The following is a 57,671-nucleotide window of genomic DNA, read 5'->3' as shown; positions in this document are numbered from 1 at the left end:
CCACCGCGTACAGCCGTCGGGCGCCCTCCGGCCGCACGGTGGCGAAGCCGTTGTCCCGCAACACCTTGAGGTGTTGTGACACGGCGGGCTGGGAGATGCCGAATTCGTCGCGGATGACCGCGCTGACCGCGCCCGCGGTCTGCTCGCCGTCGGCGAGCAGCTCCAGGATGCGGCGCCGGACCGGATCGCCCAGCACGTCGAAGGCGTGCACGGCGACAGTTATATCACCGCTAGCTTATTTAAGCCAGACCTGAAACTCCGACCAGCTTGTCGAGGCGGATCGGCAGGTCCCGCACGCGGACGCCGGTGGCGTGGTGCACCGCGTTGGCGACCGCCGCCGCGGCGCCCACGATGCCGATCTCGCCGATGCCCTTCACCCCGGCGGGGTTCAGCTCGTCGTCGGACTCGTCCAGCCAGTACGCCTCGACGGACTCGACGTCCGCGCAGCCGGTGATGTGGTACGTGGCCACGTCGTGGTTCACCCAGTCGCCGTACCGCTCGTCGAGCAGACCCTCCTCGTGCAGCGCCATCGACAGCCCCATCGTCATGCCGCCGATGAGCTGGCTGCGCGCCGTCGTCGGATTCACCACCCGGCCGGCGGCGAACACGCCGAGCATCCGGTTCACCCGCACCTCACCGGTGTCCGCGTCCACCCGCACCTCGACGAAATGCGCCCCGTACGCGTACCGGGGCCGCTCGGGCTGGCCGCCCACCTCGTCGGTGGTGTCCGCCTCGGCGCTGACCTCGGTACCCGGCGGCACACCGTCGCGGAGCTTGCCCCGCAGCGCCTCGCAGGCCCGGATCACGGCCCAGCTCCACGAGGCGGTGCCCATCGAGCCACCGGCCAGCGGGGCCACCGGGAGGTCGGTGTCGCCGATGCGGATCTCGACCCGCTCGGGCGGCACCCCGAGCGCGTCCGCGGCCACCTGCCAGAGCGCCGTCCGCGCGCCGGTGCCGATGTCGGTGGCGTCGATCCGGGCCAGGAAACTGCCGTCGGGCCGGGCGGTCACCGACGCCGACGACGGCCTCGCCCGGGCCGGATAGCTCGACCCGGCCACCCCGGTGCCGATCAGCCACCGCCCGTCGCGCCGGGCCCGGGGGGTCGGATCCCTGCTGGTCCAGCCGAAGCGCTGCGCCCCCTCGCGCAGGCAGGCCACCAGGTTGCGGCTGGTGAACGGTCGCCCCTGGTCGGGGTCGACAGCCGCGTCGTTGCGGATCCGCAGGTCCACCGGGTCGACGCCGGCCGCGATCGCCAGTTCGTCCATCGCCGACTCCAGGGCGTACGCGCCGGGGCACTCGCCGGGCGCGCGCATCCAGAACGGCGTGGGCACGTCGAGGCGTACCAGCCGGTGGGTGGTGCGCCGGTGCGGCGCCGCGTACATGCTGCGGGTGTAGACGGCTATCTGCTCGGCGAACTCCCGGATGGTCGACGTCTGGCTGATCGCGTCATGGCAGACCGCGGTGAGTCGCCCGTCGGCGTCGGCGGCGAGGCGGACCCGTTGGATGCTGGGGGTGCGGTAGCCGATCGGCCCGAACAGTTGCTGGCGGGTCAACGCCAGTTTGACCGGGCGGTCCACGTGCCGGGCGGCGAGCGCGGCGAGCACGACGGACGCCTTGGCGTACCCCTTGCTGCCGAAGCCGCCGCCGACGTGCTCGGCGATGACCCGTACCGACTCGCGGGGCAGCTCGAACAGCTCGGCCAGCGTCGCCTGCACCGGCGCGGCGCCCTGGGTGGAGTCGTGCACCAGCAGCCGCCCGTCCTGCCACCGTGCCGTCGTCGCGTGCGGCTCCATCGGGTTGTTGTGGTACGCAGGCGTCCGGTAGGTGGCGTCCACCCGCACCGGCGCCGCCGCGTACCCGGCGTCGAAGTCGCCCTCGGCGGTGTCCGTCGGGTAGCTGGGGTTGACGTGCTCCGGCTTGTACAGGCCGGGGTGGTCGTCGGTGAGCACAGTGCTGTGCGGGCCGGTGTCGTAGTCGATCCGGAGCAGTCGGGCCCCCTCCCGGGCAGCCTCCAGGCTGGTGGCCACCACCACGGCGACGTACTGCCCCCGGTAGTGCACCGCGGGCTCCTGCAACAGCCACAGCTCCGGCTGCGGGCCGGGCGCGATCCGGGGCGCGTTGCCGTGGTGCAGCACCGCCAGCACGCCGGGTGACGCGAGCGCCTCGTCCGCGTCGACGCGGGTGATCCGCCCCCGGACCACGGTCGCCGGCACCACCCAGCCGTAGGTGACGTCGTCGGTCGGGTACTCCACCGCGTACCGGGCCGTGCCGGTGACCTTCTCCCGACCCTCCAGCCGGGGGTACGCCCGGCCGACCGCGCCAGCGCTCACGACGTCGCCAGTTCGGTGAGCACCCGCACCGTGATGGCCCGGGTCAGCGGCAGCTTGAAGCCGTTGTGCCGCAACGGTCGCGCCTCGGCCAGCTCGGCGTCGGCGGCCCGCGCCGCCAGTTCCGGGCTGAACGGGCGACCCCGCAACTCCTCCTCCGCCCGGTACGCCCGCCACGGCCGGTGCGCCACCGCGCCGTACGCCAGGCGGACGTCGCGGACCACGTCGCCGTCGAGGTCGAGGACCGCGGCCACCGAGCCGGCCGCGAAGGCGAACGAGGCCCGGTCGCGCACCTTGAGGTACGCCGAGCGGCGCGCGGCCGGCAGGACCGGCAGGCGTACGGCGGTGATCAACGCGCCACGCGCCAGGGTGGTCTCCCGCTCCGGATGCGTGCCGGGGGAGCGGTACAGCGCGGCGAGCGGGACGTCGTGGGCGCCGTCGGCGTCGTGCACCTCCACCACGGCGTCCAGCGCGGCGAGGGCGACCGCCAGGTCCGACGGGTGGGTGGCGACGCACTGCTCGGACCAGCCCAGCACGGCCAGGTCGCGGTTCTGCCCGTGCAGGGCGGCGCAGCCGCTGCCCGGGTCGCGCTTGTTGCACGCCTTGCCGGTGTCCTGGAAGTAGACGCAGCGGGTGCGTTGCAGCAGGTTGCCACCGGTGGTGGCCAGGTTGCGCAGCTGGCCGGACGCGGCGGCGAGCAGGGCGCGGGCCAGCACCGGGTAGTCGCGGCGTACCACCGGGTGGGCGGCGAGGTCGCTGTTGCGCACTGTCGCGCCGATTCGCAGCCCGCCGTCGGGCAGCTCCTGGACCGCGTCCAGGGGCAGCCGGGTGACGTCGACCAGCACGTCGGGCCGCTGCACCCCGAGCTTCATCAGGTCCACCAGGTTGGTCCCGCCACCCAGGTACGCGGCGTGCGGCTCGCCGGCCAGCACGGCGACGGCGTCGGCCACGTCGGCCGGCCGGTGGTAGCGGAACGGCCTCACGGCGTGGCCGCCGTCTCGCGGATGGCCGCGACGATGTGCGGGTACGCGGCGCAGCGGCAGAGGTTGCCGGCCATCCGCTCCCGGATCTCGGCGTCGGTCAGCTCGGGCGGCGAGTCGAGGTCGTCGGTGACCGCGCTGGGCCAGCCGCGGGCGACCTCGTCGAGCATGCCCCGGGCGGAGCAGAGCTGCCCGGGGGTGCAGTAGCCGCACTGGAACGCGTCGTGAGTGATGAACGCGGCCTGCAACGGGGACAGGTCGTCCGGACCGGCGAGCCCCTCGACGGTCAGCACCGACCGGCCGTCCACCGTGACCGTGAGGATGAGGCAGCTCTTCGCCCGGCGGCCGTCCAGCAGCACGGTGCAGGAGCCGCACTGGCCGTGGTCGCAGCCCTTCTTCGCCCCGGTCAGGCCCAGGTGCTCGCGCAGCGCGTCGAGCAGGGTGGTGCGGTTGTCCAGCGTCAGCTCCCGCCGGTCACCGTTGACCTCGAACGCCACCCGGGACGAGTGACGCTCGTCGGTCGTCGTCTCGTTCTCCGGTCCGCCCCGCACCGGCCCAGACTAGCGGCAGCGGCACATAAGCGGGCGAATTACGCATAGAGCCTGCCGGACGTGCCCCGGGCGCCGCCGGATGCGGCGCCCGGGGATCCCCGCCGGCCCCCGTCTCAGGCCACCGGCGCTGTCGCGTCGGTGGTTCGGGCGAGGCGTTGGTGGGCGCGGATGAGCTCCGCGTAGCGCAGGCCGCTGGCCTTCACGGTCCGCCGCTGGGTGGCGTAGTCGACGTGCACCAGCCCGAAGCGCTTGTCGTAGCCGTACGCCCACTCGAAGTTGTCCAGCAGCGACCACACGAAGTAGCCGTCCAGCGGCACGCCCCGGGCCACCGCCGACGCGCACGCCGCCAGGTGCTGCTCCAGGTGGTCGGTGCGCTCCTTGTCCTCGACGGTGCCGTCGGCGGTGACCTCGTCCCGCCACGCCGAGCCGCTCTCGGTGACGATGATCCGGCCCGGCCGGTACTCCTCGTGCACGTCGACGAGCAGCCGCTCCAGGCCCGCCGGGTACATCTCCCAGCCCATCGCGGTCTCCACCGAGCCGGGCACCGGCACCTGCTTCGCGTACGGCGCCGGGCCGGTCGGGTCGTCGACGACCAGTTGGCGGAAGTAGTAGTTCACGCCGAGGAAGTCGGTGGGCGTGGCGATCACCGCCAGGTCGTCACCGCGTACCGGCGGCTCGACGCCGTAGGTGGCGATCATGTCCGCGGGGTAGCCGCGCCCGTGGATCGGGTCCAGCCACCAGCGGTTGACGTGCCCGTCGGCCCGTCGCGCCGCCGCGACGTCCTCGGGTCGGTCGGTCGCCGGCTCGATCGGGCTGAGGTTGAGCACCAGACCGATCGACGCCTCTCGGGCGGCGTTGGCCCGGATCGCCTGGGTGGCCAGGCCGTGCCCGAGCAGCGCGTGGTGCGAGGCGTGCACGGCGCGGGTCAGGTCCCGCTCGCCGGGGGCCATGTTTCCGTCCAGGTGCCCGATCCAGCACACGCAGAGCGGCTCGTTGACCGTGTTCCAGTCGGCCACCCGGTCGCCGAGGCGGGCGGCGACCACCGCCGCGTACTCGGCGAACGCCTCGGCGGTGGCGCGTTCCGGCCAGCCACCCCGATCCTGGAGCACCTGCGGCAGATCCCAGTGGTAGAGCGTGACGAACGGCCGGATCCCGTCGGCGAGCAGCGTGTCGACGAGCCGGTCGTAGAAGTCCAGCCCGGCGGGGTTGACCCGACCGACGCCGTCGGGCATCACCCGGGGCCAGGCCACCGAGAACCGGTACGCGTCCACGCCGAGCCGGCGCAGCAGCGCCAGGTCGTCCGGCCACCTGTGGTAATGGTCGCAGGCCACCGCGCCGGTGTCGCCGTTGTCGACCTTGCCGGGGGTCGCCGAGAAGGTGTCCCAGATGGACGGCGACCGGCCGTCGACGTCGACGGCCCCCTCGATCTGGTACGCCGCCGTGGCGACGCCCCAGAGGAAGTCGGGTGGCAGCTTGGACAGGTCGGGCACGGGTCGGTTCTCCTCTGGGTGTGGGTGAGTCACTTGACGGCACCGGCGGTGAGGCCGGCGACGAAGTAGCGCTGCAGGGCCAGGAATCCGGCGACGACCGGGATGCTGACCACCAGCGAGGCCGCCATGATCTGGTTCCAGTAGACGTTGAACTGGGTGGAGTAGCCCTGTAGGCCGACGGCCAGGGTGCGGCTGCCCTCGTCGGTCATCACGGAGGCGAACAGCACCTCACCCCAGGCCGTCATGAACGCGTACACGGTCACCGCGACCACGCCGGGCACGGCGGCCGGCAGGATGACCCGGAACAGGATGCGCAGCGGCCCCGCCCCGTCGACCTGCGCCGCCTCGTCCAGCCCGCGGGGAATCGAGTCGAAGTAGCCGACAAGCATCCAGATCGAGAACGGCAGCGAGAAGGTCAGGTACGTGATGATCAGGCCGGTACGGCTGGCGTACAGCTCGATGCCCGTGGCGTTGCCCAGGTTGACGTAGATGAGGAACAGCGGCAGCAGGAACAGGATGCCGGGGAACATCTGGGTGGACAGCACCGTCACCGAGAAGACGCCCCGGCCGCGGAACCGGTACCGGCTCACCGCGAACGCCGCGAAGATCGCCACGGCCACCGAGCAGACCGCCGCGACGCTCGACACCACCAGGCTGTTGACCAGGTAGCGGGCCAGCGGCACGGTGCTCCACATGTCGACGAACGGTTGCAGGGTGGGTCGGCTGGGCCACCAGGTGAAGCCGTTCTGCACGTCCCGCAACGGTTTCACCGCCGAGGTGACCATCACGTAGAGCGGAATGACGACGAAGAGGGTGAGCAGGGTCAGCACGATGCGCCGGCCCCAGCGCTCACCGGCGGTCTCACGCATGGTCGTCCCTCCGGCGGTTGGTGATCAGCAGGTACGCGGCCGAGACGACGAGCAGGAACAGCAGCAGCGCCACCGACATCGCCGAGCCCGAACCGAAGTCCCAGGTCTTGAAGGAGCTGCGGTAGATGTGGATGGAGATGAGGTCGGCCTGTTCGGGCGCGGAGCCGCCGAAGAGCACGTACGGGGTGTTGAAGTCGTTGAAGGTCCACAGGAACAGCACCAGCAGCAGCACCAGGTTCACCGGCCGCAGCATGGGCAGGGTGACCGAGCGCAGCCGGCGCCAGAACCCCGCGCCGTCGATCGCGGCGGCCTCGTACAGCTCGCCGGGCACGTTCTGCAGGCCGGCCATGAGGCACAGGAACGCGAACGGCCAGTTGCGCCAGACCGACACGATCAGCAGCGACCAGAAGCTGTTGTCGCCGATCAGCCAGAACGGCCGCTCGCCCAGCAGCCCGAGCTGGTCGACGAGCACGTGGTTGACCAGGCCGGTGTCGCGCTGCAGCAGGAAGCTCCACGTGATCACGGCGGTGTAGACCGGCAGGGCGTACGGGGTGAGGAACAGCGCCCGCAGGATGGCCCGCCCGCGAAACGGCTTCTGCAGCACGACGGCTGCCGCGATGCCGAGCAGCCAGGCGAACCCGACCGAGAGCACGCTGTAGACAAGCGTCACCCAGAACGAGTGCAGCAGCTCCTTGCCGGCGGCGCTGTTCAGGTCGAGCGTGGCGCGGTAGTTCTCCAGCCCGACGAAGGGCGCGGTGGACCAGTCCCGAATGTGGAACTGGGTCAGCTCCAGCAGGCTCATCCAGACCCCGACCACCATCGGGATCACGTGGATGGCGAGTTCCAGCACGATGGCCGGGGCGAGCAGCAGGTACGGCAGGAGCGAGCGGCGGGGGCCGCGCGGCCGGCGGGCGGCCTCCCGGGCGGGTGACCCGGCCCGGGGTGCGCGCCGGTCGGCGTTCGGCGCGGTGGTGCTGGTTGCCATCGGGGTCCTCTCGGAGGCGGTGGCCGTGGCCGGGCTCGTCGCCCGACCACGGCCACCGGCGCTGCGTGGGTCAGCGCATCTTCTGCTGCGCGTCGGTCAGCTTCGCCTTCACCGACTGCTCGGTGACCGGCTTGCCGCTCGCCGCGTCGGCGAACAACTCCTTCATGGCGGTGCCGACCAGGGTCTCGAAGGTGCTCTCGTCGGGCACCTGCGGCAGCGGGGCGGCGGTGGTGACAAGCGTCTCCTGGATGCTCTTCTGCTCCGGGGCGCTGAACGCCGGGTCGGCGCCCGCGGTCTTCACCGCCGGCAGCGAGCCGTACGTCTTGTTGAGCAGCGTCTGCTCCTCGTCGCTGGTCATGAACTTGACGAAGCTCAGCGCGCCGTCCTTGTTCTTGGTGTGCTTGAAGACCGCCATGTTGATGCCGGCGACCATGCTGTTGACCTTCTTCCCGCCGGCCGGCGGGCTGGCCAGGAACGGCACCGGTGCCACCCCGTACGCGTCGGCGGGCATGTTCTGCGTCTTCAGGTTCGAGCCGGCGGACTGCCAGAGCAGCATGGCGGCCTTGCCGTTGGCGAAGTCGGACACCGACTGGTTCTGCGCGTACTCGGCGTTGCTCGGGTTGGTGATCTTGTCGGCTGCCATGAAGTCGACGTAGCGCTTGATGGCCGAGACGTTCTGCGGGGTGTCGAAGGTCGGCTTGCCGGCCGAGTCGAACCAGTCGCCGCCGTACTGCTGGCTGAAGGTGAAGGCGTGGTGCGCGTTCTCCGACGGGTTCGCGCCCTCGATCGCCAGGCCCCACTTGCCGCCCTTGGTGAGCTTCTTGCCGTCCTCGGCGAGCTGCTCCCAGGTGGTCGGCGGCGCGGTGATGCCGGCGTCGGCGAACGCCTTCTTGTTGTAGTACAGGCTGTACGCCATGCTGTAGAGCGGCACGGCGGCCGGCGGCTTGCCGGGGGCCCCGGCGGCGGCGAGCGCGGCCGGCACGATGCGGTCCTTGCCGCCGACGGCCTGCAGGGTGGCGTCGTCGAACTCGACGAGCGCGCCGGTGGCCTGCAGCGACGCCGACCAGGTGTTGCCGATGTTCACCACGTCCGGCCCCTTGCCCGACGCGGCGGCGGCGAGCAGCCGGTTGAGCAGGTCCGACCAGGGGACCACCTCGAGGTTGACCTTGATGCCGGTCTGCTTCTCGAACTTGTCCAGCTCCGGCTGGAGAGTGGTCTTGTCGGCCTCCAGGCTGGCGCCCTGGTTGCTGGCCCAGTAGGTGAGGGTCTTGGGCGATGCGGCGGAGTCGTCGCCGGAGCCGCCGCAGGCGGCAAGCGATGCGGCGGCCAGTACGGCGGCGGTGAATATCCCGAGGTGTCGTCTCGACACGGTCAGCCCTTCCGGTGCGTGGTGGGGGTCCGCCGACCGTCGTCGTCGATAGGGGTGGCGACGGTGGCCGGCTGCGGACGGGGTTTCTCCGGATGCGCCGTCGGGGGTCCGTCGGCGTTTCCCGGGAGTTACATCACGGCTTAATGAATGTCGTCATTAAAGTTGCTGGCCGGTGGGTCGTCAAGCACGGTGCGGTTACAGTCGCCACCAACGGCCGACGGGAACGAGGGGACGAGTGGAGCTGGCACGAGCCACCAACCGGAGCGTCCGGCTGCGCAACAGGTCCGCCCTGCTGACGAAGCTCTTCCTCGACGCGCCGCTCACCCGGCAGGACCTGGTGCGCAGCACCGGGCTGAGCCAGCCGGCGGTGAGCAACGTGGTGGCCGACCTGATCGACGAGGGCATCGTGGCCGAGGCCGGCGCCGCCGAGTCCGACGGTGGCCGCCCCAGCATGCTGCTGCGGGTCGCCCCCCGGTACGCCTTCGTGATCGGCGTGGACGTCGGCGAGACCCGGGTCCGGGTCGAGCTGTTCGACTTCGCGATGAGCCTGCTCGCCAGCATCGAGTACCCGCTCGATCCCGCACGCACCGAGCCGGCCGTGGTCGCCGGGCACGTGCTCGCCGGCATCGAGGCGGTCACCGGCCAGGCCCGGGTGGCCACCGCCGACGTCCTCGGCGTCGGCATCGGCGTCTCCGGGGTGGTCGAGCAGGGCGTCGAGGCCGTCGTGCACGCCCAGGCCCTCGGCTGGGACCGCGTGCCGTTGGAACGCCTCATCGGCGCGGGCACCGACCTGCCGCTGCACATCGACAACGGCGCGAAGACCCTCGGCCAGGCCGAGATGTGGTTCGGCGCCGGGCGCGGCGCCCGGCACGCCGTCTTCGCGCTCGTCGGCTCCGGCGTGGGCGCGGCAGTGGTGACCAACGGCGCCACCTACCGGGGGGCGTCCAGCAGTGCGGGGGAGTGGGGGCACACCACCCTGGTGTACGGCGGCCGGGCCTGCCGCTGCGGCGCGCGCGGCTGCCTGGAGGCGTACGTGGGGGCGGAGGCGATCATCGACCGTTACCGCGAGGCGCGTCGGGGTCGTCAGGTGCCGGGGGTGGACGAGGAGTCACAGCTCTCCGCGCTTGTCACCGCCGCCGACTCGTCGGCCACCGCTCGCCGGGTGCTGGATGACACGGCGGGCTACCTCGGCGCGGGGGTGGCCAACCTGATCAACCTCTTCAACCCGGAGCGGGTGGTCCTCGGCGGGTGGGCGGCGATGGTGCTGGGCGACCTGCTGCCGGCCGTCCGCGAGGCCGCCGGTCGGCAGGCGCTGCGCCAGCCGTACGAGCAGGCGTCGATCGAGCTGTGCCGCCTCGGCGTGGACGCGGTGGCCCTGGGTGCGGCGACCCTCCCGATCGCCCGCTTCCTCACCGAGGGCGGCGTCCGCCGCTGAGCGGGACGACGCCGTCCGCGACGGCAAATTACACAAAACCCGAACCTCGGGATAAATAACGAAGTTATAGATCGATGTCTTGACGCCGTCGCAATCTCGCCGCAACACTCCTACGAGAGCGCTCTCCGACCCGCGGCGCCGCATCGGCGGCACCACCACGGCACCACGGGCGACATCCGATCCCCCACCAGCGTGGCGTCCGTAACGCCCTATCGACAGGCGATGTCATGACATCTCGTGCTACATCCGTACGTCCGCGTCCCCGGCGGGCCGTCCGGCACCTCCTCGCCGGGCTCGCCGTGGCAATGGTCGCGGCCCTGACCCCGGCCGTCGCCACCGCCCCGGCGCAGGCCGCCCCCACGCTGCTGTCGCAGGGTCGGCCGGCCACCGCCTCGTCCACCGAGAACGCCGGCACCCCCGCGTCGGCCGCCGTCGACGGCAACACCGGCACCCGCTGGGCCAGTGCGTTCAGCGACCCCCAGTGGCTCCAGGTCGACCTGGGCGCCCAGGCGACCATCAGCCAGGTCAACCTGCTCTGGGAGGGTGCCTACGGTCGGGCCTTCCAGATCCAGACCTCCAACGACGCCGCCACCTGGACCACCATCTACTCGACCACCACAGGCGTCGGCGGCACCCAGAACCTCACCGTCACGGGCGCCGGCCGGTACGTGCGCATGTACGGCACCGCCCGGGGCACCGCCTACGGCTACTCGCTCTGGGAGTTCCAGGTCTACGGCGAGACCGGCGGCGGCACGTCCACCTGCGGCAGCACCAACGTCGCGCAGGGCAGCCCGGTGACCGCCTCGTCCACCGAGAACGCCGGCACCCCGGCGTCCGCCGCCGTCGACGGCAACACCGGCACCCGCTGGGCCAGCGCCGCCAGCGACCCGCAGTGGCTGCGCGTCGACCTCGGCAGCACCCGCACGATCTGCCGGGTGACGCTCACCTGGGAGGCCGCGTACGCCCGGGCCTTCCAGCTCCAGACCTCGACCGACGGGTCCACCTGGACCACCGTGTACTCCACCACCACAGCTACCGGCGGCACGCAGAGCCTCACCGTCGCCGGCAGCGGACGCTACCTGCGCGTGTACGGCACCGCCCGGGGCACCGCCTACGGCTACTCGCTCTGGGAACTGGCGGTGAACACGACAGGCGGCGGCACCACCGAACCCCCGGTCGGCACCACCGACCCGTACAACCCCAACCTGGGGTCGAACACGTACGTCTTCGACCCCAGCACGCCCACGTCGACCATCCAGAGTCGACTGAACACCCTCTTCACCCAGCAGGAGACCAACCAGTTCGGCCCGCAGCGCTACGCCGTGCTGTTCAAGCCGGGCACCTACACCGCCGACGTCAACCTCGGCTTCTTCACCCAGGTCGCCGGGCTGGGCCTGAGCCCCGACGACGTCAACCTCAACGGTCACGTCCGCACCGAGGCGTTCTGGATGGGCGGCAACGCCACGCAGAACTTCTGGCGGGCCGCGGAGAACCTCTCGGTGACCCTGCCCGCCGGGCAGACCGTGGAGCGGTGGGCGGTGTCGCAGGCCGCGCCGTACCGGCGGATGCACCTGCGCGGCGCGCAGAACCAGATCCAGCTCTGGAACGGCGGCGACGGCTGGTCCAGCGGCGGCCTGTTGGCCGACACCCGCATCGACGGCCTGGTCGTCTCCGGCTCGCAGCAGCAGTGGTACTCCCGCAACAGCGAGTTCGGCAACGGTTGGACCGGCTCGGTGTGGAACATGGTGTTCCAGGGCGTCGTCGGTGCCCCGGCGCCGAGCTTCCCCAACCCGTCGCACACAGTCATCGCGCAGACCCCGCAGGTGCGGGAGAAGCCGTTCCTGTACGTCGACGGCACCGGTGAGTACCGGGTCTTCGTACCCGCCCTGCGCACCAATTCGACCGGCACGAGCTGGTACAACAAGACCCCGGCCGGCTCGACGATCTCGCTGTCGCAGTTCTACGTCGTCCAGCCCGGCACCAGCGCGGCGACCATCAACGCGGCGGTCGCGCAGGGCAGGCACCTGCTCTTCACGCCGGGCGTGCACCACGTCACCGAGCCGATCCAGATCAACCGGGCCGACACGGTGGTCCTCGGCCTCGGCCTGGCCACCATCCAGGCCGACAACGGCAGCGTGGGCATGCGGGTGGCCGATGTGGACGGCGTCAAGGTCGCCGGCCTGATGTTCGAAGCCGGCACGACCAACTCGCCGGTGCTCATGGAGGTCGGGCCGTCCGGCTCGTCCGCCAGCCATGCCACGAACCCGACCTCGCTGCACGACGTGTTCTTCCGCATCGGCGGCCCGCACGTCGGCAAGGCCACCAACACGCTCACCGTCAACAGCGACAACGTGATCGGCGACCACATGTGGCTGTGGCGGGCCGACCACGCCGCCTCGGGCGTACCGACCGGGTGGACGCTGAACACCGCCGACACCGGGCTGACCGTCAACGGCGACAACGTCACCATGTACGGCCTCTTCGTCGAGCACTACCAGAAGTACCAGACCCTCTGGAACGGCAACGGCGGCCGGACGTACTTCTACCAGAACGAGCTGCCCTACGACGTACCGAACCAGGCGGCCTGGATGAACGGGTCGACCAGGGGCTACGCCGCGTACAAGGTCGCCGACTCGGTGACCAGTCACCAGGCGTACGGGCTGGGCAGTTACAGCTACTTCAACGTCAACCCCGCGGTGGTCGAGGAACGGTCCTTCGAGGTGCCGGTCACCTCGAACGTGCGCTTCACGAACATGGTCACCGTCTCGCTCGGTGGCGTCGGCACCATCAACCGGGTGATCAACAACGCCGGTGGCACCGCGAACGCGGCCAACCAGACGGTGTACCTGACCACCTACCCCTGACCGGGGCGCCCGCGCCGACCCGGTCGACTCATCGGACCGGGCCGGTGCGGGGCGTACCCAGGGCCGAGGCCGGCCCGGTCCCGCCGAAGACCGGGCCGGCCACGGTCACACCCTCAGGACGCCAGCACCTCGGCCGCCGCGCGCTCCCCGGCACGCACCGCGCCCTCCAGGTAGCCGGCCCAGCGGGTCGCCGTCTCGGTGCCCGCCCAGTGCACCCGCCCGACCGGCGTCCGCAACCGTGGCCCGTACACGCGCCAGGCTCCCGGGGTGAACACACCGCAGAAACAACCCCGCGTCCACTCGTCGGCCGACCAGTCGTACTCGACGAGCGCGATCGGATCCACCGCCCGCGGCCCGACCACTGTGGCGAAGGCGTCCAGCACGCACTCGCGCCGCCGCGCCGGGGACATCTCCCGCAGCGCGGCGGCGTCACCGGCGTAGCTGAACCCGGTGAGCACTCCGCGCGGCGAGGTCGGCGTCGAGTTGTCCACGGTCTCGGTGAGCGGGCCGGAACTGCTGGTGGACACGCCGGAGCGCCCGTCGGCTCGCCAGAACGGCTCGGGGTAGACGGCGTGCACCTTCCACGCCGACCCCATCGGCATCCGCTGCGTCAGGCCGTCGCGCAGCGGCGGCAGTGGCGGGTCGTACCGGATCCGGCCGGCCAGTGCCGGCGGCAGCGCGACCACCACGGCGTCGCCGTCGACGCGCCCGGCGTCGGTGCACACCGTCACCCCGTCCGCGTCCTGCCGGATCGCGCGCACCGCGGCGCCCAGCCACAGCGTCCCCGGTGGCAACCCGGCCGCCATCCGCTCGGCCAGCGCCGGCGGACCGCCCACGATCCGGTCCTGCTGCGCGCCGCCGGCCATGCCCAGCAGTGGCCCGGTGCCGCCCGCGCCGCGCAGGTAGAACAGCAGGTGCAGCAGGGAGACCTCGTCCGCGCCGGTGGCCAGCAGTCCACCGGCGAGCAGTCGCCCCAGGTAGTCGGCCGTGTCGGCGTCCCCGGCCGTGGCGCGCAGCCAACCGCCGAGCGTCGTGGCGTCCCACCGCCCGGCCTCCGGCGCCTTCCACGGCGCTGCCGGGTCCACCGCGGCGGCGTATCCGTCGAGCACGCCGAGCACCCGCGCGACAGGCGCCGGCGGGTCGGGCCGCCGCACGCCGGCCCACAGCAGGGTGGACGCGCCGAGCGCCGCCGAGGCGAAGGTGACCAGCCCGTGCTCGGCGACCAGCGCGTACATCCGGTCCTGGGTCGGACCGATCCACTGGGCGCCCAGGTCGAGCTGCGTCCCGTCGGGCAGCCACCGGGTCAGCACCCGCCCGCCGACGCGGTCGCGGGCCTCCAGCACCCGCACGCGCGCACCGGCCCGGTGCAGCGCCGCCGCGGCGGCGAGACCGGAGAAGCCGGCGCCGACCACGACCACCCGGAAGCCCTCGGACACGGCCACGGTCTACCCCAAAGCGTCGGGCATATGACTCTTCGCGCGCTCACGCCGATGATCGCGGTCCGGCTGGGGTGGCATCGACGGTCTTATACTGTGCCTACCGGTCGTGGAACCCGTGAGCGGAGGCGGGCGTGCCACTCTTTTTCCTGAGCTACGCCCAGGAGGACAACCGCAACGGTCAGATACAGGCGTTCTTCGGCGATCTCAGTGAAGCGGTGGCCGGGCTGGCCGCCGTCCACTGGGACGAGGCGGGGTTCATCGACGGGCAGATCCTGCTCGGCAGCACCTGGACGGACGCGTTGTCCGACGCGCTGTCCAGCAGCGCCTGCCTGGTCGCGCTCACCTCCCCCCGGTACGTGGTCAGCGACTACTGCGGTCGGGAGTTCCGGGTCTTCGCCGACCGGATCGACGAGCACGAGCGGCAGTTCCACATCCGTCCACCCGCGATCGTGCCTGTGCAGTGGATCCCGTGCGACCGACTGCCGAAGGCTGTCGCCGGCTTCCAGTACCGCAACTTCCCGACCGGCACCGTCTACGCCCAGGACGGCCTGCTCACCCTCAAGCAGCGCCGCCGGCACGAGGACGAGTACAAGGACTTCGTCGACGCGCTCGCCAAGCACATCGTGCAGACCGCCCGCGACCACACCCTGCACCGGCCGGCGCAGCGTCCCGTGCTGTCCAAGGTGACAAGCGCCTTCGACCTGCCGGCGCGGCCACAGGCACACCACGGCCAGGCCGCCTCGACGGCGGTGCAGCGGGCGACCAGCGCCCGGCACGTGCACATCGTGCTGGTCGCCGGCAGCTCCGCCGAGCTGGCCGACAGCCGGCCCGGCGCCGAGGACCGCTACGGCGCGGTCTCGCGGGACTGGCGTCCGTACCGGCCCGAGCTGGAGGTTCCCATCGGCAGCTGGGCCGGGGCCATCGCCACCACCAAGAGCTACGGCTGGACGGTGGAGGACGCCGAGGAGTTGGCGGCCGTGCGGGAGTGGGCGCAGGCGCACAACCAGATCGTCGTGCTGGTGGTCGACGTCTGGTCCGCCGACCTGCCGCGCTACCAGGTCAGCCTGATCCGCCACGACGGTGACGTGGACTCGCCGCGCGCGCCGGTGCTGGTGCCGTGGACGGCCGCCGACGACGCGGCTGCCGGCGGCAACCGCAAGATGTGGGACACCCTGGCCCGGGTGCTCCCGCACCACGTCCTGCACAACACCCGCGACGTGTGGCGCACCCAGATCGCGACGTCCGCACGCTTCCAGGAGGAACTGGAGGACGTGCTGGTGGTCGAGCAGGGCCGGATCTACCGCACGGGCACGGTCTACCAGGAGCCGCCCACCGACGGCTCGCCTCAACGCCCGATCCTCGAAGGTCCCTAGGAGAGGCACGCCATGGCGGTGAACGAGACGGCACGCGGCCAGATCGTGACCTTCTACTCGTACAAGGGCGGCACCGGCCGCACGATGGCGCTGGCCAACGTCGCCTGGATCCTGGCCAGCCAGGGACTGCAGGTGCTGGTCGTCGACTGGGACCTGGAGTCTCCGGGTCTGCACCGCTACTTCCATCCGTTCCTGCGCGACAAGGAGCTGCGCGCCACCCCAGGCGTCATCGAGATGATCTGGGATTACTCGATCGCCACGATGCAGCGCAACCGCGACGAGGACTCCCAGGAACTCCTCACCGGCCATGCCAAGATCCAACGCCGGGCGGTCTCGCTGAACTGGGACTTCAGCCACGGCGGTGTGATCGACTTCGTGGCCGCCGGTCAGCAGGACTCGGCGTACTCCCGGCTGGTGAGCACCTTCGACTGGGCCAACTTCTACGAGCGGCAGGGCGGCGCGTCGTTCATCGACGCGGTGCGGGCACAGATGCGCGCCGAGTACGACGTGGTGCTGATCGACAGCCGCACCGGCCTCAGCGACGTCGCCGGCATCTGCACCGTGCAACTGCCCGACCTGGTCGTCAACTGCTTCACCATGTCCACCCAGAGCATCCGCGGTGCGGCGGCGGTCGCCCGCTCCATCCGCAGCCAGCGCCCGGACGACCCGCCGCTGCTGCTGCCGGTGCCGATGCGCGTGGAGGACGCCGAGCTGCGCAAGTTGGAGACCGGCCGGGACCTGGTCCGCGCCGAGTTCGCCCCGTTCCTCGATCACCTCTCCGACGCGGCGGCCGCCCGCTACTGGAACACCATCGAGGTGCCGTACCGCACGTTCTACGCCTACGAGGAGATCCTCGCCGCGTTCGGCGACCGGCCCGAGCAGGTCGGCACCCTGCTGGCCGCGTACGAGCAGCTCGCCTCGGTGATCACCAACGGGCGGATCACCCAGCTGCACCCGATGCGCGAGCCGGACCGACGTCGCTCGCTCACCGAATTCGAACGCAGCCGGCTCACCGCCGAGCAGGCCGTGCTGCTCAGCTACGCCTCCGCCGACCGGCTCTGGGCCGAGTGGATCACCGACCAGTTGGAGGACGCCGGGCTGCGGGTGGATCGCCGAGCGCTGGACGTGCCGCTGCACTCCGGCGGGCGGGCCGAGTTCGACAGGGCCGCCAGCGGCGCGAGCCGGGTACTGGCCGTGCTCACCAGGCACTACGCGGGCACCTCCCTCGCCGGTGAGGTGTGGAAGACCGCCACCGGCCGCGACCAACTCGGCGGTGGGGGAGTGCTGGTGCCGCTGCGGGTCGACGAGTCGCGGCTCACCGTCCCGTACAGCGATCACAGCCCGGTGGACCTCACGGACGTCGACCCGTCCACCGCGCGGACCCGGCTGCTGGAGGCGGCCGGAGCGCCCACGGTCACCGTCGGTGGCCGTGCGGTCGGCCGGTTCCCCGGCCCGTTTCCGGCGATATCCAACGTCCGCCAGCACGGCACCCCGTTCGTCGGCCGCGCCGCCCAGCTCGAGGCGTTGCGTGACCGGCTCACCACCTCGCCGGACTCTGCCACCCAGGTCATACACGGCCTCGGCGGTGTCGGTAAGACCCAGCTCGCCGCCGAGTACGCGCTGCGCTTCGGCCGCGACTACGACCTCGTCTGGTGGATCCCGGCGGACAGCGAGGACCGCATCCGCGGCGGCCTCGGCGACCTCGGCCAGGCGATGGGGCTGGGCACGGGCAGCGGCGCCGAGGCGGCCCGCCGGGTGCTCGACACGCTGCGCCGCGCCGGCCCCGACCGGCGCTGGCTGATCATCCTGGACAACGCCGACAAGCCCACCCACGCCACCCGGGCGCTGCTGCCGCAGGGCCCCGGCCACGTCCTGCTCACGACCCGAGACCAGAGCTGGAGCGAGTACGCCACCGCGACCGAGCTGACCGTCTTCGACCGCGCCGAGAGCGTCCAACTGCTGCGCGACAGGGTCCGCGGGCTCACCGACGACGAGGCCGCCCAGGTGGCCGAGAAACTCGGCGACCTGCCGCTCGCGGTCGAGCAGGGCGCGGCGTACCTGCGGGCCAGCGCCATGCAGGTGGAGAAGTACCTCAGCTCGCTGGACACCCCCGGTCTGCTGCGCATCCTCGACGGCCGGCAGTCCGCCGGCTATTCGAAGGCGCTCGCCGCGACCTGGCTGTTCACCCTCGGCCAGTTGCGCGAGGAGAAGCCGGCGGCGGCCCGGCTGCTGGAGCTGTGCTCGTTCTACGCGCCGGAGCCCATCCCGGTCGCCATGCTCACCGGTGACCGCTTCGCCAGTTTCATGGCCCCGATCGACCCGACGCTCACCGACCCGATCCTGCAGGGCCTGGTCACCGCCGAGCTGGGCCGCTACGGCCTGGCCCAGGTCGACGCGGAGAACAACTCCGTGCGGATCCACCGGCTGGTCCAGCTCGTCATCCAGGACCAGCTGGCCGACCCCGAGGAGGCCCGCCGGGAGGCCCAACTGCTGCTCGCCGCCGCCAGCCCGCGCGATCCCGACAAGCCTGTCAACTGGCCCCGGTACGCGGAGCTGTGGCCGCACGTCCGCCCCAGCGGTCTGCACCTGTCCACGCTGGACGAGGCGCGGCAACTCGTCGTGGACATCGTGCGCTACCTCTACCGCCGGGGCGACTACGACACCAGCCGCGCCCTGGCCGAGGAGTCCCTGGCCGGGTGGCGCGACACCGACGAGGACGACCCAACCCAGCTGCGGATGCGCTTCCACCTGGCGAACGTGCTCCGCGCGCAGAGCCACTTCGACCGGGCGTTCGAGATCGACCGGGACGTCTACGACCGGCAGCGGCGCATCTTCGGCGAGGAGCACCTCTACACCCTGATGACGGCCCGCAGTCTCGGTGCGGACCTGCGCGCCCAGGGCCTCTACCACGAGGCCGAGGCGCAGGACCGGCGCACCCTGGAGCTGAGCGTGCGCAGCTTCGGCGACGACAGCGGTCGTACGCTGACCGCCGAGAACAACCTCGCCGTCTCGCTGCGCCTGGTCGGTGACTTCCGTGGCGCCGCCGCCCTCGACCAGCACATCCACGAGCGGCGGCGGGACCGCTTCGGTGAGGAGGACCCGTCCACCCTCGCCTCGGCCAGCAACTACGGGCGCGGCCTGCGCGACACCGGCGAGCTGTGGCGCTCGCACAGCGTCCTGCAACGCACCTACACCATTCAGCAGAAGGTGATCGGCGCGGACCATCCGGAGACCCTGCGGACGGCGAAGGAGTTGGCGCTCACCCTGCGTCAGCTCGGGCGCTTCACCGACGCGCACCGGCTGATCGAGCGGACAGTGGTCCGTTACCAGCGCACCCTCGGTAGCGAGCACGCCGACACGCTCTCCGCCGAGATGGCCCTGGCCACCACCTGGTCGGCGGTGGGCGACAACCAGACCGCCCTGCGGGTGGCACGTCGTCTGCGCGACGGCTACAACGAGGTGCTCGGCGAGTCGCACGCCATCACCCTCGCCTGCCTGAACAACCTCGGTGTGCTGCTGCGCAAGCAGGGTGACCACACCCAGGCCCGGGAGCTGTCCCAGCGGGTCCGCGACCAGTTGCTGGCCAGCCTCGGCGAGCGACACCCGCACACCCTGCTGGCCACCCTCAACCTGGCCAACGACCTGTTCGCCCTCGGCGACCGGGACAACGCGTTGCTGCTGGACACGACCGCGTACGTGGAGCTGACCCGGGCGCTGGGCGCCGAGCACCCGGACACGCTCTCCGCGTCGGTGAACCTGGCGTTGAGCCGGCAGGCAACCGAGAGCGAGGCGGACGCCGGCCGGGCCCTCTACGACGAGGCGTTCGGTCAGCTGGTGCAGCTCTTCGGCGGGGACAACCCCCGGGTGCTGCAGGCCCGCCAGCGGGAACGCTCCAACGCCTACATCGAACCGGCGCTGCTCTGACCCGTCCCGCCCCGCCGTCCCGCGCGGTCCCGCCCCGCAGGTCCGTTACTGTCCGCGGGCGACCGGTGCGGAGGGCTGCGCCAGCCAGGCCGCGAGCGCGAGCGGGTCGGCGTCGGGGAGCGTGTGGCTCAGCGCCCGCACCAGCTCGGGTCGGCTGGTCAGCACCCCGGCCGCGGCCGGCTGTCCGGTGTGGTGGGCGCTCAGGGCCAGTCCCACCCAGGCGTCCACGTCGCCGCAGTCGGCCGCGACACGTCGCCGGTACCCGGCCAACGCGTCCTCCCGCTTGCCCGCCGCGTACGCCTGGTCACTCGGGCTCGAGCCGGGCGGCCCGCCGGAGCCCAGCAGCCGATGGCGGACGGCGCCCTCGGGACCACTGCCCATGGTGAGGGCGGGGCGGGCCGCGGCCGGAACGACGGTCGACACCGAGCGGCCGGCATCCGGTGGCACGCCCTGTCGCCACGCCCGCGCCAGGCGCTCCACCTCGTCCGGGTCGGGGACCAGGTTGGCCAGGCCCCAGCGCACCGCGCCGGCGTCCGCCACGTCGCGCACCGCCGCCTCGACCGCGCCGTCGACCGGGTCACGCCAGCCGCGCAGGGTGGTCGCCATGTCGGCCACGAACGACCGGCCGGCCTCGGTCAGCTCGGCCGCGTCGGCGAGCTGCCGGACCGCGCGGATGGTCTGCTCCCGCCAGTACGCGTACTCGAACGCGGCGGCGGTGCCCTCGTGCCGCCGGCAGCGCCACACCTCGGTCACCCCCAGATGCGCGTACGCGCCCTGCAGCAGCGCGCCGACCGGACGCGGGTCCAGTCGCCACGGCGCCCGGTAGCGGGCCGGCCCACCCGCCCCGTGCAGCGGGACCAGATCGAGCAGCGCGCCGAGTTTGGTGTGCTGCACCTCGTGGACGAGCAGCAGCGCGAGGGTCTGCGCGTCGGCCGGCACGGAGAGCGCGATGGCCCCGAGCGCGTCCCTGCTGGTGGCGCTCACCGGGTTGCCCGAGGGCGGCGGACGCAGCGGCACGAGTGTGCGCAGCAGCCCGGCCAGCGCGTCGGCGTGTGCCGGAAGGTGGAAGCGCAGCCACTGTCCGGCCTCGGCGGTGAGCCGGTGCAGCCGGGCGGCCGACACGTCGTCCAGTCGGGGCGCGGACGGCCGGTGGTAGCAGCCGCGCCACGGGTCCTGGTCGTCGATGAGCACCTCGACCGCGTCGAACGGCCTGGTCCGGCGCACCGGCAGCCAGCCCATCCCGCCGACGCCCGCGTCGAGCAGCCGGCCGCCGCCCGCCTCGATCCGTACCCCGTCATCGTGGGCGGCGCCGATCCGCAGCGTGCCTCCCTCGCCGCGCAGCCGCACCGGGCCGTCGGCGGGCAGGCCCGTCGCCGCGCCGACGGTGGGCAGTGGCAGCACCCCGTCGGCCGGGCGGGGCAGCGTCAGCGTGAACGTCAGGCCGGCGCGGGTCGCCGCCGTCGCCGCGAGCGCGGCCAGGTAGGCGGGGCCGGTGGAACCGTCGAGCGCGGCGCGGGCCCACCCGGTGACGGGGGGATGGGCCAGCACGGCGGCCACCGCCGCCGGGTCGGCCTGCTCGGCCCGGGTGAGCAGCTCCAGACTCTGTCCGACCAGTGGCTCGCCCCGGCAGGCGCGGGCCGCGGCGACGGTCAGCAACCGGCGGCGACCGAGCTGCCCGCCGCGCAACACGGCGACCGTGGCGACGTCCCCGTGACCGCTGCCCAGCCCGGCGAGCTGCGCCGCCGACAGCGGGCCCGTCACGGCTGCGCCACCGGCGTCGGCACGCTCGCCGCGGTGACGCGGCGGCGTAGCGCGTCCAGGTCGGCGGTCACCACCGTCCGCACGTGCCCGATCAGGCGCAGCAGGTCGAGGCAGTAGACCGACGGGTGGACGAAGCCGGCGCCGTCGCGGAAGCGGTGCGCATACAGGCCGCCGCCGCAGACGTCGACGACCGGGCAGGCATGGCAGGCCGGCGCGAGCGCCGCGATCCCGGTGGGACGCCCGGCCAGTGACGGGTGCCGCAGCGCGTCGTCGATACTGTGCCGGAAGACGTCGAAGCCGGTCCGCATCGCCGACGCGGTGGTCGTCTTGAGCGTGTCGGTGCCCTCGATGGTGCCGTCGGTCTCGATCGTCATGACGTCCGGCTCGGCGGCGCCCAGCGCCTGGGTGCCGCTGCGCCCGCCCAGCAGCAGCGCGATCACCGACTCGAACAGCCGGATGCCGGTACGCCGTGGCGCCTCGGCGTACCAGCGGTCGAAGACGGCGATCAGCCAGTCCGCGTACGGGGTGGCGGGGTCGTCGGGGTGACGCCCGGGTGGGGGAGCGGACCAGTTGCCGTGCGGCAGCAGCAGATCCAGGCGGGGCGGGTCGAACTCCCGCAGGCCCTCGTAGACGGCGATCGGGTCGTTGGCCAGGTCGACCGTGCAGAGCAGACCGGCGTAGCGGGCCCGGTGTTCGGGCCGGGCCAGCAGACGCAGCGCGGCGGCCACCTCGGCGAAGCTGCCCCGCCCGTCGGCATGGCGACGGTGGCGGTCGTTGGCGGTGCGGTCGCCGTCCACGCTCACCCCGACGTCGATGCCGTGCGTGTGGCACAGGTCGAGCGCCGCCTCGTCGAGCAGCAGCCCGTTGGTCTGCATCGCCACGTCGAGGGCGACGCCGGAGGGCATCGCGGCGCGCAGCGTGCGGACCGTCCGGTCGAGCACGGTGAGGCCGGCGAGCAGCGGCTCACCGCCGTGCAGCACCACCCGGACCCGGTCGGTGCCATGCCGGGCCACGTGCGCGGCGAGCCGGTCGGCGACCCGGCGCACGGTGCCGGGGGCCATGATCCGTGGCCGGGTCCGCCAGTCCTGGTCGGCGTGTTGGTAGACGTAGCAGTAGTCGCAGGCCAGGTTGCATCGCGAGTGGACCTTCAGCACCACCTGGCGGATGCGGGGCGCGGCCACGACAGGGCGGTGTCGGGTGGCCGACGGCGGGGCGTCGGCCGGCACGGTCAGAAGCTCGACTCGAACGCCGACACGTCGCCGGGCCGGCCCGGCTCGCTCTCGGCTGCCAGCGTGCCCAACACGTGGGCCAGCACGCCGTCACCGGCGCCGGCCAGCAGGTCCGCCAGGGGTACGTCGCCGAGCTGCACCAGAGCGGTGCCGACAGTGCGGGGGATGGGCGGCTGGTCGTGGTCAGCCACCGTGGACCGTCCTTCGGTCGAAGACCGGCACCTGCGTCACCGCTGCGCTCACTCCGCCTTTCTACACCATCGCACCCGGCCCCGGACGGCGCGACACCGCAGCCCGTACGCGCTGGCCACCGTGCCGTTACCTGGCGTACGACCGGGGCAGCCCGGCGGCCCGGCGCACGCCCACGACCGGGACCACACGATTGCGCCCGCGGGCCTGTCGAAACGGGCGCCGTCGTGGTCGGCGTCAGGCGGTCGAGGCCGGCGCGCGGGCGGGGTCCTGTTCGCGGAGCATGGCCAGCAACCCGGGAAACCGTTGTTCCACCTCGTCGTTGCGCAACGTGACCAACCGGCGGATGCCGTCGACGCGCGTGCGGATCAGGCCGGCCTGGCGCAGCACCTTGATGTGGTGCGACAGGGTCGACTTGCCGATGGCGACGCCGGTGTCCCGGAGCACGTCGCTGCCGCACGTCCAGTCTCCGGCGGCGTCGAGGGCGCGTACGAGCGTGAGCCGCACGGGGTCGGCGAGCGCGCTGAGCACGACGTCGATCGTCACGGTCTCGATGGCGGGTTCGATCACCTCGGTCACGAGACGAAGCCTAGCCAGATGTTGCAGAAAGTACGACTCTCATCGTACTGTTCGACCTGGCTCGAACAGTACGACGCAGATCGAACATTGGATGGATCATGAGAGCGATCATCTACCGCGACAACGGCGCCCCCGACGTCCTCCAGCTCGTCGAGCGGGACCGACCCTCGCCCGGACCCGGCGAGGTCCGCGTCCGGGTCGCCGTGTCCGGGGTCAACCCGACCGACTGGCAGGCCCGCTCCGGCGTCGCCCACCGCAAGGTGTTCCCGGAGATCACCCCGCACCTCGACGGCGCCGGTGTCATCGACGCCGTCGGTGACGGGGTCGACCCGACCCGGGTCGGCCAGCGGGTGTGGCTGTTTCTGGCCGCCGCCGGGCGGCCCACCGGCACCGCAGCCGAGTTCACAGTCGTACCCGCCGGGCAGGCCGTGCCGCTGCCCGACGAGGTCGGGTTCGACGTCGGCGCCTCGCTCGGCGTGCCCGCGCTCACCGCGCACCGCGCGCTGACCGTCGCCGAGGACGGGCCACGCCGCCTGCGCCCCGGCGCGCTCGACGGCGCGGTGGTGCTCGCCGCCGGCGGAGCCGGCGCGGTCGGCCACGCGGTGATCCAGCTCGCCCGCTGGGCCGGCGCCACAGTCATCACCACTGTCAGTGGCCCGGAGAAGGCGACGCTGGCCACCGCCGCCGGCGCCCACCACACCATCGACTACCGCGAGAGCGACCCGGCCGCCGCCATCCGGGCCGTCGCCCCCGACGGCGTCGACATCGTCGCCGAGGTGGCGCTGGGCGCCAACCTCGCACTGGACCTGGCCGTGCTGCGCACCGGTGGCACGATCGCGACGTACGCCAACCAGGGCGGACACGCCGTCGAGCTGAACGTCGGGCAGCACCTGGTGCTGAACACGCGCCTGCAGTTCCTGGTGCTCTACACGGCGGGCCCACAGGCGCGCGCCGCAGCCGTCGAGGACGTCTCCGCGGCGATCCGTGCCGGCGCCCTGCCCGTCGGCGCGGAGCACGGCCTGCCCCTGCTCCGCTTCCCGCTGGACCGCACCGCCGACGCGCACCGAGCGGTGGAGTCCGGCGTGGTCGGCAAGGTGCTGGTGGACGTCGCACCCTGACGGTGACTCGGAAGCCCCGCCGTGGGACGTACCGGACGGCCGCCGCGTCGATGGACGGGCGTGCCGGTGGTCCCGGCCGCGCGCGCTGACGGACAACGCGGCCGAACGGGCGTTCCTCAGCGCACGCGCGACCTCCCTGAGCGCGCGTACGTCAGCGGGATAGGCCGGGAACCGCGGTCAGGGCGGCTGTCAACTGATCCAAGCCCAGCGAACCCAGCTCCAGCGCGTGACGATGGAACGCGCGCTGGCCGCCGGGGAAGGACGAGCGGCCTGCCAGCCACACGCGCTCGCCCACCTTGTAGGACAGCGCCTGCCCCGGCCGGCCCAGATAGCGCCCGAGCTCGGCGGTCGCGTAGGGCCCCTGGTGACAACGGTCGCGCAGCAGCTCCAGCGCGGCATCCGGCGTCCACACCGCTCCATCGCCGGAGGGCATCGGCAGTCGCAGGTGTAGGCCGATGTCGAGCACGACCCGGGCCGCCCGCAGGAGCTGCATGTACAGATGCCCCAGTCGAGCACCCGGCTGCTCATAGAATCCGAGCTCGTCCATGAACCGCTCGGCGTACAGTGCCCAGCCCTCCTGGCTGCCGGAGAGGCCGCCGAGCAGGTTCAGCCGCTGCCCGAGGCCTCCCCGGCAGACCTCGGAGCCGAGATGGAGGTGGTGGCCGGGAACGCCCTCGTGATAGGCGGTGCTGTAGGCGTACCAGGTGGGGAAACGCACGGCGTCCTCCGGCAGGGACCACCAGACCCGGCCCGGCCGCGTCAGGTCCCGCGACGGACCGATGTAGGCAATCCCCGACGATGTGGTCAACCGCGATTCGATGCGCCGCAGTGGGGCGGGGATGTCGAAGTACACGCCGTCCAGCCGCTCGGTGGTGGCCTCCAACAGCTCCTGCAGCCACGCGGCGAACGCCTCCCTGCCGTGCAGTGTTCCGGGTGCGTCGGGGCCGGCGAGCCAGGCAAGTACCTCTGGCACGCTCCCGCCCAGGGCCTTCGCCTCCGCGATCAGCTCTGCCTCTACCGCCCGGAACTCGTCCCAGCCCCAGTCGTACAGCTCGCGCACATCGGGTTGAGCCGCGAGGAAGGTGCGTACCCAGAGCGCGTACCGCTGCTCGCCGAAGGCTTCTTCCTCGACAACCCGCGGTGCCAGGTCCGTGGTCAGCGTCTCGGCCAGTTTCTGGTAGGCCTCTCGCGCGCCCGTCGCTGCGGCCCGCAACGACGCCCGCTGACGCCCCTCGCCGTAGCGATCCACCAGGGCGACATCGTCGTCGACCCAGTTGCCGCAGCGCTGCGTGACGAGCTCCACCTGGCGCCGCGTCGGCAGATTGCCGCGCTCTGCGGCGAGTAGGAGGCCGCGGGCGTACCCGTCCAGGGCCGCCGGGATCGCGGCCAGGCGCATGCCGACACGAGCCCAGCCCTCCTCGAAGGCCGCGCCCTCCGTGCCGCGCCCGGGAACCGCGGCCTCGACGGCCTGGCGGATGAGCTGGAGCGGGCCGGTGGCCGCCGCGTGCAGTTCGCGCAGGTCCTCGCCAGCGTCGTGGAAGGCGAGACGCGTGTGCAGCCGTTCGGCGAGGTGGGCGTGCAGCGGGGTCGCGGCCGGCAGTGCGTCACCCAGGAGTTCGAGCTCGCGCAGGGCACGGGCCGCCAGGTCGGCGCGGGCCTGGTGGCCCTCCGGGCCGTAGTCGGTAAGCCCGTCGACATCCTGCTCGCCAGCCTCGACGACCGCCGTGCAGGGGTCGAGGCCGGCCATCTCGCACAGGAGCCGATCCGCGAATTCCTCGATCATGCGGGCAATGCTAGGGGCCTTGCCGGCTGGGGGCGGGGAGGCCGTAGAGGCGTACCGGACGGCCGTCGCCCGGACGGACAACGCGGCCGAACGGGCCTTCCTCAGCGCACGCGCGACGGCCCTGAGGGCGCGTTTGTCACCGGGGTAGACCGGGAAACCCGCGCGGCCGGCCGCAGCAGGGGATGGGAGGGGCCATGGCGTACCGTCCGACGACCATCGAGACCGCGCCCGACCTCGGCAGGCTCACCCTCGGCGTCGAGGAGGAGTTCCTGCTCCTCGACCCGGACAGCGGCCGGAACCTGCCGGTGGCCGACGAGGTGCTGGCCGCGCTGCGCGGTCCGGCCCGCGACCAGAGCCGTCAGGAGTTCCGGCACAGCATGGTGGAGATGGTCACCCCGGTCTGCGCCGACCTCGCCGAGCTGCGTACCCACCTGGTGGCGCTGCGCCGATCCGCCGTCGAGGCCGCCGCCGCGGCCGGGGCCCGGCTCGTGGCGGTCGGCGCCACCCCGGTGATCGAGCCGCGCCGGACGGTGCCCGACCGGCCGCGCTACCACGCCATGTCACGCCGGTACGGGCCGGTCGCACACGACCCAGCCGTCTGCGGTTGTCACGTGCACGTCGGGCTGCCGGATCGGGAACTGGCCGTGCAGGTCTGCAACCACCTGCGGGTGTGGCTGCCGGTGGTGCAGGCGATCACCACGAACTCGCCGCTGCACGACGGGCAGGACACCGGCCACGCCAGTTGGCGGTCGATGCAGTTGGAACGCTGGCCCAGCATCGGTCCCACGCCGTACTTCGACTCCGCCGCCGACTACGACCGGACCGTCGACGAGCTGATCGCCGCCGGCATCATGCTGGACGCGGCGATGGTCTACTGGTACGCCCGGCCGTCGTCGGCGTACCCGACGGTCGAGGTCCGCGTCGGCGACGTCTGCCCGACCGTGGACGACGCCGTGCTGGTCGCCGCCCTGGTCCGCAGCCTGGTCGCGACACTCGCCGACGACGTACGCGCCGGTGTTCCCGCCCCGAACGTGCGCGACTGCCTCGTCGCCGCGGCGCACTGGCGGGCGGCCCACGACGGCCTGGACGGCGAGCTGATCGACCTGCGGGCCGGCGGCACCCGGCCGGCCTGGGACCTGGTCGACGAGCTGATGGCGACGACAGCCCCGGCGCTGCTGCGCCACGGCGACCTCGGGTACGTGCTGGCCCAACTGGCCCGGCTGCGCCGTGACGGCACCGGCGCGAGCCGACAGCGCCGGGTGCTGGAGCGCACCGGCGACCTGCTCGCGGTCCTCGACGACCTCGCCGTCCAGACCGCCGCCGCCTGACGGGCGGCCCGTGTCTCGCGGGCCTGGCGGTGCGGTTCAGCGGATGTCGTGGGTCTGCAGCCACAGTTCCAGCAGGCCGAGCTGCCACAGCTTGTTGCTGCCGGCCGCGGCCTCGGCCCGGTCCGGCTCGGCGAGCAGCCGGGCGACGTACTCGGGGCGGAACAGGCCCCGATCGCGCGCCACCGGGGCCTGCAACGCCTCGGCGACCAGCTCGCGCACCGGCCCGTCCACGTTGCGCAGCGCCGGCACCGGGAAGTAGCCCTTCGGCCGGTCGATCACCTCGGCCGGCAGCACCTCCCGGGCGACCTCCTTGAGCACGCCCTTGCCGCCCTGGGCCACCTTGTGCTCGGGTGGGCAGTGCGCGGCCAGCGTGACCAGGTCCTGATCGAGGAACGGTGTGCGCACCTCCAGCCCCCACGCCATGCTCATGCTGTCCACCCGCTTGACCGGGTCGTCGGGGAGCATGAGGTGGGTGTCCAGGCGCAGCACGGCGTCCAGCGCGGTCTGCGCCCCGGGTGCGGCGAGGTGTTCGGTGAGCAGGTCCCGGCTGGCGTCGTGCTCCAGCGCGTACGCCGGGCCGACGATGGCGCGCAGCTCATCGTGGTCACGGTCGAAGAACGCGCCGGCGAACGTCTCGGCGGCGCCGTGGCGGGGCGCCTCGGTCAGCGGCTGGTGGTAGCCGTAGCCGGCGAACACCTCGTCGGCGCCCTGCCCGGACTGCGCCACCTTCACATGCCGCGCCACCTGCTCGGACAGCAGGTGGAAGGCGACCACGTCGTGACTGCCCATCGGCTCGGTCATGGCCAGCACCGCCCGTCGTACGGCGGGCGCCAGGTCGTCGTCGGCGAGCCGGACGCGCTGGTGGTCGGTGCCGTACGCGCGGGCCACCAGGTCGGAGTAGTGGAACTCGTCGCCGGACTCGCCGCCTCGGCTGTCGAAGCCGATGCTGAACGTGCGCAGGTGCTCCTGACCTGCCTCGGCGAGCAGCGCCACGATGAGGCTGGAGTCCAGACCGCCGGAGAGCAGCACCCCCACCGGGACGTCGGCGACCAGCCGTCGGCGTACGGCCGTTCGCAGCGCGTCACCGATCGCGGCCCGCCAGTCGGCGGCGTCCATGCCCGTGTCGGCCGGCTCGCGCACGTAGTCGGGCCGCCAGTACACCTGCTCCCGGCTGCGTCCGTCGGCCTCGATCACGCGCACCGTGGCGGGTGGCAGCTTGCGGACGCCGCGCAGCACGGTCCGGGGCGCCGGCACGATGGAGTGCCAGGACAGGTAGTGGTGCAGCGCCACCGGATCGATGCCGGTGTCCACGTCGCCGGCGCGCAGCAGCGCGGGTAGGGTGGAGGCGAACCGGAGCCGCCCGGGGGTCTCGGCGAGATAGAGCGGCTTGATGCCGAGCCGGTCGCGGGCCAGGACGAGCCGCCGCCGGGTCCGGTCGACAAGCCCGATCGCGAACATGCCGACCAGGTGGTCGACGAACCGTTCACCCCAGTGGGCGTACGCCACCAGGATCACCTCGGTGTCGCTGGTGGATCCGAACGCGTACCCGGCGTTCTGCAGCTCCTCGCGCAGCTCGGGATAGTTGTAGATACACCCGTTGAACACCAGCGCCAGGCCCAGGTCGTCGCGCACCATCGGCTGGCCGCCGGCATCGGACAGGTCGATGATGGTCAGCCGCCGGTGCCCGAGGAGCACCCAGTCGTCGGCGCACAGGCCCTCGTCGTCGGGGCCGCGCGAGCGCATCGCCTCGGTCATCCGGGTGACGGCGGCCGCGTCGGGCCGCTGGCCGTCGAAGCGCGCCTCCCCGCTGATCCCGCACATCAGCCGGGCCTCCCGTCACCTCGCCCCCGACCGGTGCCGGCCGGCCCCGCCGACCGGACGGGGCCGCTGGCTACCCGGGCGCGCGGCGGTTATGCGCGCAGGGTGCGCAGGATGCGGGCCAGCTCGGCGCGGTCGCTGTCGTCGAGGTGGCCGAAGAAGCGGTCCGCCTCGGCGCGGCGGGCAGCCCGGATGGCGGCGCTGATCCGGGTGCCCTCGGCGGTGAGCGCGACAAGGGTCGCCCGCCGGTCGGCCGGGTCGGGTCTGCGCTCCACGAGCCCTCGGGCCTGGAGGTCGTCGATCACCTCGGTGGCCGAGCGGGGCGCGATGTGCAGGTGCTCGGCGAGCGTGCCGGGGCGTACCTCCCCGTGGCGGCCGAGCACCCCGAGCGCCCGGGACTGGCTGGGGGTGACGTCCCACGGCGCCAGTGATTCCCGGGTCTGTCGGCGCAGACGGGACGCGACAGCCCAGAACGTCTCGGCCAGGCTCTCGTCGCCGTTGTCGGTGGTGTCCTCGGTCACCGGAATACCGTAGCAGCCGATACCGTTGTTCCCTCATGTTGAGGTAACCTCAGCATATCCCGACCGAAAGGCAGTGCCCCTTGGAATCCACCCCCATGCGCCGCGACCGCGGCCACCGCACCGTCAGTCCCGAAGAGAAGACGCAGGCCCGTCAGGTGTCCCTGCGCCGCATCGGCAGCCTGTTCACCCCGCACCGACCCGCGCTGGTCATCGTCACCGCGATCATCGTGCTCTCCTCGATCGTGGCGATGGCCAGCCCGTTCCTGCTGCGTACCGTCATCGACCGGGCCCTCCCGCAGGGTGACGTGACCCTGCTGGTCTGGCTGGTCCTCGGCATGGTGGCCGTGGCCGCCGTGACCGCCGCGCTCGGCGTCGTCCAGACCTGGATCTCCACCCAGGTCGGGCAGCGGGTCATGCACCGACTGCGCACCGACGTGTTCAGCCATCTCCAACGTCAGTCGCTCGGCTTCTTCACCCGCACCCGCACCGGCGAGGTGCAGTCCCGCATCACCAACGACATCGGCGGCATGCAGTCGGTGGTCACCTCCACCGCCACCGCCGTCGCGGCAAACCTCACCACGGTGGTCGCCACCGCCGTCGCCATGGTCGCCCTCTCCTGGCAGCTCTCCCTGGTCTCGGTCGTGGTGCTGCCCCCGGCCATCTGGCTGACCCGCCGGGTCGCCCGGATGCGCCGCGAGATCACCGACCAGCGCCAACGCGAACTCGCCGACCTCAACGTCACAGTCGAGGAGGGGCTGTCGATCAGCGGCGTGCAGCTCGCCAAGACCCTCGGCACCGGCCCCGCCCTGATCGAGCGGTTCACCGCTTCCTCGGCCCGCCTCGTCGACCTGGAGCTGCGCAGCGAACTGGCCGGCCGCTGGCGGATGGCCTCGATGAGCATCATCTTCGCCGCCGTACCGGCCGTCATCTACCTCGCCGCCGGCCTGCCCGGCACCGCCGGCACGCTGAGCATCGGCACCCTGGTCGCCTTCACCGCCCTGCAGGGCGGCCTGTTCCGGCCCCTGATGGGCCTTCTCAACGTGGGCGTGTCACTGACCGCCTCGCTGGCCCTGTTCGCCCGCATCTTCGAGTACCTCGACCTGCCCATCGACGTGGCCGACCCCGCCGAACCGGTCCGCCTCGACCCCGCCCGGGTCCGCGGGCACCTGCGCCTGTCCGACGTCACCTTCGGCTACCCCGGCAGCGACACGGCCGCCCTCGCCGGCATCACCCTCGACGTGCCCGCCGGCACCAGCCTCGCCCTCGTCGGCGAGACCGGCTCCGGCAAGAGCACCCTCGCCGGCCTGGTCAGCCGCCTGCACGACCCGACCGCCGGCCAGATCACCATCGACGGCGTCGACCTGCGCGACCTGCGCCTGGCCGACCTGGCCGCGATCGTGGGCGTGGTCAGCCAGGAGACGTACCTGCTGCACACCACCGTCCGGGAGAACCTGCGCTACGCCCGGCCGGACGCCACCGACGCCGAGATCGAGGCCGCCGCCCGCGCCGCCCAGATCCACGACCTCATCGCAGGCCTTCCCGACGGGTACGAGACGATGGTCGGCTCCCGGGGGCACCGGTTCTCCGGCGGCGAGAAGCAACGGCTCGCCATCGCCCGTACGCTGCTGCGCGACCCGCGCATCCTGGTTCTCGACGAGGCCACCAGCGCGCTGGACACGGAGACCGAACGCGCCGTGCAGAGGGCGTTCGACGTGCTCGCGCAGGGACGGACCACAATCACCATCGCCCACCGCCTGTCCACAGTCCGGGACGCCGACCAGATCGCGGTGCTCGACCACGGCCGCATCGTCGAATCCGGCGACCACGCCAGCCTGCTCGACCGCAACGGCCGCTACGCAACCCTGGCGGCCTGAGCCCATCCCCGTGACGCTGCTCGTGCTGGAGATCCAACCCCCGCAGGACTACGGGCATCTCCTGCGCGGCCTCGGGGAGGCTGTGATCGTCCTACCTGGCCCATGAGCAGTGCGTACCGTGTCGAGCACCGGCGACCGCCGCATGCCACCAGGGGTATCCCCGGTGACCTCGGAACGAGCACAATCATGCGGTGCGGCGTCGAGTGTGGAACTGGGGTCTGCTGGCCGTCGTCGCCGCACTGGCGGCGGGCGGAACCGCCTGGGTCTGGCTGCGCTACGACTTCGAAAAGGTCAACTGGGCCTGGGGCGTGATCGCCGGGTTCATCGCCGTCTACGTCGTCCTGGACCAGGTCTTCACGACCCGGCCGGCGGTGTCCACCACGGTCGTCGCCGACCGGCGTGTGACCGCGGATCAGCTCGCCGACCTGATCCGCCGCGACCGCACCGACGAGACCCTGTTGCGTGCCGTCGATGAGCCGTACCCGCTGCCGGTGCGCTGGTCCAACGGCCCAAGCCGGCTTCTGCCCTCCTGGCGGGCCATCAGCCGATCCAGCGGCGGCGTCCCGCTCGACCTGTCCGGGCACGACGGCACCCTGTGGAGCCGATACCGGCGCATCCCGTCCGGGCGCCTGCTTCTGCTCGGACCGCCCGGCTCCGGCAAATCCATCACCACGCTACGAATGGCCCGGGAACTCCCCGCGTCACGCGAACCCGACGCACCCGTACCGGTGCCGATCCCCATCGCGTCGTGGGACCCCGACCGCGAGAACTTTCCGGACTGGCTCGTGGACCGGATCGCCCGGAGGTACCCGCAGCTCGCCGCCGGCCACCCTCGCCGGGAGGCGGTGCTGCACGACCTCGTCGAGGCGGATCTGGTGGTGCCCGTTCTCGACGGCCTCGACGAGATGCCCGAGCAGCGGCTCATCGCCTGCCTGGAGCAGCTGAACGAGCTGGCAACCCAGCGGTTCGTGCTCACCTGCCGCACGTCGGTCTACGAGCGCTACCTCGTGAAGGGTGCGAAGCTGCGCGGCGCCGCCGTGGTGGTGCTCGAACCGTTGAGATCTGCCGAGGTGGCCGACTACCTGGTCGACGCCGCTCCGTACCACCAGGTCGGCAACTGGTCGGGCGTCGCCGCCACGATCGGCCAGGACCCGGTGCTTACCGGCGCGCTGTCCACGCCGCTGATGGTGGCGATGGCCCGTACCGCATTCGACCAGCCCGGCACCGATCCGCGTGATCTGGTCCCGCTGGCCCGGGAACAGGGCCGCCAGTCGGTGGAGGACACCCTGCTGACCCGGGCCGTGGACGCCGCCCTGCGTTCCGGCCGAGGTCGCCGAGGACCGGGTCGGTGGGAGCCGGACGTGTCCCGGCGCTACCTGCACTTCCTCGCCGCCCACTTGCAGGCACTTGACCAGCGCGAGTTCCGCTGGTGGCAACTGCCCGCCGCGCTGCCCGGCCCCTTCTGGGCGATCATCGATGGTCTGCGTGCCGCGATGGCCGTCTGGGTGGCCCTCACGTACGCCCATGATGCCCTCACTGAGACTGCCGCGTTGGTTGGCGACCCAGGTGTTCGCGATCTGCTTCTCTGGCTCGCCCGCCACCCGGACGGTCTGGCCTTCGCAGCCTTTCTGGTCGGTGGGTGCGGGGCTGCGCTACGCGGTGGTACGGCGCGGGAAACGCCTCGACGGGTGGTGTTCGTCGGTGGTTGGCGCGCCTTCGCGGAAGGCTCGATCGGAGGTTTACTCGTCGCCGGGATGGCCGCCTTTCTGACCCTGCTGCTGCTCCTGTCCATCCCGTCCGTCGACCTGGCCGAATGGATTGATCGGGTGCCGGTTCTGCCGCCGTGGCCCGACGAGGAACGCGCTGCTGCCCTGGTCGGTGTGCTCCTCTGGGGATACCTCGCCGCGTGGGCCGGACTGCGGTTCGATGTCGCGGCTCCGGTCGCCGAGCTGAGCGCGACCAGCGCCGACGAGACCGTCAACAGCGACCGCGCGGCGAGCGTGGCGTCCGCTCTGCTGTCAGTCGGCAGCGGGGTCGTCCGAGTGCTGGTCGTCGTGACAGTCCTGGCGCTGACCGGTGCACTGCCGGCAATCCCGCCGCTGCGGTCCCTCGCGTACGCCGGAATGGGTCTCGGGTTGGGCTGGTGGCTGTACCGGCGCGGCGGCGCCGCGTGGATTCGCTTCATGGTGGCCCGGGCGGTGCTCGCCATCCGGGAGCTACTGCCCTTCTCGCTGCTGGGGTTCCTTGCCTACACGGAATCCGTCGGCCTGCTGCGCCACAGAGCCGGGGCCTACCGGTTCCGGCATGGCCGCCTCCAGGACCGTCTGGCCGCCGGTGCGGTGGCTGGCCGGCCGGGCAGCCGACTGCGGGAGAGGTTCGGCATCGAGATCGCCCGCGCCGGGTACTGGGCCGAGGCGCTCGGCGCCTTCTCCGATGTCGCTCGAAACCGCGCAACGAACATCGGGCCCGCCCACAACCTGACCGTGGCGGCGTTGCGCAAGGCGCTGCTGGTCGGAGCCGCTGCCGGGCAGTGGACTCGGCTCGCGGACCTGCTGGCGCTGATGCCGGCGCCGTTCACTCCCGGTGCCGGGACACCGGCGTCGTCGCAGCGTGAACGGGTCGCCGGCCTGATCGCCGCTGACGCGCCGCTTGCCGAGGTGCGGGCCGCCGCCGAGGAGTTGCGCCGCCGGGAGGATGACGACGCGGATTTCGGGACTGCCGAGTTCCTGGCAGCCCTGCGGTACGCCGAAGGCGATACCGGTGGGTCGCGGGCGTTGCTTGACCAGCTCCTGCCGGCAGGAGCCGCCACCGAAGGCGGGTCTTCGGCCGACGGCGACCCGAGCCCGGCGGACGGCGGAGGCGGTGGCCTCGGGCGTTCCGCGCCGATCGCGGCCGGATTGCTGACTCGCTTGCTCCTGGAGGACGGCGACGTGGCGTCGGCCGTCGCTGTCTGCCACCGTCAGCTGTTGCGGGCCGATGCCGTCACCGAACGGGACGACCTGCTGCTGGCACAGACGTGGGGATGGTCGGTCGAGGTGCTGGGCAGGGTCACCGACGAACGCGACGAACTGTTGAACCGAGTCCACGCCGCCCTGGTCGAGCAACGCGGTCGGAGTGCCGCGCTGACCCGCCGAGAGCTGGCGGAGATGGGACTCCAGCTCTGCCATGTCACGGTGGGGCATCCGACGCTGGGGCCAGTCGCGGTGGCGGTCAGCAAAGATCTAATTGATGTTCTCGCCAACCCGGAGATCGTGGTACGAACCGTCCGGCGTGGCGCGCCCATGTGGCACACCGGTTAGAGGGTTTCCGCTTGCCCGGTGCTGGCAGCCTGGGCGGCGTGGACACGCTTCTGACGCAGCTTCCGGCGCTCCTCGGCGTCCTGGTCGGCACCCTGGGTACGATCCTCGCCACCTCGCTGGCCGACCGCGCCCGGTGGCGGCGCAGCCAGAGCGTCCGCTGGGACGAGCGACGCCTCGACGCGTACGTCGCGTTCGCGCACGCCCTCAAGGAGAGTCACGCGGTGGCGCTGCGGATGACGGCCGACCTGCGGCCCGGGTCATACAGCCACCCGATCGACCGGGACGAGGGCCTGGCCCGACTGGCCGAGTCGGACGGCCGGCGCACCATCGTCTGGGAGAATCTGCTGCTCCTCGGCGACGAACCGACGGTCGTTGCCGCCGCGAACTGGCGCGACGCGATCTGGCAGGTCGAACGGCTCGCCCGGGGGATCGTCGACGCGCCCCGGGACATGTCCGAGAATCTGACCCGGGTCAACGAGGCCCGCGACGTCTACTACCGGGCGGCTCGGAGCAGTCTCGGCGTCCGAGCTGGGTCGGTGGAGCAGTCCGCCGCACTGCGGCAGGCACTACTCAGCCGGCCCAGCGCGACGCCCACTGGCGGGACAACCACCGATGACGGCTGACGAATCGTGGAAGCGGATCTCTTCCGCGATGGGAGGGGTTCGAGCTCATCGGCCGCAGCGATGCGGAGCGGTGGCGGGAGACGGTGAGTCACGCCCGCGCCGACCATGACGAACGCTGGGCCAACGGCTGGTACGGGCACCGCAAGCAGGTCCTCTCGTGGCTCCGACGACGTGCGTGGGAGACACTCGCCATCCTGGCGACCCGTAGGGCGGCCCAACCGTCGACCTGATGAGAGGCTGGCCCGGTGAGTGGGCTTCCCGAGCAGGACGTGGCGCAGGTGCGGACCTGGTGCGACAGGCGTGTGCCGGAGGCCGTGCGAGACCAGGTGCGGGTGGAGTGCGAGCAGGCTCCCGGGCACCTCACCATCGTCGAACGACGGCCGCCGCGGCGTGGAAACACGGAAGCGGCGTGGATGAGTCTCCCGGTCGCGCAGCTGCGATACACGGCGACAACCGGCACCTGGGCCCTGTACTACCGAGATCGGAACCTCCGCTTCCACCGCTACGACCATGCCCCGCCGTCCGCTGCGGTCAGCCTTCTGCTTGACGAGATCAGCCGCGACCCGACGGGCATCTTCTGGGGTTAAGGGCATGCGCAGAGGAAGCTTCGTGTTGCGGGCGGCCGGGATTACCCGGTGCCGGCAGCCTGGGCGGCGGGGGCATGCTTCTGACGCGACTTCCGGCGCTCCTCGGCGTACTGGTCCGCACTTTCGCGACGGTTCTCGCCGGCTCCCTGGTCAACGAATCCGGTGGCGGAGCAGCCAAAGGCGATCGACCGGGATGACGGCTTGGTCCGACTGGCCCAGTCGCCGGCCATTCTGCCCAACCTGCCACCTACAACTCCCCACCAGGGGTAGGTGCGACCCGTGCGGATGACGCCTTACGACACTCAAGCTGACAGCACCCTCGACCCGCGTCGAGGTGGCGGTCCTCATTCCCTGCTGGCGGGCCCTAGGATCTCTGGCATGCAGGAGGGCCGGTGGACGACGATCACGCCGTCGCAGTTCGCGCACGAGCGGGAGGCGCTGGCGCACGTCCAGGCGCTGCTGCCGGACAGCGAGCCCTACCGCGCCTGGTCGAATTTCACCTTCACCGCCCAGACCGGGCATCCCTACGAGGTTGACCTGTTGGTCGCCGCGCCTGGCGGCCTCTACCTCATCGAGATCAAGAGCCTGAACGGCCGGCTTCGGTCCAGCGGCTCCAACTGGATCCTTCAGGGCGCGAACGGCACCCGCACCTTCGACAATCCGCTGCATCTGGCCGACGGCAAGGCGAAGAAGCTCAAGTCGTTACTCCAGGTGGCCGCCTCGCGACGCAAGGGTCAGCAGGTCAGGATCCCCTTCGTGCAGGCGGCGGTGTTCCTGTCCAAGCCCGGCTTGCAGGTGGAACTGTCGGAGCATCACTTGCACGGCATCTTCGGTCCGGAACCAGCCCCGGGTCATGCGCCCGGAGCGTTGCCGACGATCACGTCGCTGCTGCAACGACCGCCACAGGACGAACGGCAGCGGGTCACCAAGGAGATGTCCGCGGCGCTGCCCGATCTGCTCGAGGCGGTCGGCATCGCCCGTAGCCGCCGGCACTACCAGGTCGGCGCATGGGAGCTTGAGCCTCGCCCCTTCGATGTCGGCCCCACCTGGCAGGACCACCAGGCTCGGCACCGCGACCTGGAACGCGAACGTCGCCGAGTGCGGATCTACCTGGTCGAGCGCAACGCCGTACAGACCGAACGGGCCAGCATTGAACGTGCCGCCAAGCGGGAGATGCTTGCTCTGCACGGCATCAACCACCCGGGCATCGTGCAGGTTGACTCGATGGAGTCGCACGAGGCCGGCCCGGCGCTGATATTTCGGTACGACCCCCGCTCGGTACGCCTGGACCACTACATGGCCCAGTACGGCGACCGTCTCGACGCGCTGAGCCGGCTGGTGATGATCCGCCAACTCGCCGAGACGGTGGCGTATTCACACCGGCGGCGGCTGCACCACCGGGCACTTTCGGCTCGCAGCGTGTTGGTCAACCCCGGTCGGATGCGGCGTGGCGGCAGCGAGGACGAAGCGTGGCTCACACCCCAACTGAAGATCAGCGACTGGCAGGCGGCGACCCGGGGCGCGGACAGCGCCGGCGGCAGCAGCGGTGATCCGGTGACCCTCTCCTCGCACGCGGCGGCGCACATCGAGCGGTCCGCCGAGGCGTACCTCGCACCGGAGTTGACCGCGCCGACGCCCGACGCGGTGGCAATGGACGTCTTCGGCCTCGGCGCGCTGGCCTACCTGATCCTGACGGGTCAACCGCCGGCAACTAAGCGCCCCGAACTGCTGGCCCGATTGGCTCGGGACAACGGTCTGCGTGCGGCTGCTGTTACCGACGGCATCAGCGAGTTCGCCGATGAGCTGATCCAGGCCGCCACCGCACCGGTCCCGGCGCAGCGGCTCACCACGGTCGCCGACTTCGTCGAGATGCTCCAACTCGTCGAGGACGAGCTGACCAGCCCACCGCCGGGCTCGGTGCATCCGGAGGAGTCGGAGCCCGAGCAGCCCGACCCGCTGGAGGCGCGCGGCGGCGACCGGGTCGGCGAGTGGAAGATCGTCCGTCGCCTCGGCACCGGCTCGACCTGTCGAGCGTTCCTCGGCTTCAACGAGCGCACCCGCCGGGAGGAGGTCCTGAAGGTCGGGCTCTCCGATGAGAAGGGCGCCCGGCTGGCTCACGAGGCTCGGGTGCTCGGCCCACTCACCGATTCGCGGGTGATCCGGCTGGCCCGGCCCGAGCCGCTGCAGCTGGGCAACCGCACCGTCGTTGTTCTGGAGCACGCCGGCGACCACACCCTCGCTCGGAAGCTGCGCGACGACGGCCGGCTCACCGTCGACGAGCTGGAAACGTACAGCGACTACCTGTTCGGCGCCCTGGACTATCTGGAGGGCGAGGGCGTCTACCACCGCGACATCAAGCCGGACAACATCGCCATCCGGATCCGGCCCAACCGCACCCGGCAGTTGGTGCTGTTCGATTTCTCCCTCGCTGGAGTATCGGTCAAGGAGATCAGCGCCGGCACACCCCGCTACCTGGACCCGTTCCTCGGCGCCGCCAACCGTCCCGTCTATGACAAGCACGCCGAGTGGTACGCGCTCGCGGTCACCCTGCACGAGATGGCCTCCGGGGAACTGCCGGTCTGGGGCGACGGCGGCACCGAACCACAGCTCACCGACGGCCCGCCGGTGCTGGCCGTCGAGGCGTTCGACCCGGCGATCCGCGACGGCCTCCTGGAGTTCTTCCAGCGCGCCCTGCACCGCGACCACCGTCGACGCCACGCCTCGTTGAAGGACCTGCGCGACGCCTGGCAGGACGTCTTCCGCCGCTCGGACGCCAGCACGCCGGTCGGCAGCGAGCACCCGGACGTCGACGAGCCGGACGAGCAGGTCGCCGCGACGGCCCGCGACGAGGCCGCCGGCAAGGCCACTCGGGCCACCACGCTGGAGGCCGCCGGTCTCACCCCGCGCGCGGTCTCGGCCGCACATCGCCTGGAAGCCACCACCGTCGGTGAGCTGCTCGCAGTCTCCAACAAGCTCGCTCACCTGCCCGGTCTTGGCGCGAAAACCCGCCAGGAGTTGCAACGCCGGGTCAAGGAATGGCGCCAGCGCCTGGGGGAGCGGGAAACCCTGCCCACCACGCCCGCCGCCCGCAAGGCGGCCAGCGAAGAGGCGGCCACCGAGACCAACGCCGGCCACGGCGACACTGATCTGGTACGCGTCGGCCTGGACGCCATTGCCACGCTGCTCGTCCCGGCGAAAAACGGCCGCAACGCCACCGAGATCGGAGGCACCCGGCTGCTGCTGCACCTGCCCGACGAATCGGGTGCGCTGCCGGCGTTGCAACTCTGGCCACAGCAGCCGCAGGTCGCCACCGCGCTGGGCGTCACCGCTGGCCGAGTCGCGCAGATCCTTGGCAAGCAACGCAAACGGTGGCACGACATTCCGGTGGTCGGCAGCGTCCGTACCCAGATCATCGAACTGTTGCACGACGGCGGCCGGGTGATGGGCGTGGCCGAGCTGGCCGCGGCGCTGCTGAGCAGTCGTGGCTCGGTGCGCACCGGGGACGCGCTGCGGCTCGCGGTGGCCGTCGCCGCAGTGCGCGCCGCCGTAGAGGTCGACGCGCTCGCCGACGAGCCGCGCCTGCTGCTGCGCCGCCACGCCCGAGCCGACATCGACGGCAAGCCGCACCCGCGCGGTGACCGGCTGCTGGTGGCGCTGGAGGTCAGCGAGGACGATGCGCCGGACACTCCGGCCGCGCCGGCACTGCTCGACTATGCCGACGCACTCGGCAAGGCCGCCGACAAGCTCGCCGCCAGCGAGGTACTGCCCAGCCCGGCGACGGTGCTGCGTACCCTCGCGGCGGTGACCGCTCCCGGCGGCGCGGCTGACGCGTTCGACGAGCGGCGCCGAGTGCTGCTCGCCGCGGTGGCCTCGGAGCGGGCAGCCGCCACCGCGCGGCTCGAGCTCTACCCGCGCGACCTTGACCCGGTGCGGGCGCTGCGGCTGGCCCAGGCCGGCGTGGTGCCGCCGACGAGCGCGCCCGACGGCCGACGTGGGCTGACCCCGACGCACGTCGCCGACCGGGTTACCGCGCGCTTTCCGGAGCTGGACCCGCTGCCAGGTCACCCCAAACTGGACCGGCTGCTCGCCGAGGCCGGCTTTGAGCTGCGCTGGGACCGTGACCGGTATGTTTCACCGCCGCCGCGCGCGGCCTCGTCCTCGGTGTCGATCATCCAGCGGCGTCCGTCGGCGACGGCCCCGCCGAGTCGCTGGACAGCGGATTCACCTGAGCTGGCGGCGGCAATGCGGGCCGAGGAACGACTGGCCGGCGCGCGGTCCGCGGGAGGGTTCCGGGCGCTGACCGTACGCCTCAACCGGTATCACCTGGCCCGGGAGGAGCTGGCCCGGCGCTTCGACGCCCGACCGGTCAACGTGGCGGCACGCTTCCTAAACCACCTGCACGCCCTGGTCGACGCGCGCCCGAAGCCGACGTGGGAGACCGTCCTCGGCGCGGACGTCGCCGAAGAGGGGTCGCGGGCGGCGATCAAGCTCGGGGAGTACGTCGAGCAGGCGTGGCAGCTGACCGCGCCGTCGCTACACGCCATTCTGCCGGCGGCAGAGGGGCCGATGCTGCTGCACGACGCGGCGGTGCTGGCGCGGTACCGGGCGATGGAGCGGCTACACGAGCTGGCCGATGCGGCGCGCGGCGGGGCAGGAGACGTGTGGCTGCTCTGCCCGATGGAGGACCCGGCGCTGCTGCCAAAGCTGGACGGTGCGGTGGTGCGAGTAGGCGACAACGAGTGGATTGCACTACCCGACGCCTGGGTCGTCAATGCCCACCGGAGCGCAGTCAGCGCGTGACGGACGAATGCCTGTCGCGGTCTCGCCGCTTCGGGCGACATCGTTGCCGGGAGCCTGAAAGGTCGTATTCGCGTACGCGGGGGCCTCGTGTGCGAGGGCTTCCATGTTCTCCGGCGCGCGGGCGACGGCGAGGGCCGCTGAGCCATGCAGGTCCCACAAGCGTGCCTCAATCCAACAGAGCTGGCGGTATTTCTCCGGTGCCATGGCCTGAGAGCCGAAGTCCCAGCCAACGGCTGACACGGGCTTGCCGGCAAACTGCCGGCGGGCCCGTTCACGGTAGGCGTCCCTGGTGACTGTCGCAGGATGCAGGAAAGACAGGTCGAACCCGTTCTCGGCGAGCCCGAACGCGGCAAGGCCAAAAAGCAGGGTGCACTCGATCCCGCTGCCGGCGCAGTAGTCCGCGATGCGAGCCGCGCCGTGCAGGGCGCCGGCGTACGACAGCACATACAGACGGCGGACTGGGTGGAACCGCCGGTACTCCCGCAGCGCCGCGACAATCGTCGCGCCGGAGGCGACCGTGTCGCCGATCAGCAGCGTCGAACCGCCAGCGTCGAACCGCGCGTAGGACACCTCGACGGTGGCGTCGTCGGAGGCGACGGCCACTCTGCTCGTGGAAACCAGATTTGCCGGCAGGTTCCGGCCCGCGTCAAGGGCGACCGCCTCAGCGAGTTGGTATACCAAGCCCTTGCTCAGAATGATCAACTCGGTGAGGTCGGCGCCGTCGAGTTCGTCCCGGATGTGCCGGACGAACTCTCGGCTGCTGGCGAGGCACGCCCGTCGGAACGGCAGGTCCGTCAGGTTTCGATCGAACAAGAGCGCCTCGAGGTGCCGGTTGTGCACCAGGTGGAGACCGGTCACCCCCGTTCTGCTGCCGATCGACTCGACAGCGCTGGACCCGGTGTCCTTGATCATGCCGTCGTGCTGGGCACTCGCGACACGCCAGCCCGGATCTTTTGAAGCGCGACAAGCATCGGTGTGTCGATGTCGAGCACGTTGTTCTCGTACTCGTCGAGAGCGGCGGACAGCCAGGCGGGGCGAGGTTGAGACGCCTTCGGTCGGTGGGCCAGTGCCACGAGGGCGCGGCCGGCGGCGGCGAAGTCGTCGACCACCTGGGTGGCCAGCGCCGCCACGTGCGGGTGCACGTAGTCGGTCACCCGCACACCTCGATATTCCAGGACGTCACTGCGATATTGCGAGTTGCGGGGAGCGACCACGACCACCGGCGTTCCCAGCGTGACCGCCGCCGCCATCTCGACACCGATGCCGATACCGCGGCGCACCCGCGCGTCGACGATGACCGCCGTCGCAACCATCACCTGGTACATGTCCCGGCCGAACTGGCCCAACGTGTTGCCCGCGTCCGGTATCGGATCATCTGGATTGAGGAAGACAACCTCGCACGAGGCAGCGCCGCCCGCGACCTCCTCTCGCTCCACATCCGTCCAGCAAAGACGCTGTTGGTCACCCCCGCCCTTGATGATCGATCCCGAACAATAAACGGATACCAACATCATCGTGCCCTTCGATCGGAGTCTGTCGGGTTCAACGTGACATCGAGCTTGTTGGCGACGACGGCCACCACGGTCAGAGCCTGCTGGATGGTTGCCGCATTCTGGAACCTGACGCGCTTCCGGCCCCGGATCACCGCCTCGCGGAGCCGTGGCCGGAGCGCCGGGTGCTGCGTGGCGGTGGCGACGGTGCCGAACTCGGGAGTCGAGCGCAGAGTGAGCAACTCGGACCAGTGGGCGGTGTGGTGGACGAAGTCGTGGATGCCGAGCCATCGCAGGCCGAGGTCGAGCGAGCGGGCGGACAGTACACGGTCGGCGAGGGATGCGCGCATCTGGCGGATGCCGCAGGAGAAGTCGCCGAAGTCGAAGTCGGCGACGATGGCGGCGTCGAGGTCACGGAGATAGCTGGCGAGATACTCCCGGGACAGGAACATGTCGATCCTGGCCTGCTCCTCGGCCCCCAGCGTCACCGGCACCGTGGCGCGGACGAACCGGCCGATGAACGCCTGCCCGTCGAGCTGCTCGGGTACCTCATGCATGCGTGTCTCGACGTCACCGGCTCTCGTGGGCCAGCGACGGGCGATGCTCACGAGCGTCGTCGCCAACTCGCCGTCAGGCTGTAACGCGGTGCCCCAGCTTTGCCCGATGTCGGTTGCGGTGTTCTGCGCGTAGCGGGGCCGCCAGACAAGGCCGTCGGTGAGGCTGCGGGGCGGGGTCAGCTCGTAGGGATTGCGGGTGTCGCTGCGATATTCGGTGGCCTTGTGCTCCAAGTAGGAGTCGAGGTTAGCGATGTGTGAGCAATAGTGGATCACACCGTGAACCACGAGTGACCTAATCCGGGTGAGGAAGACCGACAGGCCGGACACCTCGAAGAGGTATGACGCGGGAAGGATCAGTTCCTCATCGGTGGCGAGTACGGCCAGTCGTGTCGCGTGCAGCGCTTGGGCAAGGTCGGTCTCGGTGAAACGGGCCGTCGGTAAGCGGCCGTAACAGGACCGGATCTCCGGATTCAGATACTGCACGAAGATCGGCCGTGCCCGATCGTAGGTCAGCGGCGTCGTGAAGCGTTCCTCTGAATAGAGGCTGAGCTGCTGCCCTGCTAAGTGCAGGTGCAGGTCCCGGCCTGCGACATAGCCGTCGCGCCGTGCGCTGACATCCTGCTGGGGGACGGTCACGCGCCACTCACGGTGCTCGTTCGGGGCGACCCACGGTGAGATCACGGCCCGCGGTGTAAGAATCCCGGCCGGCGGTCACGTTCTGCTGGACTGTTGTCGACTGATCGACTCGTTCACCGCCAGTCCGCACCGCACTGATCAGGTCACGTATGGCGCCGGCAACTGCCGGGTCCTCCTCAAGGCGGGCCTGCAAACGGCCTTCCCACCGAGCCACCTCCAGGGCGGACGCCTCACCCCTGCGCTCTGGGGAGGCGGTCAACACCCTGTCGCGCGCATCCTCCAGGACCCGGTCCAGATTCGCCGTGGATGCAGCTCCATCGCGACCGAGAATGCGTGTCGCATGGTCCTTCACGTTGAGCCAGACGTCCGAAGCCATGGCCTGGATCAAAGCCGCGCTCGCTGCGGCGGCCAGGCCTGCTGCCGACAGGTCGTCCATGGATCACCGCATCTGTTGTGATGACGCACATCGGGGGGAGCGGGCATCGCCCAGTATGCCAACGCCGCGATACCTGTCAAGAAAGCTTCGGCCGTGGCGCTAGCGACCCAGCGCCGATAGGAATCGTCGTTCCCAATAGGAAATCCCATGTTGCTTGTGCGATGGTCGGCGTCGATGCTGACGGTGGGCGCGTCATGTTGTCGAGTTCACGACAGTCGGTAGCTGTACATTGCATCGTCGCTGTCGTATGCGCGACGTGACGCCTCGGCCCCTGCGAGCCCGAGCGCCCTGCTCGCTCCGTCGAGCAGTTGCTTGTAGGTGATGACCTCGATCCGGGCGAGGTGGCTGCTGTAGGTCCGTAGAACCTCGTTCACCTCCGCCTCGTCGAGGTCCGGCTGGAAGCGTGGATGGCCGATCACCACCGTCGCCCCTGCCCGGCGCACATCCACGCCGTGCCGGTCGAGGATGCGTGGGCGGGCTTCGTCGAGGGCGAGGAGGTAGTTCATCACCTGCCCCACCGCACGATGCACCTCACCGTTGGGGATCAGGCCATTGCGCTGATGGGTCATGATGCGCACGTTGGCCCGCTTCAGCTCCACCACGTGCAGCGAGCCGTCCGGGCGGAGCAGGGGGACGTCCAGCTCGCTCCCCGCGACGAGCCGGCGATGGCCGAGGTCCGGGAGGTAGGACCCACCAAAGACCCAGAGGTTCCTCTGAATTTCCCGTTGAAGGTCGGCCTCGCTGCTGTGCGGATTGTGAACCGCAGCAGTCAGTCGTTGCAGGGCGTCCGATCGGATCCTGAGCTGGGCGAGATGAGCTAGCTCTTCCATGCTCATCTGTTCAGCCATCGTGAGTTGGGCAGCGTCTGCGCCAGCTCCCACCGGCCGACCCTCGAGAGTCAGGCGGCTCGTCAAGACCTCGTGTAGCCAAGCGGATGACTCCCGTTGGCCGCGAAGCACATAGTGCCCAGGCTGATCCTCGTCCTCAGAGATCGCGGACGCGGACTCGAATACACCAACGAGATGACTCTGGAGATCACTGGCTGTAGCCGACGGGTTGTCGGTGAGGAACGTGCGCGCGGACGACAGAACGACACCGCCGAAGGCATCCATGGTGCGACGTACGAAGGTGAGCAGGTTGAGTCGAGATCCCGGGAAGAGTTGATACTTGATCTCGACGTCGGGGCGAAGCATCGTGTTCATCGCGTACGCCAGCGCATCCTCGATGCGCTCGCTCGCGAGTCGGTCCTCCTCTTCCCGTGCGGCGCCCTCCGCATAGCGGAGCAGGGACAGCAGTTCCTTGCCGCCGCGGTACGGGCTGCGACCGCCCATGTGCCTCAGCGCGTCCTGAAGGAAGCCATGGACATGCTCCGAGACGCCCAGCTCGATGATCTTCTCGATCAGGAGCCGAAGGGTGTAGTCAGACCTCGTTCGCATTGACCCTCACGCCTCACACTTGTCGGGTACGAAGAACCGATCATGCAACGCCCTACCGACACTTCGTCTCGTGCTGCTGCCAGCTGTGTCAGCGGCAGCCCTCAGCGCGTTGGTCGCGGCCAGATCGTCGGCCGCCTGGACTTGCAGATCGTCTCGGCCGCGTCCATCAGAAATCCGACAGCATCGATCGATGCGCGCGAGGCGCGTACGTGTCTGGCAGCCAAGCAACCTCGCTGGAGCGGCAAATGCCTGATCTTCAGCGACAGGACGCGATTGGCAGCGACCAGCCGGGTACTTAGGGTTACCGGTGCTTCACCCCAAGCGACGGCGAGCCGATTGGCGGACTGCGGATGGCTGTGAACACGCATCGAGCGAACTGCGCGAATGCCAAAAATCCGGGCTGCAAGTGCTCTGGCTGTGGCGGCTCGCTGCATGGCTGGGATGGGTGGGCAACGCTCGCCGTCGCGCGCCCCGACATGCGTGACGAGCGGCGACGTGCGCTCAACGGTGACATCCAGAAGGGCCGCGCCGGGGAACTGAAGTCCAACGCGAAGAACCGACAGGTGTCCCTCGATCTTGCCCGTTTGGACATCGCTGAGCACCTGTGGGCCACGGACCCGCGTCCCAGGGCCGAGGGCAGGCTTGAACGTGACTTCGAGGTCGGCGACAGGGCGGCGCTGGCGTTCGACAACGGGCGGATGAACATCCTCGCCGATGCGATCATGGTGGACCCCTGGGACGAGATATCGCACGACATCTACAACCTCGTTCAGAACGAGGCAACGGCCCGTGAGGTCAAGAAGGGCCTGGCCAGTCATGGCTGGTGCAGTCTGCTGGTGGCGCTGATCCAGTTGATCGAGAGGATCAACAAGGCCATCGGCCTCGTCACCGACGCGGCCAAGCAGGCCGTCAAGAAGGCGTTGTCGAATCACCTCACGTCCCGCATCTCCGAGCTGGTGAAGGACGCTGTCGTCGACATCGTCGTCGACAAGGTGTGGGCGGCCCTGATGCGGCTGCTCGAAGCCCACTTTCCCCTCCTGGGCACCGACACCGTGCGCGTCCTCCGGATGCTGGCCGTGTTCGCCTGCCCCTCGGTAGAACGGCACCGGGACGTCTACCAGCACGCCGTCGTGCCGCTCATGGGCGACGCCAAGGGGTTCGTTTCGGAGGACGTCAAGGCGCAGGTGGTCACCCTCTTCACCGCGTGGTGGCAGCGCAAGGGCCCTGAACCTGCGCTGTGACACCCGCCGGCGGCATCAGTGAGCCCCTTGGCTCACTGAGCCATTTGGGGCCGAAGAGCGCGGCCGCCTCGCGACGGTGAGGCGGGGGCGGTTGTGGGTCGGACGCCGGCGAGTTGGACGAAGATCTCGCGTTTGGCCGTCGCGTCGCCTCGGCGATTGAGGACGTAGCCGGTCAGCCAGACCCAGCCCTGGTATGTCGGCTGGTCCGAGACGGAGACGACGCGGAAGGCCAGCGCACGATCCCCGGCGAACTGCACCGAGGCCCGGCCGTCGACGAGGAGCAGGTCGCCCGGAGAGGGACGCGCGGTCACCAGTGGCCGGCGTTGTGGTGGTGCTCCTGCTGCGGCCGGCACTCCTGCGCATGCATGATCTGCCAGTCGCGCAGCGCGCGCTTGATCCGGTCGTTCTCCTGGCTGAGCAGCCGTACCGTCTCGTTGAGCATGGCCAGTTCGTCGGCCACCCTGGCCTGGAACTCGCGTACCTCATCGGGGTCGACGCCGCGCCGGCACGCGGCGAACCCGCGGGTCCGCACCTCGTGCGGCGTCAACCGGGCCGGGAAGCCGGCGGGGTAGGGCTGGCCACCTCGATACACCTGAGCCACGACGGTCCTTTCTGGGGGCAGGCGGGAGCGCGGAAGGTCCTTGTGGTGGGGCTGGAAGGGCGGGCCGTCCGCGCGGGGGCCGCGGGCGACCCGCCCGCTCCGCCGCCGCAGCCCAATTCGGCGGTACGACAGCAGAGCAGTCCGATGGGTCGGGACGGGCACACGCACCCGCCCCGACCGAGGGGGTGAGCCGAACTCGTTGCCACGCGAGGAGCGGCTCAGGGTCAAGAGTAACGACCTAGTCGTTTAAGGCAACCACTGACTGTTGTCGTTCCTGGGCGGTTCGTGATCGAATTGGCGAGCCACGCAAGGAGCGCCATGCCTACAACACCTGACTACATCCGCATCGCCGATGACATCATCGCTGGGGTCAAGGCGAAGAGGCTCAAGCCTGAAGACAAGTTGCCGCCGATCGCGCAGATGGCAACGGACTACCGGGTCGGCACGTCCACCATCCAGATGGTCTACGTGCGGCTCGAAGCCCTGGGCGTCATCCGACGTCACCAGGGCAAGGGCATCTTCATCACCGAGCCGAAGACCTGGATGCGGGAGCCGTAGGTAGCGGGCCGGCTACCTATACGAGCCTTTTGGGTACCCCCGTCCCGTCAGCGGGACGACTAGAGTCGGCGCGTGATCGACCGGAAGCTGCTGTTGTCCGACCTGCAGAAGCAGGTCAAGAACCTGGAAAAGGACCTGCGGGAGCAGGCCGAGTCGGTCGAGGAGGTGCGCCTCCGCCTGCGTGGTGAGTACGACCACGCCTTCAAAGTCGGACGCACCGCAGCCACCTGGACAGCCTGGCGCGACGAGCGAGTCACCCAGGCCGCCGTCGCCTGGGTACTCGGCACGGTTTTCGTACGCTTCTGCGAGGACAATGGCCTGCTGCCAGATCCCTACCTGGCCGGCCCGGGGGATCGCCTGGTGCTGGCCGAGGAGGCCGAGGCGCAGTTCTTCCGTGACCAGCCCGACAAGACCCTCCGCGACTGGCTGCATCAGGGCTACGACGCCATCGCCAGCACGCAGGCTGGCAAGTCACTCTTCGACAAGCGGCACAACCCGCTCTACCAGATCCCGCTGTCCCACGACGAGGCCAAGAACCTGATCGCCTTCTGGCGACGGCGCGGCGAGACCGGAAGTTTGGCGCATGACTTCACCGACCCAGAGTGGGACACCCGCTTCCTCGGCGACCTGTACCAGGACCTTTCCGAGGCAGCCCGTAAGACCTACGCCCTGCTCCAGACCCCGGAGTTCGTCGAGGAGTTCATCCTCGACCTCACGCTGACGCCAGCGATCGACGAGTTCGGCCACGACGTGGTCAAGATGGTCGACCCCACCTGCGGCTCGGGCCACTTCGTCCTCGGCGCCTTCCACCGCCTGCTGAAGGAGTGGGAGCAGCACGCCCCCAACCGCGACCCCCACGAGCGCGTGCACCTCGCCCTCGACGCCGTCCACGGCGTCGACATCAACCCCTTCGCGGTAGCCATCGCCCGCTTCCGCCTCCTGGTAGCCGCGCTGGGGGCATGCGACTTCAAGAGCCTCGCCGACAGCGCTGGGTACGCCTTCCCGCTCCACTTGGCGGTCGGTGACGCCCTCATCAAGCACCGGCAGCTCGACCTCTTCGGCGGTGCGGACGAATTGGCCGACTTCCGATACGCCACCGAGGACGGGCAGGACCATCCCGGCATTCTCGAAGAGGGCCGCTATCACGTTGTGGTCGGTAATCCGCCCTACATTACTGTCAAGGACAAGCGCCTCAACGACCTTTACCGCGCTATCTATTCGGCCTGCCACATGCAGTACGCCCTCTCGGTGCCCTTCGCTCAGCGCTTCTTTCAGCTGGCGAAACCCGCCGATTCGGACGGTAGGAGTGCGGGTATGGTCGGCCAAATCACCGCGAACTCGTTCATGAAGCGTGAGTTCGGTAGAAAGCTAATTGAACAGGTCTTTGGCCAGGAGGTTGACTTGACGCAAGTCATCGATACCTCAGGTGCATACATTCCAGGGCACGGTACACCGACGGTGATCCTGGTGGGCCGCAACCGCAAACGTAACCGCGGTGCAACCGTGCGGAGTGTGCTCGGCATTCGGGGGGAGCCCAGCGCTCCCGCCGACCCGAGCAAAGGACTTATCTGGCAAGCCATCGTTTCCCAGATTGACCAGGTTGGCTCTGAGTCGGAGTGGGTCAGCGTTGCGGACACTCCGCGGGAGCGTCTAGCAGCCTACCCGTGGAGTCTCAGCGGTGGCGGCGCTGTAAATGTCTTGCAGCACATCGTCAGCGCATCCGAGCAGCTGCTGTCCGGGGTCATCAACTCGGCCGGATTCATGGCGGTTACACGCGCTGATGACGTTTACCTCGTCGAGCGGTCCCTCGGGCGGCGACTGGCAGCCGAGACCCGGATTGTTCCTTTCGCCACCGGCACATCCCTTCGTGACTATAGCAACGACCCCGAAAGCGATGTTGTTTTCCCATACTCCGTCGATGGTCGGACTCCAGCGATTGGAGAAGCAGCGCGGCGGATTCTTTGGGCCTGCCGAGCGCAGCTGCGAACGCGTCAGGCCCTTTCTGGGACTCAGGAAGATCGAGGGCTTTCTTGGTTCGAATATTCGGATTTCCATCCATCGAGGTGGTCCGCTTCGATGAAGATATCCTTCGCGGTTGTTGCGACACATAACCATTTTGTGTTGGACCGCGGTGGGAAGGTCTTCAACCGGCACGCCCCGGTGATCAAGTTGCCGGAGGCGGCGTCGGAGGAAGATCATCTGCGGCTGCTTGGGTTGCTCAACAGCTCGACCGCATGCTTCTGGCTTAAGCAGGTCAGCCATGGCAAGGGCAATGGGGGCGTCAACGAGGGTTACCGAGGCGACGAGTGGGAAGAGTTCTACGAGTTCACCGGCACGAAGTTGCAGGAGTTTCCGCTGCCGTCGGCTTACCCCCTTGAATTGAGCCGGCAGATCGACGGTCTGGCGCAGCGGCTCGCCACCGTGACCCCGGCGGCGGTTGCGGCCTCCGGTGTTCCCACCCGTGAGCGGATGGACCCCGCCGCATACGACTGGCACATCACACGGGGCCAGATGATCTCCCTGCAGGAGGAGTTGGACTGGCAGGTCTACACGCTGTATGGGTTGCTGGACGAGGAGCTGACCGCGCCGGAGAGCGTCCGGCCGCCGATGCTCTGTCTCGGAGAGCGGGCGTTCGAGATCGTGCTCGCTCGCAACTTGGCCGCCGGTGAGGCGGAGACGCAGTGGTTCGCTCGGCACGGGTCGACGCCGATCACCGAACTGCCGGCGCACTGGTCGGACGAGTACCGGGCGGTCGTGGAGCGGCGGATCGCGGTCATTGAGGGCAATCGCAACATCGGGTTGATCGAGCGGCCGGAGTGCAAGCGCCGCTGGGCCACCGAGGGCTGGGAGGTCATGCAGCAGAAGGCGCTGCGCGACTGGCTGTTGGACCGGTGTGAGGCGCGGGAGTTGTGGTACCAGCACGTCGACGGTCTCGAACAGCCGCGCCCACTGACCACCGCCCAGCTCGCCGACGAGTTGCGCCGCGACGACGATGTGCTCGCCGTCGCCAACCTCTACGCGCCCGGTCAGGATCTCGGCAAAGTGGTCGCCGATCTGGTCGCCGGCGAGCACGTGCCACATCTGGCCGCGCTGCGGTACAAGGACACCGGGCTGGCCAAGCGCGCCGACTGGGAGCAGGTGTGGGACCTGCAACGGCAGGAGGACGCGCTGCCCGACGAGGCGGCGAAGCGGGAGTTCCGTAAGGGCATCCCGGTGCCGCCGAAGTACACCTCGGCGGACTTCCTCAAGAGCAGCTTCTGGAAGCATCGGGGCAAGCTCGACGTACCCAAGGAGCGGTTTGTCTCGTACCCCGGCGCCAGCCGCGACGGTGACCCGTCGCTGCTGGTCGGCTGGGCCGGCTGGGACCACCGCGAGCAGGCCCAGGCCCTGGCCACCCTGATCGTGGCCCGCGAGCAGGAGGACGGCTGGGCCGACGACCGGCTGTTGCCGCTGGTCGCGGGGCTGCGCCAGATCCTTCCCTGGGTACGCCAGTGGCACGGCGAGTTCGACCCCGAGTGGGGAGCGTCGCCGGCGGACATCTACGACGGCTTCCTCGCCGAGACCACCAACCGGCTGCACCTCACCGACGAGGCGCTGACCTCATGGCGCCCGGCCAAGGCGACCCGCGGCCGTAAGGCCAAGGCGTGACGACCGAGTCAATGTCGACCGGCTTGGCGGCGGACGTCGAGGAGCTGACCGAGATCCTGGCGGCTCGCCGTTCCCGGCTGTGGCAGATCACCCAGCCGGCCGACCTGGCGGCATGGGTGTTCGCCGACCCGGAGCCGGCGCCGCTCGACCCGTCGCCAGCAGCCTTCGACGGTAACTGGGCCCACGGGCTGGACGAGCCGCAGCGCGCGGCGTGGGCCCTGGCCGGATGGCTGGCCCGGATGACGGTGCCCGAAGCCGCACCGACCGCCGGCAGGCACTGGCTGCTGTCGCGGGTGGACGAGGGCGACGGTCCGCTGCTGCGGCTGACGGTAGGAGTGCTGGAAACCCTCGGCGTGTACGAATCCGGCGAGGAGGTGTGGCTGCGGGTGGCCGGAGCACCTATCGGCCTTGCCATGGACGCGGGCGCGGTGGACCTGGAGGAGTGGGGGCGGCGCGGCATCGACGTGGGGGAGGACCGGACGAAGACCCTCGCCGAGGAGAAGCTGCTCCTCACCTGCCCGGACATCGACACGGCGCTGTGGCTGCTCCGGCAGCCGCCGGTCATCGCCGCCGCTCGGATGCTCAATGCCTGGGTGGCGGCCGGCCCGTTCCCGTTCGAAAGCCGGTACCGGCCCGAGGTCGTCGGCCGAGCCTGGCAGGCCGCCGAAACCCTGCTCGCCGGTCCGGCGCCCGCTCAGTCCGGCGGTGAGCGGGGCTACGACCGGGAGTACGCGGAGTCGGCAGTCTCGCCCGACCTGCCGGCGCAGCGGTCGTTCGACGCGGACGCCTATCGGGCCGGGGTGACTGAGCACGACCGACTGTGCCGGGTGCTGATCGACCACCTCGGTGCCGAGGGTGTACGGGTTGGTGCGGGACTGCATGAGGTACCGGTGGATCTGGCCTGGCGGGACGCCGACGGGCGGCAGTTCATCGCTGAGGTGAAGAGCGTGGTCGGGCTCAATGAAGTTGAGCAGCTTCGGCTGGGCCTCGGTCAGGTCCTCGAATACCGTCACCGCCTCGCGACGCGCGGATTGGTCGCGACGCCCGTGCTGGTCGTGTCGAGATACACAGACGAGGCATGGTTCGACATCTGCGGTGAGAACCACGTCGTCCTGCTTCAGGGCGAGGACGTGTCGGATTGGACGGCCAGGCTGCGATCCGCGGCCTGAGGATTGTGGTGGCGTCGCTACCGCCGATGGTGGTGATGCCAGTTCGGGAGGGGACAAGACGTGACCACTGTTGACAAGGCACACGTGCCGGTGTGGACGCTCGCCACGGAGGCCGTCCGGGTGCCGAACGTGCTCAGCGAGGATGGCATGACGCCCGCCCGACTCGCCGAGCTGAGAACGGCCCTGGCGACATTTGCGGAGTCCCCCATCGCCACGCTGGAAGCGCACCCGGTGTCGATCAAACGCGACCGGAGCAGCGGAATTTCGCTACACGCGACGAGCCCGCTCGCTCAGCAGCTTTCGCACCTCGTGAACCAGACGGCGAAATCAGCGCCCCCCACGCTGAACGTCGCCGCTTCCGGTGATGTGCTCTACCGATTGGTGGTGCCGGCCAAGGTCGCCGCGCAGGTTGGTAAGGGACTCGTGCGGCCCATGACTTCCAAAGCTGCTGCGGGGGGAATCCACGGCGCGTTGGTCAACTCCACCGGGATCGCAGCCCAAGCCACGTTTGTGCCCGTTGCTGGCAAGGCCGCTGTTGCAGGTGCGGCAACCGGCTCGGCCACCACAGCTGGGGTGGCCGCGGCCAGCGCCGGAGCGTTGACAGTGGCCGCACCACTTGTGTTGATGGCCGTCGCGGTTGGCGTCAGCGCCTACGCCGATCAGCAACGCCAGCAAGCGATCGAGCGAATCACCGACCTCCTGGAGCAGTTGCACGAGGACAGCCTGGATAGGGAACGCAACGCGTTGGACGGTTGTCGTGACGCGATCGACAAGGCGACGTCGGTCCTCCTCGACCAGGGACGCGTCGGCCTGTCGTTGGGGCTCGATTCCTCCTCGTACGCGATCAACACAGCGGTCGAGGGAACCAAGCGTCGGCTCATGAAGTGGCAAAACGCGCTCGCTGCGCTGCCCGACGGTCCGGTGGAACTCGGCGTGTTGATGAAGTCGTTCCCCGGCATCAACGAGGAAGGCGGCGCATTCCGCGCGCATCTGGAACTGGCGCGACTCGCCATCGCGCTCAAACGCCGAGTGCTCGTGCTTCAAGCGGTGGAGCATGCCCAGCTGGCGGGTGCGGACAATCCGTTCGAGAGCTTCGTCGCAAGCCTGCGCGAGGACGAGCGTCGCGTGGACCAGCTGGAGTCAGGCATCAACTCGGTCCTGCTACGACTGTCGGCTATGCAATTGAAGCGTCACGGTGGCATCCGGAACATCATGTTCACGCAGGGCGAGGTCGACGAGCTGCTCAAGGCCGCGTATCGCCTGCGCGCCTGGGGTGATGGGCTCCCCGTTGGGAGCCACCAAGCTGACGTGGCGATTGAGATCGAACGAGGCAGCGACGGATCGCTCGTGGTGTTCCCTGCAGTCGCCGCCTGACCCCGATGGCCGGCGCGGGCTGATCACCTGAGTCGGCATCTGCCCCTCACCTGCGGCTCAGGGTCGAGCACCGTTTCACAACCAAGTCCTGTGGCTGTGGGAGGCGTGATGGCATCAAAAAAGAACTCACCCCGCTACCGCATCACGCGGGTCTACCCGGCGCGGGGGAAGTTGCAGCGGTTCCTCCTTGACCAGCCGATTACCCTGCGGTGCTCCGAGTGCCAGCAGACGAGCATGTCCAGCTCGGTGGTAACGGTGTCCGGAGACTGGGGAAAGTTGCTCTGCATCCGGTGCTACAGCCGTGTGAAGACGGATACGACCGTTGCGAGAGAGCCCAGACCCAAGGCCGAGCCGACCGCCGTGTCACCGCGTCCGCAGCCGGTTGCCAGTCCGCTGCCTCGGGACATGATGTGGCTGGCCTCGCTGCATCGCACTGTCGCCGAGGGCGGCCGGCTTGCACCGGCGGAACAGGAGATTCTCAAGGCAAGGGCTGGCAGTCCGGCCTCGATCGCTGCCATGCGCTACGCGGGGCTGCTGGTCGACAGCGAGGCGCGGATCGCCACCGTGTCCGGCGACGCCCAACTGGCTCGAAAGCTGACCGGTGTTCGGGACATTCTGGCTCAGTCGTGCCAGGCGGCAGGACTGACCTTCAAGGATGAGTACCAGCGGGAGCGGGCCGCTCTGGATGCGGAGCCCGCCACACCAGAGCCGCTGGAGACGGCGGTTGTCCGTGCCGTGACCAGTGACCGCTTCACCGAAGCGTTGACCCAGGCACTCAAGCGGCGCTCGCTTCGAGAGCGCGCACTCGAGCGACCCACCACAGACGTCTGGCGCTGGCTCGATGAACACGAAGGTTCGCGGTGGCGGTCACTGCCGTCCGGAGTGCGCCGGATGTGCAGACTGGACCCCGCAGCATTCACCCGCAAAGCGTTCATCGACCTCAACGGGTCGGATTGTGATCCGAACCTGGCACACGAGGCCGTCGCAGAGCAGTGGGTGAGCTGTGCCAATGAGATCGTGTCCGCGCTGATGCGGGTACGGGAATCGTTGGAGTCGGAGTTGGGCAGCGCGCCTCCGCCGGCTAGGGCCGCGTTAGGGGCCCAACTTCGGCAAAGCGAGGAGGCATACGCCAGAGGCAGCGCCAGGTGCCTCGAGGCTCGATTGATCGTCGGCCACCTTCACCTTCGCGCTGTTCGGAAGTACCGGACTCAAGGGATGCGGAAGCTGCGCGCCGATTGTCTCGCCGAAGCGACCAAGACGGCGATTGAGGCGGACCCCGTACTCGGCGCGATTGTGGCGGAAGCGTGCCAGCAGCATCGGGCCGCATGCCCAGCGGTCGGTGCCGCCTATCCCTGCGCGGACTGCTCGCCCTCGGTGGCGGACGTGGTGCGTGAGCGACTGCGCCAGGCCCCGGTGGTCGACGTGCCGCGACAGCCCGCGCAGCGCGACCTCCAGCAGCCGCCGGAGACGGAGAACACCGAACAGCTTTCCGACGGGCTCTTCGCTTGTGAAGAGCTGCTGAAGAACTTCGCTGACCAGAAGAAGCTGAGCCTCGTCATCGTGGAATGCCAGACCCGGCCGGACGACAGCACCTTCGGCTATGCGTGGCTGGCGCGGGACGGTAGTCACGGACAGGGAACGGGTACCGCGCTCAACGACCTGGACCAGACGGTGCAGGCGCTCTGCAGCACCGCACTCCTGATCCGCGAGACGGGGTCGAGCGTGCGCCTCGTTAGTCGCCACCTGAGGGCAGCGAACATCGTCCACCTGACGCTGCGATCGGGCGACGTCTACACCCCGTTGGACACCCCGCTGTCCGAAGCGACGCGAGAGTGGCTGCGGCAGGTGGCCGAGCGTCCGCATGGCATCGCTGTCTCGATCGACACGTGCGAGCAACGCCACCGAGGCTCTCTGAGGGCAGAGGAATTGGCGCGGCTCGCGGCGCTGGGCACGGATGGCCCAGCGGACGGACCTCGGGACGAGTCGCTCCTCGGCCCTCACGTGGCGACCCGCGCGCTCGTGCCTTCGGCCCCAGGTCGGCTTGTCGGGCCCGACGACGAAGCCGGCGCAGCCCGATGGCTTACCACCAACGGTGGCCAGGGCGTGGAGATGTCGTGGCGGGTCGGCCTGCATCGCGTCCACCTCGACAACAAATGGTGCCCTTTGCCCGATGGCTGGACGCCTGATCATGAGGACGGACGGCATCTCCGCCTGTACCTCAACCACGACTCTGAGGACACGTCGCACAGGCCGGTGCAACGCGTCGCCCTACGCCAGCGTGGGGGCCAGTGGGAACTCGCCGGGCTCACCTGGCCGGCGGGCCTCGCGCCAGGAACGCTGATTACCTTCACCTGGCGCCTCACGCAGGGCTTCGTCACCGGCGACACCGCCCCGCTACCAATGCCCGAGCGAATCGACGGCGTCTACTTCACCCACGAGTACGACCCGCACGTGGTGACGAGACAGAATGCGCCTGGTGCCGACCAGTATGACCGGATTCCGGACCTCACCGACACGGGCTGGACACTGCATACACTGCGCAAGCTGGGCTACCTGACCGAGGACGGCGAGGCGATCCTTGCCGAAGATGCGCTGGTGGACAACTGTCTGAGATTGGGTCTGCCCGCCAGCCGCGCCGCCGCTATCCCGGACGCCGTTCGGCAACTCGTGCGCGCTCGTACCCTCGATCGGGTAACCGGCAGCCAAGACAGCTCCGGTCATCCCTGGTACCCGCCGCTGGCGAGGCAGCCTCGAATTCCGCTACTGCGCTACCGACCGCGGGTCGAGGTGGTGGCCACAAGACACGACCCATTGGTCGAAGTGCACTCGCAGCGACGCCCGCATGAGGTAGCCGGGTTTCTTCGGCGATTGCCGCCGGGTGCGAAGGCATCCCCTGAGCAGGAGGACGCATACCGCGAGGCGGTCCGGGAGGCGCGGATCGTGGACCGCGGGCTTCCAGACGGGATCACCTACGTCAAGCCACACCATCGCGCCCGCTGACAGGACTCTCGTTCGGCGCCCGTTGACGAGTACAGGGCATGGCTGCCTGACGTCCTGAACCGGACGATTGACCCCTCCGAGGACAGCTGAGCAACGATCACTTTCGGTAGGGTGATGCTTCCGTGGCGTACGAGGGGATGCGACGTGGGTAAGCATGGCAGCCGGTTTCCCGTGCCGCCCGAGGTTGATGATGATCGCTCCCGACGGCGACAGGACGGCTGGTGACCGGCGGCTTCGAGGTGGATTCGCAGTCGCTGCGAGTCCACGCCCGCGCAGTCGACGACACCGCCGACGCAATGGAGGAGTGCCGTCGAGCGGCGTCCTCGATTGCGCTGGGCCGTGATGCGTATGGCCGGTTGTGCCAGCTGATACCCAGCCTGCTTCACCCGATTCAAGAGGCCACCATCGAC

General features: G+C 70.5%; 41 protein-coding genes (2 of these 41 cut by a window edge). 18 read left to right on the top strand and 23 right to left on the bottom strand.

Annotated elements, in window-relative coordinates; all coding sequences use genetic code 11:
• The 8 genes from AB0K10_RS09680 to AB0K10_RS09645 form a co-directional block, all read right to left on the bottom strand.
• Nucleotides 1-211, bottom strand: the 5' portion of a protein-coding gene (locus tag AB0K10_RS09680) for a metalloregulator ArsR/SmtB family transcription factor (RefSeq protein WP_363681710.1). The gene continues 155 nt to the left of window position 1, outside the view; 211 of the gene's 366 nt are visible here — the first part of the coding sequence; the start codon lies at nucleotides 209-211; the stop codon falls past the left edge of the window.
• Nucleotides 212-239: 28 nt separating this feature from the next.
• Nucleotides 240-2,330: a xanthine dehydrogenase family protein molybdopterin-binding subunit gene (locus AB0K10_RS09675; protein WP_363681708.1), complete on the bottom strand. Its 2,091-nt coding sequence runs from the start codon at nucleotides 2,328-2,330 to the stop codon at nucleotides 240-242.
• A complete protein-coding gene (locus AB0K10_RS09670) occupies nucleotides 2,327-3,310 on the bottom strand; it encodes a xanthine dehydrogenase family protein subunit M (RefSeq protein WP_363681706.1) in 984 nt (327 codons plus the stop codon). The genes AB0K10_RS09675 and AB0K10_RS09670 overlap by 4 nt, the downstream gene beginning before the upstream one ends.
• Complete coding sequence (locus AB0K10_RS09665) at nucleotides 3,307-3,804, bottom strand: 2Fe-2S iron-sulfur cluster-binding protein (RefSeq protein ID WP_363682198.1); 498 nt, start codon at nucleotides 3,802-3,804, stop codon at nucleotides 3,307-3,309. The genes AB0K10_RS09670 and AB0K10_RS09665 overlap by 4 nt, the downstream gene beginning before the upstream one ends.
• A gap of 167 nt (nucleotides 3,805-3,971) precedes the next feature.
• Nucleotides 3,972-5,348, bottom strand: coding sequence for a GH1 family beta-glucosidase (locus AB0K10_RS09660; RefSeq protein ID WP_363681704.1), 1,377 nt, complete (start codon nucleotides 5,346-5,348; stop codon nucleotides 3,972-3,974).
• 29 nt (nucleotides 5,349-5,377) lie between these two features.
• Complete coding sequence (locus tag AB0K10_RS09655; protein WP_363681702.1) at nucleotides 5,378-6,217, bottom strand: carbohydrate ABC transporter permease; 840 nt, start codon at nucleotides 6,215-6,217, stop codon at nucleotides 5,378-5,380.
• Complete coding sequence (locus AB0K10_RS09650) at nucleotides 6,210-7,202, bottom strand: sugar ABC transporter permease (protein WP_363681700.1); 993 nt, start codon at nucleotides 7,200-7,202, stop codon at nucleotides 6,210-6,212. The genes AB0K10_RS09655 and AB0K10_RS09650 overlap by 8 nt, the downstream gene beginning before the upstream one ends.
• Before the next feature lie 70 nt (nucleotides 7,203-7,272).
• Nucleotides 7,273-8,571 carry a sugar ABC transporter substrate-binding protein gene (locus AB0K10_RS09645; protein ID WP_363681698.1) on the bottom strand — a complete coding sequence of 433 codons (1,299 nt, stop codon included), beginning with the start codon at nucleotides 8,569-8,571 and terminating at the stop codon, nucleotides 7,273-7,275.
• Between the two features lie 235 nt (nucleotides 8,572-8,806).
• Here AB0K10_RS09645 and AB0K10_RS09640 point away from each other — a divergent pair, with 235 nt between their 5' ends.
• Both AB0K10_RS09640 and AB0K10_RS09635 read left to right on the top strand, forming a co-directional pair.
• Nucleotides 8,807-10,006, top strand: coding sequence for an ROK family transcriptional regulator (locus tag AB0K10_RS09640; protein ID WP_363681696.1), 1,200 nt, complete (start codon nucleotides 8,807-8,809; stop codon nucleotides 10,004-10,006).
• A gap of 227 nt (nucleotides 10,007-10,233) precedes the next feature.
• Complete coding sequence (locus AB0K10_RS09635; protein WP_363681694.1) at nucleotides 10,234-12,870, top strand: discoidin domain-containing protein; 2,637 nt, start codon at nucleotides 10,234-10,236, stop codon at nucleotides 12,868-12,870.
• Nucleotides 12,871-12,983: 113 nt separating this feature from the next.
• Here the strand turns inward: AB0K10_RS09635 and AB0K10_RS09630 are convergent, their stop codons facing one another.
• Nucleotides 12,984-14,306 carry an FAD-dependent oxidoreductase gene (locus AB0K10_RS09630; RefSeq protein ID WP_363681692.1) on the bottom strand — a complete coding sequence of 441 codons (1,323 nt, stop codon included), beginning with the start codon at nucleotides 14,304-14,306 and terminating at the stop codon, nucleotides 12,984-12,986.
• A gap of 134 nt (nucleotides 14,307-14,440) precedes the next feature.
• Between AB0K10_RS09630 and AB0K10_RS09625 the strand changes: the two genes are divergently transcribed.
• Together AB0K10_RS09625 and fxsT are read left to right on the top strand one after the other, a co-directional pair.
• Complete coding sequence (locus tag AB0K10_RS09625; RefSeq protein WP_363681690.1) at nucleotides 14,441-15,682, top strand: TIR-like protein FxsC; 1,242 nt, start codon at nucleotides 14,441-14,443, stop codon at nucleotides 15,680-15,682.
• A gap of 12 nt (nucleotides 15,683-15,694) precedes the next feature.
• Nucleotides 15,695-19,606, top strand: coding sequence for an FxSxx-COOH system tetratricopeptide repeat protein (fxsT, locus tag AB0K10_RS09620; RefSeq protein ID WP_363681688.1), 3,912 nt, complete (start codon nucleotides 15,695-15,697; stop codon nucleotides 19,604-19,606).
• Between the two features lie 45 nt (nucleotides 19,607-19,651).
• On the opposite strand, the gene AB0K10_RS09615 is transcribed toward fxsT, so the two are convergent.
• From AB0K10_RS09615 to AB0K10_RS09600, 4 genes are all read right to left on the bottom strand, one after another.
• Nucleotides 19,652-21,367 carry an HEXXH motif-containing putative peptide modification protein gene (locus tag AB0K10_RS09615; RefSeq protein WP_363681686.1) on the bottom strand — a complete coding sequence of 572 codons (1,716 nt, stop codon included), beginning with the start codon at nucleotides 21,365-21,367 and terminating at the stop codon, nucleotides 19,652-19,654.
• Nucleotides 21,364-22,593 carry an FxsB family cyclophane-forming radical SAM/SPASM peptide maturase gene (locus AB0K10_RS09610; protein WP_363681684.1) on the bottom strand — a complete coding sequence of 410 codons (1,230 nt, stop codon included), beginning with the start codon at nucleotides 22,591-22,593 and terminating at the stop codon, nucleotides 21,364-21,366. Before AB0K10_RS09610 ends, AB0K10_RS09615 begins: the two co-directional genes overlap by 4 nt.
• 2 nt (nucleotides 22,594-22,595) lie before the next feature.
• A complete protein-coding gene (fxsA, locus tag AB0K10_RS09605) occupies nucleotides 22,596-22,787 on the bottom strand; it encodes an FxSxx-COOH cyclophane-containing RiPP peptide (protein ID WP_363681682.1) in 192 nt (63 codons plus the stop codon).
• 235 nt (nucleotides 22,788-23,022) lie between these two features.
• Complete coding sequence (locus tag AB0K10_RS09600) at nucleotides 23,023-23,364, bottom strand: metalloregulator ArsR/SmtB family transcription factor (RefSeq protein ID WP_363681680.1); 342 nt, start codon at nucleotides 23,362-23,364, stop codon at nucleotides 23,023-23,025.
• 98 nt (nucleotides 23,365-23,462) lie between these two features.
• Here AB0K10_RS09600 and AB0K10_RS09595 point away from each other — a divergent pair, with 98 nt between their 5' ends.
• Nucleotides 23,463-24,482 carry an NADPH:quinone reductase gene (locus tag AB0K10_RS09595; protein ID WP_363681678.1) on the top strand — a complete coding sequence of 340 codons (1,020 nt, stop codon included), beginning with the start codon at nucleotides 23,463-23,465 and terminating at the stop codon, nucleotides 24,480-24,482.
• A gap of 151 nt (nucleotides 24,483-24,633) precedes the next feature.
• Here AB0K10_RS09595 and AB0K10_RS09590 read toward each other — a convergent pair whose 3' ends face one another.
• Nucleotides 24,634-26,265 carry a DUF885 domain-containing protein gene (locus AB0K10_RS09590; RefSeq protein ID WP_363681676.1) on the bottom strand — a complete coding sequence of 544 codons (1,632 nt, stop codon included), beginning with the start codon at nucleotides 26,263-26,265 and terminating at the stop codon, nucleotides 24,634-24,636.
• A gap of 194 nt (nucleotides 26,266-26,459) precedes the next feature.
• On the opposite strand from AB0K10_RS09590, the gene AB0K10_RS09585 reads away from it, so the two are divergent.
• Nucleotides 26,460-27,593, top strand: a complete 1,134-nt coding sequence (locus AB0K10_RS09585) for a glutamate--cysteine ligase (RefSeq protein ID WP_363681674.1) — start codon at nucleotides 26,460-26,462, stop codon at nucleotides 27,591-27,593.
• 36 nt (nucleotides 27,594-27,629) lie between these two features.
• Here the strand turns inward: AB0K10_RS09585 and AB0K10_RS09580 are convergent, their stop codons facing one another.
• Nucleotides 27,630-29,414 (bottom strand): N-acetylglutaminylglutamine amidotransferase, encoded by a 1,785-nt coding sequence (locus AB0K10_RS09580; protein ID WP_363681672.1) that lies wholly within the window; start codon nucleotides 29,412-29,414, stop codon nucleotides 27,630-27,632.
• An 89-nt stretch (nucleotides 29,415-29,503) separates the two neighbouring features.
• Nucleotides 29,504-29,932 (bottom strand): MarR family winged helix-turn-helix transcriptional regulator, encoded by a 429-nt coding sequence (locus AB0K10_RS09575; RefSeq protein ID WP_363681670.1) that lies wholly within the window; start codon nucleotides 29,930-29,932, stop codon nucleotides 29,504-29,506.
• Nucleotides 29,933-30,027: 95 nt separating this feature from the next.
• On the opposite strand from AB0K10_RS09575, the gene AB0K10_RS09570 reads away from it, so the two are divergent.
• From AB0K10_RS09570 to pglW, 5 genes are all read left to right on the top strand, one after another.
• Entirely contained in the window at nucleotides 30,028-31,806 is a 1,779-nt protein-coding gene (locus tag AB0K10_RS09570; protein ID WP_363682196.1) for an ABC transporter ATP-binding protein, read from the top strand.
• A 191-nt stretch (nucleotides 31,807-31,997) separates the two neighbouring features.
• Nucleotides 31,998-35,105 carry a hypothetical protein gene (locus AB0K10_RS09565; protein WP_363681668.1) on the top strand — a complete coding sequence of 1,036 codons (3,108 nt, stop codon included), beginning with the start codon at nucleotides 31,998-32,000 and terminating at the stop codon, nucleotides 35,103-35,105.
• A gap of 38 nt (nucleotides 35,106-35,143) precedes the next feature.
• On the top strand, nucleotides 35,144-35,728 hold the full coding sequence (locus AB0K10_RS09560; protein WP_363681666.1) for a hypothetical protein: 585 nt from the start codon (nucleotides 35,144-35,146) through the stop codon (nucleotides 35,726-35,728).
• A 245-nt stretch (nucleotides 35,729-35,973) separates the two neighbouring features.
• Complete coding sequence (locus tag AB0K10_RS09555) at nucleotides 35,974-36,315, top strand: DUF3024 domain-containing protein (protein WP_363681664.1); 342 nt, start codon at nucleotides 35,974-35,976, stop codon at nucleotides 36,313-36,315.
• 378 nt (nucleotides 36,316-36,693) lie between these two features.
• The gene (gene pglW / locus AB0K10_RS09550; protein ID WP_363681662.1) at nucleotides 36,694-41,115 is read left to right on the top strand and encodes a BREX system serine/threonine kinase PglW; all 4,422 of its coding nucleotides are present in this window, start codon (nucleotides 36,694-36,696) and stop codon (nucleotides 41,113-41,115) included.
• Here pglW and AB0K10_RS09545 read toward each other — a convergent pair.
• The 5 genes from AB0K10_RS09545 to AB0K10_RS09525 form a co-directional block, all read right to left on the bottom strand.
• Entirely contained in the window at nucleotides 41,065-42,027 is a 963-nt protein-coding gene (locus tag AB0K10_RS09545; protein WP_363681660.1) for a hypothetical protein, read from the bottom strand. The two genes, pglW and AB0K10_RS09545, sit on opposite strands and share 51 nt — an antisense overlap.
• On the bottom strand, nucleotides 42,024-42,551 hold the full coding sequence (locus AB0K10_RS09540; protein WP_363681658.1) for a hypothetical protein: 528 nt from the start codon (nucleotides 42,549-42,551) through the stop codon (nucleotides 42,024-42,026). The genes AB0K10_RS09545 and AB0K10_RS09540 overlap by 4 nt, the downstream gene beginning before the upstream one ends.
• 74 nt (nucleotides 42,552-42,625) lie before the next feature.
• The gene (locus AB0K10_RS09535; RefSeq protein ID WP_363681656.1) at nucleotides 42,626-43,798 is read right to left on the bottom strand and encodes a hypothetical protein; all 1,173 of its coding nucleotides are present in this window, start codon (nucleotides 43,796-43,798) and stop codon (nucleotides 42,626-42,628) included.
• A gap of 7 nt (nucleotides 43,799-43,805) precedes the next feature.
• A complete protein-coding gene (locus AB0K10_RS09530; RefSeq protein WP_363681654.1) occupies nucleotides 43,806-44,234 on the bottom strand; it encodes a hypothetical protein in 429 nt (142 codons plus the stop codon).
• Nucleotides 44,235-44,440: 206 nt separating this feature from the next.
• A complete protein-coding gene (locus AB0K10_RS09525) occupies nucleotides 44,441-45,670 on the bottom strand; it encodes a Shedu anti-phage system protein SduA domain-containing protein (RefSeq protein ID WP_363681652.1) in 1,230 nt (409 codons plus the stop codon).
• A 350-nt stretch (nucleotides 45,671-46,020) separates the two neighbouring features.
• Here AB0K10_RS09525 and AB0K10_RS09520 point away from each other — a divergent pair, with 350 nt between their 5' ends.
• Complete coding sequence (locus AB0K10_RS09520; protein WP_363681650.1) at nucleotides 46,021-46,911, top strand: hypothetical protein; 891 nt, start codon at nucleotides 46,021-46,023, stop codon at nucleotides 46,909-46,911.
• Between the two features lie 32 nt (nucleotides 46,912-46,943).
• Here the strand turns inward: AB0K10_RS09520 and AB0K10_RS09515 are convergent, their stop codons facing one another.
• Both AB0K10_RS09515 and AB0K10_RS09510 read right to left on the bottom strand, forming a co-directional pair.
• On the bottom strand, nucleotides 46,944-47,222 hold the full coding sequence (locus tag AB0K10_RS09515; RefSeq protein WP_363681648.1) for a hypothetical protein: 279 nt from the start codon (nucleotides 47,220-47,222) through the stop codon (nucleotides 46,944-46,946).
• The gene (locus AB0K10_RS09510) at nucleotides 47,219-47,458 is read right to left on the bottom strand and encodes a cell division protein DivIVA (protein ID WP_363682194.1); all 240 of its coding nucleotides are present in this window, start codon (nucleotides 47,456-47,458) and stop codon (nucleotides 47,219-47,221) included. The genes AB0K10_RS09515 and AB0K10_RS09510 overlap by 4 nt, the downstream gene beginning before the upstream one ends.
• A 372-nt stretch (nucleotides 47,459-47,830) precedes the next feature.
• On the opposite strand from AB0K10_RS09510, the gene AB0K10_RS09505 reads away from it, so the two are divergent.
• From AB0K10_RS09505 to AB0K10_RS09480, 6 genes are all read left to right on the top strand, one after another.
• Nucleotides 47,831-48,070 (top strand): winged helix-turn-helix domain-containing protein, encoded by a 240-nt coding sequence (locus tag AB0K10_RS09505; protein ID WP_109817235.1) that lies wholly within the window; start codon nucleotides 47,831-47,833, stop codon nucleotides 48,068-48,070.
• Nucleotides 48,071-48,142: 72 nt separating this feature from the next.
• Entirely contained in the window at nucleotides 48,143-51,718 is a 3,576-nt protein-coding gene (gene pglX / locus AB0K10_RS09500; protein ID WP_363681646.1) for a BREX-2 system adenine-specific DNA-methyltransferase PglX, read from the top strand.
• Nucleotides 51,715-52,887, top strand: a complete 1,173-nt coding sequence (locus tag AB0K10_RS09495) for a hypothetical protein (RefSeq protein ID WP_363681644.1) — start codon at nucleotides 51,715-51,717, stop codon at nucleotides 52,885-52,887. Before pglX ends, AB0K10_RS09495 begins: the two co-directional genes overlap by 4 nt.
• 60 nt (nucleotides 52,888-52,947) lie before the next feature.
• Nucleotides 52,948-54,261, top strand: coding sequence for a hypothetical protein (locus AB0K10_RS09490; protein ID WP_363681642.1), 1,314 nt, complete (start codon nucleotides 52,948-52,950; stop codon nucleotides 54,259-54,261).
• 405 nt (nucleotides 54,262-54,666) lie between these two features.
• On the top strand, nucleotides 54,667-57,261 hold the full coding sequence (locus tag AB0K10_RS09485) for a hypothetical protein (RefSeq protein ID WP_363681640.1): 2,595 nt from the start codon (nucleotides 54,667-54,669) through the stop codon (nucleotides 57,259-57,261).
• Nucleotides 57,262-57,482: 221 nt separating this feature from the next.
• Nucleotides 57,483-57,671: the 5' portion of a type VII secretion target gene (locus AB0K10_RS09480; RefSeq protein WP_363681638.1), read on the top strand. Its footprint extends 120 nt past the window's final position; the window shows 189 of its 309 coding nt (coding positions 1-189); its start codon is at nucleotides 57,483-57,485; the stop codon falls past the right edge of the window.

Source organism: Micromonospora sp. NPDC049274, assembly GCF_040678875.1.
Lineage (GTDB): Bacteria > Actinomycetota > Actinomycetes > Mycobacteriales > Micromonosporaceae > Micromonospora.
Note: the sequence above shows the minus strand (reverse complement) of the source record. Positions and strands in the feature narration are given on the sequence as shown.

Bases quoted from the DNA above. Each gene is read 5' to 3' on its own strand.
- AB0K10_RS09655 (WP_363681702.1), bottom strand. From the start codon at position 6,217: ATGCGTGAGACCGCCGGTGAGCGCTGGGGCCGGCGCATCGTGCTGACC.
- AB0K10_RS09650 (WP_363681700.1), bottom strand. From the start codon at position 7,202: ATGGCAACCAGCACCACCGCGCCGAACGCCGACCGGCGCGCACCCCGG.
- AB0K10_RS09635 (WP_363681694.1), top strand. From the start codon at position 10,234: ATGACATCTCGTGCTACATCCGTACGTCCGCGTCCCCGGCGGGCCGTC.
- fxsT (WP_363681688.1), top strand. From the start codon at position 15,695: ATGGCGGTGAACGAGACGGCACGCGGCCAGATCGTGACCTTCTACTCG.
- AB0K10_RS09595 (WP_363681678.1), top strand. From the start codon at position 23,463: ATGAGAGCGATCATCTACCGCGACAACGGCGCCCCCGACGTCCTCCAG.
- AB0K10_RS09590 (WP_363681676.1), bottom strand. From the start codon at position 26,265: ATGATCGAGGAATTCGCGGATCGGCTCCTGTGCGAGATGGCCGGCCTC.
- AB0K10_RS09585 (WP_363681674.1), top strand. From the start codon at position 26,460: ATGGCGTACCGTCCGACGACCATCGAGACCGCGCCCGACCTCGGCAGG.
- AB0K10_RS09580 (WP_363681672.1), bottom strand. From the start codon at position 29,414: ATGTGCGGGATCAGCGGGGAGGCGCGCTTCGACGGCCAGCGGCCCGAC.
- AB0K10_RS09570 (WP_363682196.1), top strand. From the start codon at position 30,028: ATGCGCCGCGACCGCGGCCACCGCACCGTCAGTCCCGAAGAGAAGACG.
- pglW (WP_363681662.1), top strand. From the start codon at position 36,694: ATGCAGGAGGGCCGGTGGACGACGATCACGCCGTCGCAGTTCGCGCAC.
- AB0K10_RS09545 (WP_363681660.1), bottom strand. From the start codon at position 42,027: ATGATCAAGGACACCGGGTCCAGCGCTGTCGAGTCGATCGGCAGCAGA.
- AB0K10_RS09530 (WP_363681654.1), bottom strand. From the start codon at position 44,234: ATGGACGACCTGTCGGCAGCAGGCCTGGCCGCCGCAGCGAGCGCGGCT.
- AB0K10_RS09525 (WP_363681652.1), bottom strand. From the start codon at position 45,670: ATGCGAACGAGGTCTGACTACACCCTTCGGCTCCTGATCGAGAAGATC.
- AB0K10_RS09520 (WP_363681650.1), top strand. From the start codon at position 46,021: ATGGCTGTGAACACGCATCGAGCGAACTGCGCGAATGCCAAAAATCCG.
- AB0K10_RS09505 (WP_109817235.1), top strand. From the start codon at position 47,831: ATGCCTACAACACCTGACTACATCCGCATCGCCGATGACATCATCGCT.
- AB0K10_RS09485 (WP_363681640.1), top strand. From the start codon at position 54,667: ATGATGTGGCTGGCCTCGCTGCATCGCACTGTCGCCGAGGGCGGCCGG.